We start from the raw sequence: 57,671 nt of genomic DNA on the forward strand, positions 1-57,671 counted from the left end.
TAACGGTAATGTTGCAATCATTACAGGAGAGATAGAAAATCTATCAAGGGTATTGGTCAAGTTAATTGCATTATCAATCGCTACAATGACAAAAGCAGTATTGACTATCATAAAATACGTTAATCGCATTTTATATGCCAGTTATTTTTTTATTTGATATGAGAAAATAAAAATTTTTTAAAGGATTTAAGCTTTCTTTGTTCTACGGATTTTAGGATATTTATCCACTTGTATGATTTCTGAAAATGAGGTGCAAGGCTGATAAGGTGATAGTCTGTGACAAAGAAAAAATATTTGAATGAAGGTGAGAGGTCTATTTTTATTTAAAAAGGCTTTGGGGGTATTGAGTTTTCTAACATTTTTCAAAAAAACAGACACAAGTAATTGTTAGGCTTTATTGTAGAGACAAAGACGGATATAACTTTTTTAGTATATTGTTTTATAATGATAAATTATCATTTTATCTTGAATAAGAATCTTAAGAATTGTCAAATTTTCTCATTTTAAATTTATTCATGGTGAAAAAATCAAAATTAGTTTCTAGTACACTACCAGTGGGAGGACTGTGTGGATAACAGCTCTTTTAAAAAGGAATTAAAAAGCTTCTTTGAGACGTCTTGAGAGCTAAAAGTCTGTTGCAATATTTTGAATTGGTAAAGAGTATGATGGTTTTAGTATATTTATGAATTTTTTATGTGCGATAATGGGGGGATTTGTTTTGTGATTTGTTGAGGTTTTATCGGATATAAAGAGTGCTGTGGGGGGGGGGTATTAACCAGAGAGAAGCGTTGATAGCGGTTTATATTTTTATGAAACTTTCTTGATATTGAGCATCTTCGGTAAAAAGATGCTCTTGTCTCTCTTACTTTGTGGGATTGATCCCAATAAAAAAATTAATAATCTTATGTAAAAAATATTACATCTAGTTAAGATGCTATTTTTTTAATATAAAAATTAAGTGATACAATAGCGATAGCAGCAATTTATAGATTATATCATTTTATTTAATACGCTATAAGATTAACCATAGTTTCTTTATTTTTTTATTTTATGATATAGAGAAATCTATGATTTGTGAATAAAGAGATATTCTTTTGTTACATGATTTTATCTTGAAATTGTCTTACTCTTTCCTTTTTCAAGCCGTTCTTTTGCTTTCTTTTTTTGTATAATACGTTTGCAAATTACTTGCGGCTAGAATTTGAGAATGTTTGAGTGAAGAGAAAGAAAATGCAATTTTTGAAAATCTTGTTAAATACAGCGTGTGCTGTATTTTTTGTATTTGACATAAGTTGGACTCATAGTGTCTTAAATGTTGCGGAATCAGGAGAAGCCTCAGTGATTGTTGCTCCTAAGATTCCTGATCGCCCTTATGAGTTTCTTATTCAGAAACTGGCGAATAAATATAATGTTCCCGTTAATTTAGCACATGCTGTTGTAAAAGTTGAAAGTAATTATAAGGCAGGTATAAAGGGGGCTGCTGGCGAAATAGGTTTGATGCAAATTAAACCCTCTACGGCACGAGGGTTGGGCTTTAGTGGTTCTGTACAGGATTTGTACGATCCTGCGACCAATCTTGAATATGGTATGCGTTATTTGGCACGGGCGTATAAACTCAGTGGTGGAAGTACGTGTGGTACAATCCTTAAATATAACGCAGGTCATGCTGCAAAAAAAATGAATTCCATTTCGGCGAAATATTGCGCAAAAGTGAAAACTTATCTGGCTTCATTAAAATAAAAACATCTGTTGAGAGAGGTTTGTCATAAAATATTTTAAGATGCTATTTTCATTGAGCAGAAAATGTTTTATAAATTAATGCGTCAGTCGGCTGGGCAGCCGCGCTTGTCTGATGCTGAAATATGGCAGGTGAGGAAAGTCCGGGCTCCATGGAAAGACGGTGCCGGGTAACACCCGGCGGGGGTGACCCTAGGGAAAGTGCCACAGAAAGTAAACCGCCTATTTTTATAGGTAAGGGTGAAAGGGTGGAGTAAGAGCCCACCGCGCATTCAGTAATGAATGTGGCAAGGTAAACCCCACCGGGAGCAAGACCAAATAGAAATGACGTGCAAAATTTAATTTGCAGCCGATTTCCGGGCGAGTCATTCGGGTAGGTTGCACGAGGCGGATGGTAACATCCGTCCCAGATGAATGGTTGCCATGTAAAGTGTAAGCTTTACTCTACAGAACCCGGCTTATAGGCCGACTGATATTTCATGATGATACGCGATATTTTATAAGATCAATTATATATGATCTTTTATGGAGTCTATGTGTTTGAAATGGACACTTGAGCAAAGAGTGTTTTAAAAAATTATAACATTTCTTTAAGTATAATGCGTTAGGATCTGTTTTGGGATAACTTTAGTTTTTTCGTTCATTGTGATTAATATGAAAGTTGAAGGCTAGGTTATTCTAAGATCAGTTGCCATGAGAGAGCTGTTGATTTGAGACAGCATAACTTCAAGACGGATTATTTTGATAAATCAGGATCAAAGAGCTGAACGCCATATTCCAGTGTTGTTGCAGCCAGTTTTGACTGGGCTTATGCCATTGGTTGGAGCAAAAGTAATTGATGGTACCTTTGGTGCTGGTGGTTACACGCGCGCTTTGTTAAAGGCAGGGGCACAGGTGATCGCTCTTGATCGTGATCCTCATGCTATCAGTGCAGGACAATCGCTTGTTGAAGAATTTTTTCCACGTCTTCGTTTGGTCCATATGGCATTTTCACAGCTCGATCGTGTCGTTGAAGAGAAGGTGGATGCAGTTATTTTGGATATTGGTGTCTCTTCAATGCAGCTGGATGAAACAGAAAGAGGTTTTTCTTTTCAAAAAGATGGTCCATTGGACATGCGAATGGCTCAGACTGGTTTTACAGCCAGCGATGTTGTCAATCATTTAAAAGCAAGGGATTTGGCACGTATTTTTAAGATATTAGGAGAAGAGCGTTATGCGGGGCGAATTGCACGGATGATTGAAAAGCGTCGTGTTGTACAGCCTTTTTTGCGTACAGGTGATTTGGCGTATGCTATCGAAGCGTTGATAGGACGTAAACCGGGAGATCGTATTCATCCAGCAACACGTGTATTTCAGGCTCTTCGTATCTATGTTAATGATGAAATTGGTGAATTGGCATGTGGTTTATTTGCTGCTGAACGCGTTTTAAAAGCTGGAGGCCGTTTGGGGGTTGTCAGTTTTCATTCTCTTGAAGATCGTATGGTCAAAAGATTTTTTTCGGCTCGTTCTGGAGAATGTATGAGATCACGCTATCTGCCTGAAATGAAGGCTGCTCCAGCAACATTTTTTCCTTTGTTTAAAGGTGGGATCACGGCAACTAAAGAGGAGTTACAGAAAAATCCTCGTTCACGTTCTGCGAGGTTGCGTATTGGTGTACGGACTGAAGCAGAGGCTCTTGCAGCAGATATGAAATTATTTGGTTTAGCAGAGATTGCCAGTTTTGAAGGCAGAAAAAAATGACAGTTTTTCGTACATTTGATATGATTTTAGTGTTAATTATGATTTGTATGGCAGGACTTACTTATAAGGTAAAATATGATGTTCAAAAACGAATGAACGAAGTTCTTCATCTTGAGCATGAAATTGCTGCAGCAAAAAATACGGTAAGTTTGCTTCATGCTGAGTGGGCTGTGATGATAAGGCCTTCACGCATGCAAAAACTTGCGAAACGTTATCAGAAAGAACTTGGGTTAGAGGTTATACAGCCGCGTCAAATCGTGGAGTTTAAAGACATTCCGGTACAGGTACATGATCAAATTGAAGAAGTGATTAAACAAAATATCTTGGAAGATAACCAGGATATTTTGACAAATAATCGAGCTTCTCAGATCAATAGTGTTGTCCAAAAAGGCGCGCAGTAATGAAATCGACTTTTTTATTCTCACAGAAGAAAAAGCGCTTAAAGAATTCGTTGAATAATCATAATGTTTCTGTTCGTCGTCCCTATTCTAGTCGTCCACGTTTGCTTTTTTCGTTGTTCTGCTTTTTAATTTTATATGGAATCATGGGGGCTTGCCTTATTTCTTATGGGTTGGAAGGTGGACAGATTGAAGAAGCAAAGGGGCCAGGAATACTTCAATTGATGGCACGGCCTGATATTGTTGATCGTAATGGTCGTTTATTGGCAACAGATATTAAAACTTATTCACTTTTTGCTGAGCCACGACGTATTATTGATGTGGATGAAACAATTGAATTGCTCTCAACAGTTTTGCCTGATCTTAATTGGCAGGAAACCTATAAGCGCTTAAAAAGAAAATCTGGTTTTTCTTGGATACAGCGTGGGTTAACACCAATGCAGAAGACGCAAATTATGGCTCTTGGTATACCAGGAATTGGTTTTCGGACTGAAATTCGTCGTTTTTATCCTGATGGACCTGTAACTTCCCATATTCTCGGTATGGTGAATGTTGATAATCAGGGCATTGCAGGTATGGAAAAATACATTGATGATGCGGGGCTGAGTGCTTTGCGTGCCGCTGGTCTTGCCATGGAAGAATCATTAAAACAAGTTCAGCTTTCGATTGATGTGCGTGTTCAGTCAATTGTTCATGATGAACTTATTCAGGCTATGAAGCGTTATAAGGCAATTGCTGCAGGAGCTGTTATTTTAAATATACATACGGGGGAAGTTTTGGCTTTGGCATCACTACCAGACTTTGATCCTGGAAATCCTGTTGAAGCTTTAAAAAGTGATCGTCTCAATCGGATGACGGCAGGAGCTTTTGAAATGGGATCGATCATTAAAAGTTTTACGACCGCTATGGCTCTTGATTCCGATATTTTTCATTTAAACAGTATTATTGATGCTTCAAAGCCAATAAAAGCAAGTAGTGGCTATACTATTCATGATTTTCATGGAAAAAATCGACCCTTAACGTTATGGGAGGTTTTTATTTATTCTTCTAATATTGGTTCTGCTAAAGAGGCGTTGGCGATAGGGATTGATAAACATCGTGGTTTTTTGCAAAAACTTGGATTACTGGATCGTCTCACAACAGAGTTGCCTGAAGTTGCCCACCCTATTGTGCCAAATCATTGGAAGGATATCCATTCTATGACGATTTCTTTTGGGCATGGTATGGCAACAACACCCTTGCAAACAGCTGTCGGGGCTGCTGCTTTAATGAATGGTGGTTGGTTAATTGCTCCGACATTTTTAAAACGGCCAAAAGAACAAACTTTGCACCATGCAAAACGGGTTTTGCAGGCTAAAACAAGTCAAAATATGCGTTACCTTTATAAATTAAATAGTGATATTGGTTCTGGACGTAATGCAAAAGTTGAAGGTTATCGTGTAGGTGGTAAGACAGGAACAGCTGAAAAAGTTGAAAATGGAAAATATTCTAAAACAAAAAATTTTAATAGTTTTCTTGCTGCTTTTCCTATTGAGGATCCTGCTTATGTTGTTTTAACAATTATTGATGAACCAAAGCCTGCTGAGGGACAGCGTTCAGCAACAGCGGGGATGAATGCTGGACCAATGCTTGCTAATATTGTTCGTCGCACAGCTAGTTTTCTTGGTGTAAAACCCGATTTTAAAAAAGAATATGAGCCTCTTTTAAGTAAAAAGAGCAATTCAAGTTTCGTTAAACAACGGTAAAATGAATATAAAGGTGCGTTATCATGTTGTTGGGAACAGTTTTTACAGAATGTGTTGAAGATGGAAGTCTTTCTTCAATAGAAATAACAGGAATAAGTGCGGATTCTCGACAAGTTTTGCCAGGCTATGTTTTTGTTGCTGTTCAAGGAAAAAAAAGTGATGGAAGACACTATATAGATGATGCGATAAAGCGTGGTGCACGAGCAATCGTTACAGATTGTCATGCTGTTCTTGAGGATTTATCTGTTCCCATTTTACGTGTTTCTAATGTTCGTCATAGTTTAGCGTTGGCAGCTGCACGTTTTTACGGTTCTCAGCCTGAAACGGTCGTTGCTGTGACTGGTACAAGTGGTAAAACATCAGTGGTCTCTTTTCTTCGGCAAATTTGGACTTATGTTGGATTTTGTGCTGCGAGTATAGGAACGGTTGGTGTTGTTTCTCCTAAACGGAATGTTTATGGTTCTCTCACAACACCTGATCCGGTCGTCTTGCACCGTCTTCTTTATGAAATTTCTCATGAAGGTGTGACACATGCAGCTCTTGAAGCTTCTTCGCATGGGCTTGATCAAGGGCGACTTGATGGAGTCCGTTTAACGGCTGGTGCCTTCACCAATTTAGGGCGAGATCACATGGATTATCACACGGGGGTAGAGGATTATTTGCGGGCTAAAATGAGGTTGTTTGATACACTTTTGCCTGTATCTGCTCCTGCTTTTATTTTTGCTGATGATGTCTATTCACAAAAGGTTATTGATGTTGTCACACAAGCGCGTCGCCGTGTTTTGACAATTGGTCGTAAGGGGCAATTTATCACGATTAATCGTGTCGAACATCAACGCTCAAAACAGTGTATTGAGTGTCGTGTGGAAAACAATATTTATACATTTGTTTTGCCTTTAGCTGGAGATTTTCAGGTAGCCAATGCGCTTATGGCAGCGGGGTTAGCAATTGAAACGGGTGTTTCACCTCGTAAGGTTTTTTCTGCGCTTGAAACTTTGCAGGGAGCACCTGGGCGATTAGAGTTTGTGGGAAAGACAGAAAATAATGCGCTTGTTTATATTGATTATGCCCATAAACCAGAAGCTTTGGAGCAGGTTTTGCTTTCTGTTCGTCCCTTTACGCAAGGGCGCTTGATCGTTGTTTTTGGTTGTGGAGGAGATCGTGATCAAGGAAAAAGACCTTTGATGGGAAAAATTGCGGCGGATAAAGCGGACATTGTTATTGTAACGGATGATAATCCTCGTACAGAAATGCCAGAAAAAATACGCAAGGATATTTTACAGGCGGTGCCAACAGCAATAGAGATACCAGATCGTGGTGAGGCTATTTCTTACGCGGTGGAGCTTTTGAAAGTTGGTGACACATTAATCATTGCTGGAAAAGGTCATGAGGATGGCCAAATTATAGGGCAGACAACTTATCCTTTTTCAGATCGTCTGAAAGCGATAGAAGCTTTAGAGGACCGAAAGAAATGACAGCTTTATGGGATAAGCAAGCACTTGTTGCTGCAATTAATGGTGTTGTAATGGGAAGCATGCCAGAAACTTTTTCTGGGGTTTCCATTGATAGCCGTACTCTTGCGGAAGGGGATGTTTTTTTCTGCATTAAGGGGCATCATCTTGATGGTCATGATTTTGCTGCGCAAGCTTATGAACGAGGTGCAGGCGTTCTTATCGTTGCGGAACACCGTTTGAGGGATATGAAAAAGATATCGGCTCCACTCATTGTCGTTCCTGATGTTTTGCAAGCCTTAGAACAACTTGCACAAGCTGCACGCAAACGTTCAAGAGCTAAGATTATCGCGGTAACAGGATCAGTGGGAAAAACAACGACAAAAGAAGCTTTGAAACAAGCTCTTGCAACTGCTGGGAATGTTCATGCGAATCTCGCTTCTTTAAACAATTGCTGGGGGGTTCCACTCACTTTAGCGCGGATGCCTATGGAGAGTGATTATGGTATCTTTGAAATTGGTATGAATCATAGAGATGAAATTCGCCCTCTGGTCAAACTGGTTTGTCCGCATGTTGCTCTCATTACGCATATTTGTGCAGGACATATGGGTTTTTTCAAAGATCTTGAAGAAATAGCAAAGGCAAAAGCTGAAATTTTTGAAGGATTAGATGAAAAAGGAATTGCCATTTTAAATGCGGATAGTGATTTTTTTTCTTATCTCGTTCAAAAAGCAAAGAAATGCGGTGTAAAGAAGATCTTAAGCTTTGGTGAGACTAAAGATGCTGATTATCAAGCGCGAGGTATACGTCTTCTAACTGATAGTACTTCTATGATTGTGCGTATTGGGGGGCGGGATAGGGAGGTTCAAATTGGTGCTCCAGGACGCCATATTGTGCAAAATAGTTTAGGGGTTATTGCTGCTTGTGATGCTATGGGGGTTGAGTTAGAGCCTGTTTTTCTTTCTTTTCGCCATTTTTCTTCTCAAAAGGGGCGAGGTGTTCGTTATCAATTGTCTTTATCAAATGGGGGTGAATTTTATCTCATTGATGAAAGCTATAATGCAAATCCTGCTTCTATGCGTGCTGCACTTGAGCTTCTTGCTACAGGACCTGTAGGGACAGAGGGGCGGCGAATTGCTATTTTAGGGGATATGCTAGAATTAGGGGAGTATAGTGAAAAGCTTCATCGTGATTTAATAAAACCAATACGTCTTTCCGGTGCTAATCCGGTTTTTCTATTTGGTGAGGCGATGAAATCTTTAGTCAGTGATTTGTCTACTGGTGTTAAGGTTCATTATGCTGAAAATATTGAGAAAATTTTACCGCTTCTTTTAGCAGAAATTTCTTCTGGGGATCTGCTTATGGTTAAATCATCCAATAGCCTTTGTTCATCAAATATTGTGACTGCATTGCTTGATCGCTATAAAGCGGTTTCTTCATAGTTTTAAGAGGTTTTTTGTACAATGATGCTGTTTTTTTCTTCGTTTAGTGATTGGCTTCCAGGTGTGAATGTATTTCGTTATATTACTTTTCGCACGATAGCGGCTATGCTTACTTCGGGACTTATCGTCTTTTTGTTTGGACCTAGCATCATTGCTTCTCTTAAATTGCGGCAGGGTAAGGGACAACCGATTCGTGCTGATGGTCCTCAAACACATTTTAAAAAGGCTGGAACACCTACAATGGGTGGATTGATGATTTTAACCGGCATTGTGGTATCGGCATTTTTGTGGTGTAATTTATCGAATATTTACTTTTGGGTATCGCTATTGGTTATGCTTTCTTTTGGGGCAATTGGATTTTATGACGATTATCTTAAGGTCACAAAACAAACAGACAAAGGATTTTCTGGGAAAGCACGGTTAGGCTTAGAGTTTTGTGTTGCCGCAATTGCGGCTTTTGTTATTCTGAAAATTGGCTCATCTGGATTCGCTTTGCCTTTTTTAAAAGATTATCTTATCAATTTAGGCTGGTTCTTTATTCCTTTTTCTGCGTTTGTCATTGTCGCGACGGGTAATGCGGTTAATTTAACGGATGGACTCGATGGGCTTGCTATTGTTCCTGTGATGGTTGCAGCTTTATCTTTTGCTCTGATTGCTTATCTTTCTGGTAATATGAATTTTGCTGATTATCTCCAAATCCATTATGTATCAGGTACAGGTGAATTGGCTGTTTTATTGGGAGCTGTTGTTGGGGCAGGGCTTGGTTTTTTATGGTTTAATGCACCACCTGCAGCTATTTTTATGGGAGATACTGGTTCATTGGCTCTTGGAGGACTCTTAGGGACTGTTGCGGTTGCTACGAAACACGAAATTGTTTTGGTTCTTATTGGTGGGCTTTTTGTTGTGGAAGCTTTTTCGGTCGTTATTCAGGTTGGTTATTTCAAATTAACAAGAAAACGCGTGTTTCTTATGGCACCGATACATCACCATTTTGAGAAAAAAGGCTGGACTGAAAGCCAAGTCGTGATACGCTTTTGGATTATTTCGATTGTTCTCGCTCTCATAGGTCTTTCAACACTTAAATTGCGGTGAGAATGTGATTTCTGTTACGTGTTATAAAGGTCAAAAAGTTGCTCTGTTTGGATTGGGACAGTCTGGACTAGCAACGGCACAAGCATTGATGTGTGGTGGTGCAGAAGTGGTGGCGTGGGATGATAGTCCTTCAAGTGTGCAAATGGCTTTTCGGCACAATATTCCAACACGAGATCTCCGTTATGAAGATTGGTCAGAATTTGTTGCATTGATTGTAGCTCCTGGAGTTCCTTTAAGTTATCCTCAAGCCCATTGGGTTGTTGAAAAAGCACGAAAAAAAAATATAGAAATTATCGGTGATATTGAATTATTTGTTCGGGCGCGCCATCAATTTTTACAGCATTATGGTTTTTGTGACAAAGACGTTCCTTTCATTGCGATTACGGGGACGAATGGGAAGTCAACCACAACATCTTTACTTGCGCATTTGTTGGAAAAAATGGGCTATGATGTGCAGATGGGGGGAAATATTGGAAAGGCAATATTGACGCTTAAGCCCTTTGTTAAAAAACGTATCTATGTGATTGAATGTTCATCATTTCAAATTGATCTTACTCCCTCTCTTCAGCCGACTATTGGACTTTTATTAAATCTCACACCTGATCATATTGATCGACATGGAAGTTTTGCCTGTTATGTGCAAACCAAAAGGCATCTGATTGCTCAGGCTTCTCAGGCTTTTATTTCAGTTGATGATGCAGCTTGCCGGATTTTATATCAACAGTTACTTCATGAGGGGAAGCAAATAGAGGCAATTTCCAAGGATCATTTTGTTGAAAATGGTTTTTATGCAGATGGGACCAAGCTCTTTTCTGTTCGTCAAGGACAGCGTCATATGCTTGCAGATCTTGCTCCTATGGCGGTGTTACGTGGGAGGCATAATGCGCAAAATGCCCTTATGGCATTAGCAACGTTGCAGGCTTTAAAAATAACCGATCCTTCTATGAACAAGCATTTAGCAAGTTATAAAGGGTTGGATCATCGTATGCAACAGGTGCGTAAAATGGGGGCGGTTTTGTTTATCAATGACAGCAAGGCTACTAATGCAGATGCAACAGCTCCTGCGCTTTCCACCTTTAATGATATTTTTTGGATTGTTGGGGGACAGGCAAAAAAGGGAGGAATAGAGTCTCTTAGAGAATTTTTTCCTAAAATTCGTAAAGCCTATTTGATTGGGAGCGCGGCGGAAGAATTTGCTCGCACTATTGGATCTTCTTTTCCCTTTTCTATGAGCCTAACTTTGAAAAATGCGGTGCGTGAAGCAGCTGTTGACGCAATAGGCTGTAAGGCAAAAGAGGTGACGGTTCTTTTGTCACCTGCTTGTGCAAGTTATGACCAATTTAAAAATTATGAAATGCGAGGCGAAGCATTTGTCTCTTTTGTGATGCAGTTACAATAAAAAAAGCATCAGTTATAAAAAATATTTTTGCGTTAAGACTCCAGAATCTTTTTTTGTGTAATTTAGTTTTTAAAGTGTTTGTTAAACAGGCTGGGAACCCATATTACTTTGAGACAATTTATAAAATGGATAAGGTGTGTATATCATGGTGACGCGTGCAGATAGAGATCCAATTGCTAATTGGTGGTGGACGATTGATCGCTCTATCTTTGCAGCTTGTTTAATTTTAATGGGAATTGGCATTATGCTGTCTTTTGCTGCCAGCCCCATTATTACAAAAAAAATCGGAATTGCTGATAGTTTTTATTTTGTTCGGTGGCATATCATTTTCAGCATTTTAGCATTTTTTACGATGGTTACCATTTCTTTTTTTTCGCTTTCTAATATTCGTCGTTTATGCGCTCTTTTGCTCATTGTAACGCTTGCTCTTATGGTTGCAACCTTATTTTTTGGTCCAGAATTAAAGGGAGCACGGCGATGGATTCAGCTATTTGGTTTTTCTGTACAGGCTTCAGAGTTTATGAAGCCAGCTTTTGTGGTTATGTCCGCTTGGCTTTTTTCGGAACAGATACGCAAGAGGGGAATTCTAGGTTATACGTTAGCGATTGTACTTTATGGCATTTGTTGTGTGCTTCTGGTTTTGCAGCCTGATATTGGACAAACAGTTTTAATAAGTGCAACATGGGGGGGGCTGTTTTTTATTGCTGGTGTACCTCTTACTATTATTTTTCTCTTTCTCATTTTAGGCGTTGTAGGAATTATTTTAGCTTATTTTTTTCTGCATCATGTGCGCGAGCGGATCAATGGTTTTTTGACAGGTGAAGGAGATACTTTTCAAGTGGATGTAGGACGTGAGGCTATTTTGAATGGTGGTTGGTTTGGGCAAGGTCCTGGGGAGGGAACAGTAAAACGTATCATTCCTGATAGCCATACAGATTTTGTATTTTCCGTTGCTGCTGAAGAATATGGTATTATTCTTTGTTTATTAATTATGATGCTGTTTGGCTTTATCGTTATGCGTTCATTGTATATAGCCATGAATACACGTGATTCCTTTATACGTCTTGGTATTACTGGCATAGCAATGATGATTGGCTTTCAATCAGCTATTAATATGGCCGTTAATCTTCACTTAATTCCTCCAAAAGGCATGACATTGCCTTTTATTTCTTACGGTGGTTCTTCGATGGTGGCGATTGCGTTTTCAATGGGCATTTTGCTTAGTTTAACACGTCGTTGGCCAGAAGCACGCCTTTCAGCTTTTTCTTCCTCTTCTGTCTTGGATACCCCTTATGAATGATAAAAAAGTTATTGTTTTGGTGGCTGGTGGTACAGGTGGACATCTTTTTCCTGCTGAAGCCCTTTCTGTTGAATTAAGGAAGCGTGGATATGATGTTCATTTAATAACAGATGAAAGAGCACGACCTTTTGTTCGGTGCTTTGATGAAGAGCATATTCATATCGTTTCATCGGCAACGTTTATACGACGTCATCCTTTTGCTCTGATAAAGACGTTTTGGTCTTTGCTAAGGGGAATGGGGCAATCGTTGGCGTTGCTTTATAAATTACGTCCTGTTCTTGTTGGAGGATTTGGGGGGTATCCGAGCTTTCCTCCTCTTTTTATTGCGGCTTTAACGAGGCGTGTGACATTTATTCATGAACAAAATGCTGTTATGGGGCGTGCCAATCGGGTGTTGGCAATTTTTGTGCGTGCAATCGCTGGTGGTTTGTTGTCGCCAAATGGCGCTTATGCTCATAAAATACTTTTGACGGGGAATCCTGTCCGTGAGGCTGTGTTGAAGGCGGCCAAAATTCCTTATCATTCTTCAGAGGGGGAAAAGCCATTTAATTTTTTGATTTTTGGAGGTAGCCAAGGGGCTTCTGCTTTTTCACATATTGTTCCAGAAGCTATTGCTTTATTCGATGATAAGAACCGTAAACGTTTACGAATTGTACAGCAAGTTCGCGGTGAAGCAGGAGGGTTGATCAAAATTTACCGTGATATGGGCGTACAAGCAGAGGTTGCTCCTTTTTTTGATGATATGGCTGAACGTATGGCACATGCTCATTTTATTTTGTCGCGCGCTGGGGCTTCGTCCGTTTGTGAGATAGCTGTGATTGGTAGACCTGCTTTGCTTGTTCCCTATCCCCATGCTTTAGATCATGATCAGGCTGCCAATGCAGCTCTGCTTGCTCGTGTAGGTGGTGCGCAAATTCTATCAGAAAAAGATTTGAATGCACAAAAGCTTTTTTCTCTTTTAATGCACGCTTGTTGTGCACCCCATTTATTGGAAAAACAAGCGCTTGCTGCAAAAAAAGTTGGGCAACCTCATGCAACCCGTTGCCTTGCTGATATGGCTGAATCCTTAATTGCAGGGCGATTGTTGTCAGATATAAAAGAGGAGCTTTTTAATGAAAATGCCACTTGATATAGGCGTTATCCATTTTATCGGAATCGGGGGGATCGGTATGAGTGGAATTGCGGAGGTTTTTTATAATCTTGGCTATAAAGTTCAAGGGTCAGATCAAGTTGAAAGTGCAAATGTTGAACGTTTGCGGAAAAAAGGAATTAACGTTCATATAGGTCATTGTGCTGAAAATTTAGGGAATGCAGAGGTTGTTGTTTTTTCTACTGCCGTTAAAAAAACAAATCCTGAGTATATTGCTGCAAAGGAAAGACATTTACCGCTTGTTAGACGTGCAGAAATGCTGGCGGAGCTGATGCGGTTTCGGCGTGCAATTGCGGTGGGTGGTACACATGGTAAAACAACAACCACATCAATGGTTGCAGCCCTTCTTGATGCTGGTCATTTTGATCCAGTGGTGATTAATGGCGGTATTATTAATGCTTATGGTACGAATTCTCGTACAGGAGATGGCGATTGGATGATTGTTGAAGCTGATGAAAGTGATGGTACATTTTTAAAGCTGCCTGCTGATATTGCTGTTATTACTAATATTGACGCTGAGCATTTGGATCATTATGGAAGTTTTGATGCTGTGCGTGAGGCTTTTCGGCAATTCGTAGAAAATGTTCCTTTTTATGGTTTTGCTGTTTTGTGCCTTGATCATCCAGAGGTTCAGTCATTGGCGGGCCGTATTGATGATCGTTGGGTGATCACTTATGGTGCAAATCCACAAGCAGATGTTCGTTTTCTTAATCTTTCGATGGATGGTCAAAAAACGCATTTTGATGTTCTTGTTCGCTCACGCAAAACAGGAAGAAAGATTGAGTTGAAAAATATGCTTTTGCCTATGGCAGGGCAGCATAATGTTGCCAATGCAACGGCGGCGATTGCTATTGCGCATGAACTTGGCATTTCAAATGAAGCTATAAAAAGGGGCTTAGCAGAATTTGGCGGAGTAAAACGGCGTTTTACGCGAACAGGAAGTTGGCGTGGCATTGAAATATTTGATGATTATGGACATCATCCTGTCGAAATAAAGGCTGTTTTGCGTGCTGCACGTGAGAGTGCAAAAGGGCGTGTTATTGCGATTGCACAACCCCATCGGTATTCACGTTTGTATCATTTATTTGATGATTTTGCTGCTTGTTTTAATGATGCAGATACAGTGTTGATTACGCCCGTTTATGCGGCTGGTGAAGAGCCTATTGTAGGATTTGGTTCTCAAGAATTGGTAGAGCATATTAAAATGGCGGGTCATCGTGATGTGCGCTTGATACATGGTTTGGAAGATGTTGTGTCTCTTGTCTCAAAATTTGCTCAGGCAGAGGATTATGTTGTTTTTCTTGGTGCTGGCAATATCACACAATGGGCTTGTGCGTTGCCTCATCAGTTAGCGGTATTGGATGGTCATGATAAATTTTCAGCACATTGATGGTGAGGCGCTATTGGCGCAATTGCAACCATTGTTGGGTGGCGTGAGAGGAAAACTTACACCTAATGTTGAGATGCGTAAGGTAACGTGGTTTCGCACGGGCGGATTGGCAGAGCTTTTTTATCAGCCTGTTGATGAAGAAGATTTGGCTCTCTTTCTTCAAAATTTGCCTGAATTTGTTCCTGTAACAATTGTCGGTATCGGTTCTAATCTTCTGGTGCGTGATGGGGGGGTTCCTGGTGTTGTGATTCGTCTTTCGCCAAAAAGTTTTGGGCAAGTGAAGCAGGTTTCTCCAAAAGGCTTTTTAGTTGGTGCTGGTGCGGCGGATAAACATTTAGCTGCTGCCGCTTTAGAAGCTGAGATTGCAGGTTTTCATTTTTATCATGGTATTCCTGGAGGTCTTGGAGGAGCTCTCAAAATGAACGCTGGTGCGAATGGTGTTGAAACCGCAGCGCGTGTTGTCGAGGTCTATGCGCTGGATCGTAAAGGGCAACGTCATATCTTGAGTGTGAAAGATATGCATTATTCCTATCGCCATTGTGATGTTCCTAAAGATTTTATTTTTACGGCTGCTTTATTGGAAGGAAAACTCGGCAATAAAGATGATATTCGTGCTGCTATGGATGAAGTTGCCCTCCACAGAGAAACAGTGCAACCTATTCGTGAAAAAACAGGGGGGTCAACTTTCAAAAATCCTGGGAATGGATCTGCGTGGCGCGTGATTGATGAAGCAGGGTGTCGTGGTTTACGGATTGGTGGCGCTCAAATGAGTGAAATGCACTGTAATTTTATGATTAATACAGGGCAAGCAACAGGATATGATCTTGAAGCATTGGGAGAAACAGTGCGTGCACGTGTTTTTGCAAATTCAGCCCACCTTTTACAATGGGAAATAGAGCGTATTGGTCAATTTGAGCGTGGTCGAAGTGTTTCTCCTTTTGATCCATTTCATTGATTTATTGTTCACTAAAAAAGTGAAAATAAAAAATTGAGTCATTTCAAAGAGATAATAAAAAATTTCTATTAAGAATCAATAAATTAACAAAGAATCTCTTGCATCAGGCTTTTGAGTCTGATTCATTATGCAAAATGCTAGGTTATTGATTCGCAAGGATAAACTTTGTTTTTCCTGTATATGGTGCTGATGTATTCTATATAGACTACATATAGTATGCGAAAGAGGGTGATTTATTATGAAAGATAAACATATAGCTGTGTTAATGGGAGGTTTTTCTTCTGAGCGGTCTGTAAGTTTATCTTCAGGGGCGGCTTGTGCTGATGTTCTAGAGGTACAGGGGTATCGCGTGAGCCGCGTGGATGTTGATGCTCGTATTGCTTCTGTTCTTGAACAGTTGCAGCCCGATATTGCCTTCAATGCATTGCATGGTCCATTTGGTGAAGATGGCCGGATTCAGGGGATTCTTGAATATTTAAAAATTCCTTATACTCATTCTGGCGTGATGGCATCTGCTTTGGCAATGGATAAGGGACGTGCAAAAATTATCGTTGCAAATGTTGGGGTTTGTGTTGCTCCTTCTCGTATCATGAGCCGCTTTGCTTTGGGCCGAACGCATCCCATGGAGCCTCCTTATGTAATTAAACCTGTGTGTGAAGGATCAAGTTTTGGTGTTGTCATTGTCCAAGGAAATGAAGCTGTACCGCCGCATAATATTGGGGGAGCTGAGTGGGGATATGCCGATGAGGTGATGATTGAAAAATATATTCCTGGTCGTGAATTGACTTGTGCTGTTTTGGGGAATGAAGTGCTGGATGTGTGTGAAATTCTTCCCGATAAACACTTTCCATTCTACGATTATGACTCAAAATATAAAACGGGTGGTTCTCTTCACATTTGTCCTGCACAACTTTCACTAAATATTTACCAAAGTGTGCAAAGAATGTCTTTAGCAGCCCATCAGGCGATAGGGTGTCGAGGTGTTAGCCGTTCTGATTTTCGTTTTGATGAAAAAACGGGAGAGTTGGTTTGGCTTGAAATTAATACGCAACCCGGTATGACATCGACGTCTCTTCTTCCTGATATTGCAAAAGCGAGCGGCCGTACTTACGGCGATATTGTTCAATGGATGGTGGAGGACGCATCATGTATGCGTTGAATGTTAGTAAAACAAATGTTCCGATGGAGGTGCTTTCAGTGCCGGCTTTGCCACGTCTTTATCGTCGTTTTCTTCGGTTTATGTTTGAGTTTGTTTTTGTTAATATTCACATTCCACGCCATTTTGGCTCTTTTGCTGTTGTATGGTTTTTCTTTGTTACGGCTTTTTATGGACTTTCATCAAGTGGTCAGATGGCTGTGATCGTAAACACGATCATATTGGATAGTAGTTTTGTGGTCACTCATGTTGATATAAGCGGTAATAAGCGCTTGGCAAAGCAGGATATTTTTAAAATTTTAAAACTTGATGTTGCGCCTTCTATATTCACTTTTGATGTTGAAAGAGCGCGTTCTCTTTTGGAAAAACAGGCTTGGGTGCAATCGGCTAATGTTCAGAAAATTTATCCTAATAAAATGCGCATTTCCATCGTGGAGCGTGAACCCTATGCCATTTGGCAACATGATGGCATAATGGATATTGTTGATAATACAGGTCGTGTCATTGTGCCTTTTAAAGGGGAAATTGTTCGGGATTTACCTCTTGTGGTTGGGCAGGGAGCACAAAATGCTGCTAAAGTGTTTATTCAAGCGCTGTCAGTCTATCCGGAAGTATATGATCGTATTCGTGCTTTTGTGCGGGTAGGTGATCGACGTTGGGATCTTGTTTTGAATAATGGAATGCGCGTTATGTTGCCTGAAAATGGTGCTCTTGAAAGGCTTTCTTCTTTTTTTTCGTCCGGTACAATGCAAGATCTTTTATCTCGCGATATTCTCAGTGTTGATTTACGTCTTGCTGATCGAATTACTGTTTCTTTATCGGATGAAACGTTGGAGCGTTATCATGCTACTGTAGCAGAAGAAGAACGTATTTTAAAAGCGCGAAAGGCAGGAAGCCTATGATGCTACTCAGATCACATCATTTGAAGGGGCGTAAAACACGTTTTTTAACGGTACTTGATGTCGGTTCAAGTAAGATTGTTTGTCTTATTGCTTGTTTGCGTCCTTTGAAGCATGCACACTATTTACATGGTCGTACACATTCTACGGAAATTCTAGGCTTTGGAGTGCAGCGTTCACGTGGTATTAAATCCGGTGTTGTCATGGATATGTTTGCAGCAGAACAATCAATAAGATTGGCTGTTGATGCGGCAGAAAAAATGGCGGGTTTGGTGGTGGATTCAGTGATTGTGAATTTTTCCTCAAGTCGATTACAAAGTGCTTTGATTAATGGAAAGGTCTATTTGAATGGTCGTGAAGTCACCAAGCGTGATATGCGTATGGCCTTTTCAGATGTTTCGCGTAAAGCCTTTGATGCTGAACGTCATGTTATGCACTCAGTTCCAGTTTCTTATGTATTGGATGGAGATAAAGGAATTTTTGATCCTATTGGCATGGCAGGGGAAACATTTGGTGTCGACGTGCATGTGGTAACAGCAGAAACAGCCTCTTTGCGTAATTTAGAAACTTGTATTAATCGTGCACATTTGAGTGTTGAAGCAATGGTTGCTACTCCCTTTGCAAGTGGTCTTGCTGTCTTGATGAATGATGAGGCGCATTTAGGGGCTGCGTGTATTGATTTTGGTGGTGGAACAACAACATTTTCAGTGTTTTTTGAAGGAAAATTTATTCATGCGGATGCTCTTGCTGTTGGGGGGCATCATGTCACTCTTGATGTTGCGCGCGGATTTTCTATGTCTTTAACAGAGGCGGAACGTTTAAAAGTTGTTTATGGTTCAGCACTTTTAACAAGTGCTGATGAGCGGCAAATGATTAATGTAGCAGAAATTGGGAGTGAACAGCGTGAAACTCAATATCCTCGCGCGGTTCTTGGGCGTATCATTCGTGCGCGTGTTGAAGAAATTTTAGAAATGGTCCGTGATTGTTTAAATCGTTCTGGTTTTGGTCACATCATTGGTAAACGTGTTATTTTGACGGGGGGAGCAAGCCAGTTAACAGGATTGCCAGAAATGGCACGTACTATATTAGGAAGAAATGTTCGTATCGGGCGGCCTTTAGGTATTTCGAGGCTTCCTTCTCTTGCAAAAGGGGCGGCGTTTACATCTGCTGTTGGGTTGTTAATTTATCCGCAATTGGTGGGTTTTGAAGAAAAAACAATGCAGGCGGCAGGAAATCATTTATCGATGGGCACGCGTGGGTATTTTCAGCGTGTTGGTGAGTGGTTGCGTGAGAGTTTTTAGTTAAGTCTAGTTGGATAAATTTCATCGCTTTGGCTTGCGGTGTCTTATGAGAAGGAAAAGAAAATGACGATTAATCTGCATCGGCCAGATATCGCGGAATTGAAGCCACGCATTACCGTTTTTGGTGTTGGAGGTGGTGGCGGGAATGCCGTGAATAATATGATAAATGCTGGTCTTCAGGGAGTTGACTTTGTTGTTGCAAATACGGATGCACAGGCTTTGGCTATGTCAAAGGCTGAACGTGTTATCCAACTTGGGGCAGCTGTGACAGAAGGTTTGGGTGCTGGGGCTTTGCCGGAAGTTGGACAAGCGGCGGCAGAGGAATGTATTGATGAAATTATTGATCATCTTGCAGACTCTCATATGGTTTTCATTACTGCTGGTATGGGGGGAGGAACTGGAACAGGAGCTGCTCCCGTTGTTGCTCGCGCAGCGCGTGAAAAAGGTATTTTGACTGTTGGTGTTGTGACAAAGCCGTTTCAGTTTGAAGGCGCACGTCGTATGAAAACGGCAGAGGCTGGTATTGAAGAATTACAAAAGTCTGTCGATACATTGATTGTTATACCCAATCAAAATCTTTTCCGTATTGCAAATGATAAGACAACGTTTGCTGATGCTTTTGCTATGGCTGACCAAGTGCTTTATTCTGGTGTTGCTTCCATTACGGATTTGATGATTAAAGAGGGTTTAATTAACCTTGATTTTGCTGATGTTCGTTCTGTTATGCACGAAATGGGGCGAGCCATGATGGGAACGGGTGAGGCATCTGGTGATGGGCGTGCTTTGGCTGCGGCTGAAGCTGCTATTGCAAACCCACTGTTGGATGATACCTCTATGCGTGGGGCGCGTGGTTTACTGATTTCTATTACAGGTGGTCGTGATATGACTCTCTTTGAGGTTGATGAAGCTGCTAATCGTATTCGTGAAGAAGTGGATGCTGATGCGAATGTGATCTTTGGCGCTATTGATGATGAGTCATTGGAAGGTGTTATTCGTGTTTCTGTGGTTGCCACCGGTATTGATCGTGAAGTTAGTGATGTTGTTCAGTCCTCTCATCCTCAGATTCAAAGACCTGCTTCTTCAATACGCAAGAGCGATCCTGGAACGTCACACAGTTCTTTTCATGTTCAGTCATCGCCTCTGCGTTCTGAGTCAATGGTAGAAGTAATCGAATCACTTGAAATAGAGAAGGGTAAATCAACCGGAGAACAGTTCCGTCCCAAAAGTCAAATTTTTGCACAACCTGCAGAAGCAATGACGACACGAAGTGCCACGAATGCTGTTGCGTATGGTTCAAATGCTGTTCAGGAACAGAGATCCAATGTGCCTCGTATGCAAGTAGGCCGTGGTTCTCAACAGGCGATGACGGCTCCTGTGAGTATGGAGGCAACAGCACATGTTCTTGATGAGATGACAGGGGTTGTGAAGCAAAAAGAAAAGCCAGTGCAACCAAAACAAATGCAACAAATGCAAGCGCGCGCTCCAATGCGTATGCCTGAGTTAAAGGATTTTCCTCCTGTTGCTCATGGACAAAGTCAAAGAACATTTGTGACTGATCAAGGTCCTCGTAATCTTTGGCAGCGTTTGAAACAGAGCTTGACACATCGTGAAGAAACTGAGCCAGAAGCGAGGCTGGAGCCTGCTGTTAGATCGTCTCAGCAGAAAGAGTCTCATGTTTACAATAAAAATTCTCAGGCGCTTTCTCAAGATGCTTCTGTGTATGTTCCACGTCGTTCTGGTGAGCTGCACCCTCAGGTACCACAAGATCAACGTACTTTTATAAGTGAAGAAGATCAGTTGGAAATACCAGCATTTTTACGTCGCCAGGCAAATTAATTGATGAAAAGTGAGGCAAAGTAAGAAAATTTATTATTTCTTTAATGATCAGTCAAAAATTATACAGTAAAATATATTGCTGTTTTTTGGATAAAATACTTTGTTTTAAAAAAAACCGCTTATTATAAGCGGTTTTTTTTATTATTTACTATGAATATTTTTTATAATTTTATAAATTTTGTTAAAAGATGTACAAGCAATTTAATAAAATGATTATGATGAATTTAGTACCAAAATATCAGTCTACTCTTAAAAAAGCAGTAACATTTAAGGGGATTGGCGTTCACAGTGGCTGTTTGTCAGTGGTAAAGGTTTGTCCAGCGGATGTTGGGTGTGGTATTGTTTTTAAGCGTTGTGGATTAGACGGAACAGAGAAAATATTTCAAGCTCATGCATCGCAAACAGGAGAAACTGAATTATCAACAGTACTTGGAGATGGAGATGTAAGGGTTGAAACAATTGAACATTTGATGGCAGCAATTGCTGCTTATAATTTGGATAATCTTGTTATTGAAGTGTCACATAATGAGATTCCTATTTTGGATGGTTCAGCGTGGCTATATTGCCAAGCTTTTGAAGATGTTGGTATTGTACAGCAAAATGCGTTGCGTTCTTATTTCATTATAAAAAAGCCGGTGCGAGTTGAAGGAGCTCATGGTGTTGCAGAGCTTTTGCCATTCGATGGACGTCGTTTTGATATAACGATCTCTTTTCCTTCTTCTGCTATTGGTAAGCAACATTTCAGTTTTGATCTTAGCACACGAAGGTTTAGAGATGATTTGTCACGTGCGCGCACTTTTGGTTTTATCAAAGATGTGGAAAAATTAAGGCTTTCTGGAAAGGCTAGAGGCGCTTCTTTGGAAAATTCTCTTGTTATCGACCTTAATGATAAAATTTTAAATCCCGATGGTCCTTATTGGGAGAATGAATGTGTTCGGCACAAGATGCTTGATGCGATTGGTGATACTGCTTTGCTTGGGGCACCTTTTATTGGATTATTTCGTTCTTATTGTAGTGGTCATAGAATTAATGCGCAATTGGTGAAAACTATTTTGGCAGACGAATCACATTACGAAAAAACCTTTTTAGAGAAAGAGTAAAAAAATTGACAAGATTTTTTTATCGTTTATTTGATTTTTAAGGGGATGATTGACCTAAACTGCTAAATTGGTTATGTGGATTTTAAAGTGATATGGTATAAAATCTTTAATAAATTGTTTTTGCTACAAGGTGATATTCTCTGGAGGCCGGAAAAACTATGAAAAAATCTCATGTGTGCATTGGAAATATGACATATAGAAAATCTAACATTGTACGCAAGATATTGGGGGTGGTACTTTTAGGAAGCACCTGTATGTTAGCGGGATGTCTCTTTAAAGAGAAAAATACCCTTGATCCATCTGCTTATGTTTTGAAAATAGAGCCACCAGATGTTCTCTATAATCAGGCGCTTGCTAGCCTTGAAAGTGGGCGGCTTGGGGATGCATCGAAGAAGTTTTTGAAGATTGAAAAACAGTACGCTTATACAGACTGGGGGCGTAAATCTTTGGTCATGGGTGCTTTTACTAATTATCGACTCGGAAAGTATGATGATTCAATTAGTATGGCTCAACGCTATATTACTCTTTATCCAGGGTCGACTGACTCGGCTTATGCGTACTATATTATTGGTCTTTCTTCTTTCCGTCGGATTCCTGATGTTACACGTGATCAACGTGATACGAAACGTGCTATTGCTGCTATGCAGCTTCTTATAGAGCGTTATCCTAATTCTGAGTATGTCAAGGATGCTAAGGATAAAATCCGTTTTGGTCGCGAACAGCTGGCTGGTAAAGAAATGCAGATTGGCCGTTATTATGAAGAGGGGCGGCGTTACCTTGCGGCAAGTAGACGGTTTCGTACCGTGGTTGAAGAGTATTCTGATACAAATCAAATTGAAGAAGCGCTTTTCCGCTTGACTGAGGTTAATCTTGCTCTCGGCTTAACGGCGGAAGCACAGACGGCAGCAGCTATTTTAGGACGTAATTATCCTAAAAGTGAGTGGTATAAATTTTCTTATAATCTCTTGCAGAAGAATAAAATATCGCCACGTGAGCATAAATCTTCTTGGATCTCAAATGCTTTAGGTGGTGATAAGAAGAGGGTACGTTGATTCTCTATGTTGGTACAGCTTTCGATTCATAATATTGTTTTGATCGAAACGCTTGATATTCATTTTACGGCGGGGTTGACGGTTTTAACTGGAGAAACAGGTGCGGGGAAGTCTATTCTCCTTGATGCTTTATCACTTGCTCTAGGGGGGCGGGGTGATGCTTCGCTTGTGCGTCATGGTGCTGACCGCGGGCAGGTCACAGCTGTTTTTGATGTGTCTGTTTCACATCCTGCACGTCAACTTATTCGTGAGAATGGTCTTGATGATGAGGGTGATATTATTTTACGGCGTGTGCAATCAAGTGATGGACGTAGCCGTGTTTTTATCAATGATCAGGTGTCTAGTGTTGCATTGATGCGGAGTGTTGGCCGTTTGCTGGTTGAAATCCATGGACAACATGATGATCGTGCGCTTGTTGATGTTGCTACACATCGCCAATTATTAGATGCCTTTGGTGGTCTTGAAGATGAAGTGGAAAATTTGCGTCAGTGTTATCACTCATGGCGTGAATTTGAGGAGCGTTTGCAACGGCAGCGTCTTAAAGTAGAGAGTGCCGTACGTGAGGTTGATTATCTTCGTGCGTGTGTAGAAGAGCTTGAAAAGCTTGATTTTAAAGTTGGTGAAGAGGAAGCTCTTTCTCTTCGTCGTGCTGATATGCTTAAATTAGAAAAAATAGCGACAGATATTAAAGAAGCGGATGATCTTTTAACGGGTCAAAAATCACCAATCCCAGTACTTTCTAATTTGGTGAGGCGTTTGGAGCGGAAAATTCCTGAGGCGCAAGAACTTATTGTACCAGTGGTGAAATCTATTGATGAGGCATTGCATGCACTTGCAACAGCACAAGAAGGTATTGAGACGGCAATACGAGCATTAGATTTTGAACCTGATGAATTGGAACGGATAGAAGAGCGTCTTTTTTCTCTTCGGGGTTTTGCTCGTAAATATCAAGTTTCTGCGGATGAATTGATTCAGTTACGCGATAAAATGGACGCAGAACTCGCTGATTTTGAAGAGGCTCAGACTATATTGACACGCTTTGAAGATGAGGCAAGACAAGCACAAAAAAAATATGATATGTTAGCACAAGCGTTGTCAATAAAACGTCAAGAGGTTGCAAAGCACTTGTCTGAAAGCGTGATGACTGAGCTACCGGCATTGAAATTAGAGAGGGCTGAATTTATTGTTGAAATGCAAAGTGATATGGAAAAGCGGAGTGCAGAGGGATGTGATCGTGTTGAATATTGGGTGCGAACAAATCCTGGCACACGGGCCGGTCCCATGCTTAGTGTGGCTTCTGGTGGTGAATTATCTCGTTTTTTGCTGGCATTAAAAGTTGTTTTATCTGATCGAGGATCAGCACCGACGCTGATTTTTGATGAAATTGATACAGGCGTTGGGGGGGCTGTTGCAGCGGCTATTGGGCAACGGTTGCAACGCTTATCAGAACATGTCCAAGTTTTCGCTATTACGCATGCTCCACAGGTTGCATCGAAAGCGCATGGTCATTTTCTTATTTCAAAAATTGAGAGTCAGGATAAAGGACGCTTTGTTACTGCGATTCATAAAATGGAAGAGCATGAGCGTGCAGAAGAAATTGCCCGTATGTTGGCTGGAGAACAGATTACTGAAGAAGCGCGTGCAGCGGCTCAAAAGCTTCTAGCATAAAGGTAATTAGTCAGCGATAAAAATACTGGAAAGCTTGTATTTATTGAGATTCACTTGATGAGGATGCGTGTGGAAATCCTTGTGGCAGTGCTTGTAATTTGGAATAGATTTTATGAACAAAGATGCAGATAAAAATCTCACAGCTGTTGAAGCAGAACGTGAATTAGAGTGGTTGGCAAAAGAAATTGCACGTCATGATGTGCTTTATAATCGTGATGATCAGCCTGAAATTTCTGATGCAGAATATGATGCTTTGCGCCGCCGTAATGCAGAAATTGAAGCTCTTTTTCCAGAGCTTATACGTATTGATTCTCCTTCACATAAAATTGGGGCACCAATTTCTGAAAAGTTTGAAAAATCTGTTCATGCACAGCCTATGCTTTCACTTGATAATGCGTTTAGCTCTGAAGATGTTAGTGAATTTGTTAAGCGTATTCGTCGTTTTTTACGGCTTCCAGAAACACAAGTGTTGGAAATAACAGCGGAGCCAAAAATTGATGGTTTATCTTTGTCTTTACGCTACGAAAAGGGGCGGCTTGTGCGTGCGGCAACGCGTGGGGATGGAACTGTCGGTGAAAATGTGACGGCAAATGCCCGAACAATTGCTGATATTCCACAAGTTTTACAAAGTGATTTTCCTGATATCATTGAGGTTCGCGGTGAAGTTTATATGGGGCGGGAAGATTTCCAAGCACTGAATATCAGCCAACAAGAGAAGGGAAAGTTAACTTTTGCCAATCCTCGAAATGCGGCGGCTGGTTCACTCCGTCAGCTTGATTCACGGATAACCGCTAGCAGAAAACTTCAATTTTTTGCTTATGCTTGTGGTGAGGTGAGTGAAATATTGGCAGAAAGTCAAATGGAGATGATGAAAAAGCTAAAAGAATATGGCTTTGTTATCAATCCATTAACAAAAGTCTTTAAGACAGTAAAAGAAATTATTTCGTATTATCACGATATCGAAGAATGCCGTCATTCTTTAAGCTATGATATTGATGGCATTGTTTATAAGGTTAATGATTTGATGCTCCAAAAGCGTTTGGGGTTTGTTTCTCGTTCGCCGCGTTGGGCTATCGCCCATAAATTTCCAGCAGAAAAAGCGATAGCGCTTTTGGAAGATATTGACATTCAAGTTGGTCGCACGGGAGCTTTGACACCTGTTGCACGTCTTACGCCTATTACTGTTGGTGGAGTGGTGGTGACCAATGCTAGTTTGCATAATGAGGATTATATTAAGGGAATTGGTCATAAAGGAGAGCCCATTCGTGAAGGACGTGATATCCGTGTAGGCGATAGCGTGATTGTACAACGTGCTGGTGATGTGATCCCTCAAGTTATTGATGTTATCATTGAAAAACGCCCGAAAGATGCTGCTGTTTTTATTTTTCCTCATTTGTGCCCAGCTTGTGGGAGTCATGCTGTTCGTGAAGTGGGAGAAGCCGTGCGTCGCTGTACAGGGGGGCTTATTTGTCCGGCACAAGCGATTGAACGTATTCGTCATTTTGTTTCACGCAATGCTTTTGATATTGAGGGCTTGGGTAAAAAACAAGTGGAGTTCTTTTTCCATGTTCAAGATGAAGCGCTTTGTATTCATACACCAGCCGATATTTTTACGTTACAACGGCGCCAAGAAAAATCTTTGATACGTTTGGAAAATATGGAAGGTTTTGGTACTGTTTCAGTGCGGAAATTGTATGATGCCATTAATGCGCGCCGAGAAATTCCTTTGAGCCGTTTTTTGTTTGCATTGGGGATTCGTCATGTTGGCGAAGTGAATGCACGCCGCCTTGCACGTGCTTATAAAAATTATACAGCTTTTGAGATCGCGGCTATGGAAGCACTTATGCCATGTGATAAGAAAAATGAAGAAGGAAATGAGGCTTGGATGGAGCTTACCAATATTGAAGGAATTGGACCACAGGTAGGGAGCGCAATTGTTGATTTTTATCAAGAAGCGCATAACCGTGAGATTTTATCTGTTTTGCTTGAAGAAGTAACACCTCTTGATGAAGAGCCTATCATAGCAGATTCTTCACCAATAGCGGAGAAGATCATTGTTTTTACAGGAACTTTGTCGCATATGTCACGCGATGAAGCAAAAGCATTGGCAGAGCGATTAGGGGCTAAAACATCTGGTTCACTTTCTAAAAAAACAGATCTTCTTGTTGCAGGACTTGGAGCGGGCTCCAAATTGGCTAAAGCTGAAGAATTAGGTGTTGAGGTTATCGATGAAGAGGTTTGGCTACAGCTGATTGAGAAACATAATGTTTAAAGGGTGTTTTCCAGAAGATCGTATACTGTTGATATGATTATCTTTCTTACATTTTTTTGGGGGATGAAATCAAAAAGGGGATAATAGGAGCTGTTTTTTGCAAAAATAGAGCGCCATATATTTTGATATTTATTAAGTTATTAAAATAATTAACGTTGAACTTAAATATTAAACTTAAACTATTATGATGAAGAATATACAAGGTTATTATTAGTAAAATTTATAAATTATCATTGTGAAGCAAGGTAAAAATTGTAAATAAATATGCAGAATTTTTGAATTTAAACGGCATAATAAGTTGGTTATAATAAGCGTTTTAGAAATGCGACGCGGAGGATTACAAAATATAATGAAAATTTCTATATAGCAGAATAAGGCTATAACTCATGTGGAAATGGTGGAGGATAGTTGATAAGCATTATCTTTTGCAAGTGTATCCTGTTCTGTTTCAATTTGGGAAGAGCTTTTGTTGTATTTCATAGAAGCATTTTTTGTGTTTGCTGATGGTAAATACACACTTCTCTTTTTAAAAGAGAAGTGTGTGGTGTTTTTGTAAGAATCGTTGAAAGATATTTGTGTTGCTTCATTTAAAGGGGCATTGTTGCTTCTTTTGCCCATTTTTTATCTTCTTCATTTAAGTAAGGTGCATTCATCTGATAAACGCGCGCATGGTAATCATTGAGCCATTGCCGTTCTTCTTGTGTCAAAAGCTCTGGAAGGATTAACCGTCGATCAATGGGGCAATGTGTGAGTGTCTCAAACGAGAGCATTTCTATATCTCCACCATCAATTTTTTGTGCTGGCTTTACTATCATCAAATTTTCAAGACGGATACCAAAAGCACCTTCGCGATAATATCCTGGTTCGTTTGAAAGAATCATACCGGAGATGAGTTCTTGGCATCCTTTGCGGGAAATATTTTGTGGTCCTTCATGAACAGAAAGATAAGACCCAACACCATGACCGGTGCCATGAGCATAATCAAAACCAGCTTTCCACAATGCAATGCGTGCTAGAATATCAATGTCTTGTCCACGGGTTCTTTTGGGAAAGCAAGCAGTTGAAAGAGTAATCATGCCCTTGAGAACAAGAGTGAAACAGCGTTTTTCTTCTTCTCCAATATTCCCAATTGCTACTGTACGTGTGACATCTGTCGTTCCATCACGATATTGGCCACCTGAATCAACAAGATAAAGTTCACCAGCATTGAGTTGTTTATTTGTTTGTGTTGTTACACGATAATGAATAATGGCGCCATTTTCTCCTGCTGCTGAAATTGTATCAAAAGAAAGATCTTTAAGTTTTTCTCCCATTTCGTTTGCTGTATTTATGCGAAATTCTTCTAATTTTTGAGCAGCAGAAATTTCACTTATTGACCCTGGTATTTGTTTATCTAACCAAGAAAAAAAACGGGTTAGGGCAACACCATCGCGTAGATGCGCTTTGCGTGCGCCATTGAGTTCTGTGTCATTTTTAATGGCACGTGGTAGAGCAGCAGGATCGGTAAGTGTGATAAAAGAGCTATTTTTTTCTTCAATAACAGTTCGTAATTTTTCGCATGTTAGCTGTGGATCTAAGGCAAACACGGTCCCTTTTTGAACATACTCTTTGATCTTGGGAATAAGCTGTTCTGGTTCATATAATTTTGCATAACGTTCCAGATATTGTTTCTGTTCTACACCAAGTTTTTTGCTGTCAATGAATAAGGCTGGTGTTTCGTTAAGTGGAATGAGAGCAAAACACAGGGAAAAAGGCGTGTTGGAAACATCATTGCCCCGTATATTGAATGTCCATGCAATGGAAGAGGGGTCTGTAAAAATAAAAGCATTTGCATGAGTTTGCTGTATATCTTTGTAAATCAAAGCGAGTTTTTCATCTGTATCGCACCCAGCATATTTGAGAGGGTGAATTGATAAGGCAGATTGTGGTAACTTTGGTTGATTATGCCAGAGCAAATCAATGGGATTATGTTGAACTTCTACAAGTTTTCCACCTGCTTTCATTTCTAATGCGTTTCTCAATGCATCGGTGGCAGCAATCGTGTGGAGCCATGGATCAAAGCCAATAGAAAGTTTTTGACCATTTTTTTCAAGCCATTGTGAGGGAGGACAAGTTATGAGATCTTCATAATTAAAAATATTAGGATCAGTTTGTTGGCGAACTTGGAGCTTATATCGCCCATCTGTAAATATGATGGCTTTGTTTTTTAAAATCAGTGCAATCCCAGCTGATCCAGTAAAGCCGGTTAACCAGCTAAGGCGTTGAGCATGAGGGGGGACATATTCTCCTTGATGCTCATCGCACCGCGGAACAAGAAAACCATCGAGTCCAAGGTGATCGAGTTCTTTACGAAGGCAAGAAATGCGTTCTGCTGTATAAGCAGGATTTGTTGTCGCCTCAAAAGATTGATACATAACGACGTCCTTTTCTTTTATTTTATTTCAGATGTATCGTAACCCATCCTTGCCGGTGGTATGTTTCGATATGCTTCATTCCTTGTTTTATATAAGTCTCCAAAACATGGGCATGTTGTTCTTCAAGAATTCCAGAGAGTATAAGTGATCCCCCTTTTTGAAGTGCCTTTACCACTTCTTGCGCAAGTTCAATAAGCGGATTAGCAAGGATATTGGCAACGATGAGATCAAAAGGGGTTCGTGATGCAATTGCATCATGGGCAAAATCTGTTGCTGTAATAGCTGTAATATATTCCTTGACACCATTGAATTCGATATTGTGTTGTGCAACTTGAACAGCAATTGGGTCAATATCGGATGCAAGCACAGGAATTGGTTTGAGCATTGCTATGCCAATGGCTAGTACACCGCTCCCAGTACCAAGATCAAGGGCATTTTTGGGATTTTCGTGTTTCATGACTTTGGCAATCATTTCTAAACAACCGGCTGTTGTTCCATGATGTCCAGTGCCAAAAGCTTGATTAGCTTCAATTTCAATAGGGAGAACATTTGCTGGAATGGCGTTTCGGTTGTGACTTCCATGAAGAAAAAAAGGACCAGCTTGCACAGGTTTTAGTCCTTCTAGGCTTTTTTGTACCCAATCAATGTTGGGTAAAACTTCCATATTAATTTTATCAAAATCTATAAAAAGGATTTGAGCAAAACGTTTCAATGCGTTCTCTTGATTGTCTTGATCGACATATAGAGAAAGCTCATATACAGCATTTTGTTCATCTATCTCTGTGAGAGCAAGAGGATACCCTTCTTCGTCAAAGGCTGTTTCTATAAGGGTATAGAACCGTTCTGCTTCATTTTTAGAAGCAGTATAATAGAGGCGAATTTGTTGCGACATGCTGTTCTTTCTTTTGATCGGTTTTTTTAGTTTAAGATGAGTTTTTTTAACCGTTCAATGGCGATTTCATCTTTTAATTCGCTATCGCTTTCTTTCGTGTCATAACGGATAACGCCAGCTAATTTTCCACCTTTTTTGAGTAAAAAAATTGCTGCTGTATGGTTATATGTATAGTTTCCATCTGTTTCAGGGACTTTTTCAGCAACGATGTTGAAAGAATTGACCATTTTATGAACTTTTTCAGGATCTCCGCTGATGCCAACAATTTTATTGTTAAAATTACTGAGATAATCATGGAGTACTTTTGGTGTGTCTCGTTCAGGATCAACAGTCACAAACCATATACCTAATTTATCAGCTTCAGGCCCAAGGGCTGTAAGCCATCGATCAAGATTCATCAGTGTGGTAGGGCAGCTTTCAGGACACATAGTGAAGCCGAAAAAAATTATTGAAGGCTTGCTTCGAACATCAGCCTCAGTAATATTTTTTCCATTAGAATCAGTGAGAGTAAAGTTATCACCTAAAGGCTTATTTGTCAGCGTATCATAAATAAAAACACCTGCAAGAAATATGATTGTCAGCCCCAAGATGCGTATTACATTTTTCATAGTTTGACTCTCTTAAATAGATCGAGAAATTGTAACATCGGCAGGTTTGTTTTGCAATGTGTGTTTCATGGTTGATTTTATTGGCTTGATTGGTATGTCTTTCCATATCTATGATGAAACATTGGTGAAAGATGCATGAATATTGAGAACGATCTTCGGTTTCATGAAAGTGAGCCTCGTATCCATACGACGGCACGGCTGCATGGTTGTAAATTAGGGCGCTATGTGGAAATTAATGAGCGGGTGATTTTACGGGATGTAACCGTTGGAGATTTTTCTTATTTAGAACGTAATAGTGAGGCTATTTATAGCGATATTGGGCGTTTTTGTTCTATTGCATCTCATGTACGGATGAATGCGTTGGAGCATCCTATGGAGCGCGTTTCAACGCATAAAATAACCTATCGTCCAAACGAATATTTTCGTTATATGGCATTAGATAGTGGTTTTCGTGAAAGGCGTTGTGCAAAACGTGTTATTATTGGGCATGATGTGTGGATTGGATATGGTGCGGTTATTATGCCTGGGGTGACAATTGGTCATGGCGCTATCATTGGCGCGAACGCTGTTATAACGAAAGATGTTTTGCCTTATACGATTGTCGTTGGGGTGCCTGCTAAACGGTTGCGGATGCGTTTTCCCAATAATGTGATAGAATGCCTTTTAGATATGGCTTGGTGGGATTGGCCGCTTGATAAAATTCACAACGCATTGCCTGATATGCAAAATTTGCCTATTGAAGCCTTTGTTCGTAAATGGAAATGACATTCAGAATAAAATAAAGTGGTTTCTTGAAAAAACTGATCGTGGTTTACTTGTAATTAAGCTTTGTTTACAAAATTGTCTAGTACACGCTTTTCTCCGGCTTTTTCGAACATTATTGTCAATTTATGATCGTCTATTGCTGTAATATGACCATAACCAAATTTTATGTGAAAAATCCGATCATTGACAGAAAAATCTGATGGTGCATGAGAGATTGATTGAGAGATAACGTTCCCTTCAATATTCTTGTTTTTTTGTGCACGCTTTTGTCTTGCTGTTGCATAGTCAGTATAAAAGGAATCGTGATGTTGAAAGGAAGATTTTCCATAACCACCATAGGATGTTTCCATTTCTACAACTTCTATATGTTCTGCTGGTAATTCATCTAGAAAACGGGAGGGAAGAGCAGGTTGCCAAAGTCCATGAATTCTTCGATTAGATACAAACCATATATGCAAATGTTTTTTTGCTCTTGTTAGACCTACGTAAGCAAGGCGCCGTTCTTCTTCTAATCCTGAACGTCCACCTTCATCTAATGAGCGTTGGTGGGGAAAGAGTCCTTCTTCCCAACCTGGAAGGAAAACTGTTTCAAATTCAAGTCCTTTGGCTGAATGAAGTGTCATGATGTTGACTGCATCCATATTTTCATTATTTTCCGTTTCCATAACGAGTGCAACATGTTCCAAAAAACTTTGAAGATTTTCAAATTGTTCCATGGAACGAATCATTTCTTTAAGATTTTCTAGTCTTGTAGGAGCCTCTGGTGAGCGATCTTCTAACCACATGGTTGTATAACCAGAATCATCAAGGACGATCTCGGCAAGTTCTCTATGAGGAGTGTCTTGAAGCATATTTTGCCAGCGGCGGAATCTTTCAATGAGGCTTCGTAACGCACTGCGTGCCTTAGGCTTTAATTCATCTGTTTCAATGATGTCTGCGGCAGCAGAAAAGAGAGGAACAGCACGTGCACGTGCACTCTCATAAAGAATGCGCAGGGTTGCATCTCCTATGCCGCGTTTTGGTGTATTAATAACACGCTCAAAAGCTAAATCATCAGTAGGTTGGACAACAACGCGTAAATAAGCCATGGCATCACGTATTTCCATTCGCTCATAAAAACGAGGACCACCAATGACGCGATAATTAAGGCCAAGTGTTACAAAGCGATCTTCAAATTCACGCATTTGAAATGATGCGCGTACCAATATAGCCATATGATTTAATGCATGACCGGTTTGTTGTGCGCGTTCGATTTCTTCTCCGATTGCTCGTGCTTCTTCTGCCGAATCCCATGCTGAATGAATTTTTACCTTTTCTTCCTCACTCTTTATTTGAGCAGAAAAAAGGACTTTTCCCAGTCTTTCTTCATTATGAGCAATGAGATGGGAGGCGGTTTTGAGAATATGGGATGTTGAGCGATAATTGCGTTCTAGACGAATAATTTTAGCAGAAGGAAAATCTTTTTCAAAACGTAATATGTTTTCGACTTTTGCACCACGCCATCCATAAATGGATTGATCATCATCGCCAACACAACAAAGATTAACATGTTGACCTTGAGGATGTTGGGCCAAAAGGCGAAGCCAAAGATATTGTGCTGTATTTGTATCTTGATATTCATCGACAAGAATATAACGAAATTGAGAATGATATTCGCGAAGAATATCTGGATTATGTTGGAAGATAGAGATAGAATGAAGTAGAAGGTCACCAAAATCACAAGCATTAAGATCTTTTAATCGATTTTGATAACTGTGATAAAGTTCACGTCCCATGCCGTTACCAAAGGAATGAGCATCACTTTTTGATATATGTTGTGGTGAAAGTCCTTGATTTTTCCAAGAATCAATCATCATGGCAAGGTTTCGTGCGGGCCAACGCTTATCGTCTAATCCTTCAGCTTGAATAAGCTGTTTTAAAAGTCGAAGAACATCATCGCTATCGAGAATTGTAAAGTTTCTTTTTAAATCAACAAGCTCTGCGTGACGGCGTAAAATTTTAGCGCCAGTGGAATGAAAGGTTCCAAGCCAAGGCATACCTTCAACAACTTCTCCAATAAGTTCACCAATACGTATTTTCATTTCACGTGCTGCTTTGTTGGTGAAAGTGACAGCAAGTATTTGCTGAGGAGAGGCAAGTCCAGAGCGTAAAATGTGAGAAATACGGGTTGTTAAAACGCGCGTTTTTCCTGTACCAGCACCTGCAAGAACTAAAAGAGGTCCCTCAGTATTCATAACAGCTTGTTGCTGTTCTGGATTGAGTTGTTCTAAATAATCTGTGTTATATGATTTTTGTTCTTTTAGAGTATGGGAGAAAAAACCAGAGCTCTTCTTATCATGGTCTGGAGGGGAATCTTCTTCAAAGAAAGGTATGTTGTGATCAGAAAAATTACTCATTATCTCTCTTTTGTAGTCTTTTTTTTATTGAAGTTCTAGATTAAAAAAACTTCTCTTAAAAAGTCACAACAGTTTCAGTTAAACAAACAGAAAGAGAACGTAAAAAAAATAAGCACAAACATTAAAGGCGCTGGGTGAGAACGCTTTGAAGGGCATAAATGCGTAACGAAGCCGAAAGATTTACTTGTTGTGGTCTTTTGCTATCAATATCGGTGATAATAAAGGCTAAAGATTGTCCTTTTTTGCGGGCTATATCTTTTAGAATATCTAAAAATGGTGGTTCTAAAGAGACGCTTGTTGCGTGTCCATCAACGCGAACAGATATCTTTCGTGGAATGACTTTTGACCAATCGATAGAATTATTTTCGTGCATTTTTCCACCTTTATTCGTCGTTTCGTAAACGATTTTGATCAAGAAATTTTTGCGTTTTTAAAGATTTTTGTTGCTCAAAATTTTTTTCAGTTTTTGTTCGTCCAAAACGATAACGATTTTGCTCAGCACGAAGAGATTTTTCTGTACGTTTTTTTTGTTTTCGAAATTGGCGAAGATTAATCAATTCAGTCATGAGAAAAATTATTTTTTCCGAAAGGAATCTAAAGAGACAACATCAGCACTTTGACTTTGTTTTGCATCGTTATTTGAAGGTTCTTTGTTTGTACTGAGATTTTGTTCTTTTGTAAGCGTATTTTCTATTTTTTGTTTGTTTGATAAGGTAATGGGCGTAGTTGAGGTATTTTCTGAATTTTCACTTTCTCCAGAGGTCAGATTTGAGGGCAGATCAAATGCTGCTTCAAATGCTGCTACAGGATCATAAAAGACCTGAATGGAAGTAAAAGGAATCACGAGCTTTTCGGTTATTTCCCTGAAAGAGAGGGTTACTTCGAAAGCTGTTTCTGAAACACTGAGATCTCTAAATTGATGTTGTAAGACGATTGTCATTTGCTCGGGATAGCGATTTTTTAGCCGAGGAGAAATTTTAACGCCTGGGGCATTTGTCAAAAAAGTTATAAAAAAATGATGATTTCCCGGAAGACCTGCTTTGGCAACTTCCGATAAAACTTTACGGATAACTCCACGAAGCGCATCCTGAACGAGAATATCGTAACGGATTTGATCTTTAACCATCGAAGTTTATTCCTTTTATTTCACGTAGCAGAATGGGGCGTATTGATATTGTGTGACAGAATATATTTTAAATTAGCAGTATTTTTTCTACGATGCACCTCAATAAATCGAATAAATACGAAACTCTATGGTAAATAATGTCTGATAACGTCTGAAAGATCAATCAACAACATTTAAAAAAGTGAAGGCTTCTGTTGCCAGGTGCCTCCGAACCCCGCTTAAACCTGCGACGGTTTAAGGCTCAAATTGAAACATTCACACCACCTTAAGCGGCGAGACGTGCTTCCGCATAGTTGTCATTTGCAACTACTCATTTAGCCCGATAACGGTGGTACAATGCCGAGTAAAAGAGCGATCTTTACACCCTTGTCGATCCTATTTCGCCCCCACCAAAATATAACTTTGGTTTCTTATATTTTGGTGGAGGCGCCGGGTACCGCCCCCGGGTCCAATAGGTTTATTTCACCGTCCATTTATTACCATAGCTGGTAAACCAGCCCTCTAAATATAGATGAAGAACAGTCTTAGGAAAAGGGGGGGGTTGTTAATATTTTTAATCCTCTAATTATTTATGGAGCTATATGATGCGGCTGTAAAGTATAGTCCGCTCATTTTTGGAGAGGAGATGATGCAAAATGACAAATAATTTAGCAGATATTAAACTATATGATTCAAATCCCGATGAAGCAGCAGTAGAACGACTTAGCCGTCGTTTAGCTTTAGTGATGAAAAAGCAGGATGCAGCGCTTGTTGCTACATCGGATCCAAAAGAGTTAGAACGTGTTGAAAAATGGGTTCAAGATGTTTTAGAAGCCGATGAAAAGAGTGCTAAAATGGCTGTTTCAAAAGTGGCTGAGATGATGTCTGGAGAGCGTAGAAAAAGTCGACTGACTTTTTATTATCTAGTTGCTAAGCACCTTAATGCACTTCATAAAATTTAAACAATATTAAATTTGTGATAATGATAAAAAAAGCCCAATTTCTTGGGCTTTTTCGTTGATAAAAAGGGTTAATGTTTTTCATCCTCTTGGAGGTAGCCTCCTTTACGCATACTCGGGACAAAGAGAAGAGCAATGAATGCCATGATCATCACGACGGTTATATAAAAATAAAAGAGTGATTCATGACCGTACTTTTTTAATCCAAGCGCAACGTATTCAGCAGAACCACCAAATAAGGCGTTGCCAATGGCATGAGAGATGCTAACGCCTAATGCGCGTATTGAAGAGGGAAACATTGCTGATTTGACGACACCAGAGATGGATGTATACATGCTCATAATGAAGAGCAAGCCAATAATGACGGAAAAGGCAACCCATATACTATGCGTATTACCGATTATCCAGAGTCCAGGAAATGTAAAGATGACAGAGAGTATACTCCAAATGATAAGTAAAGTTTTTGTTCCAATTTTATCGGCTATGATACCAGCTATGGGTTGGAATAGGATGAAAATAAATAGTACAGCTGTCATAATCGTTGTTGCGGTATGTTTATCAAAGCCGGTGGTTGTGATTAGATATTTTTGCATATAAGTCGTAAAGGTGTAAAATGTGAGTGATCCTCCTGATGCAAAGCATGCAATTACGACAACGGCTTTTGTATGCTTGGTGAGAAGTTCCTTAAGACTGCCAGAGTGTTTGTGAGAGCGGCTTTCTTTCGTGGTTGTTTCGTGGAGAGAACGACGCAGATAAATCGCAATCACTGCCCCGAAACCACCAATCACAAAAGGAATGCGCCATCCCCATGCTTTTAACTGATCTTCAGAGAGATAAGATGCTAGAATAAATATAATGAAGCTGGCAAGAAGTTGACCTGTAATAAGGGTGGCTGATTGGAAAGAAGCAAAAAGCCCACGATGTTTTTTGAGAGCAACTTCGCTCATATAAGTGGCTGCTGTACCATATTCACCACCCGCTGAAAGTCCTTGCATCATCCGAGCTAAAAGTAAAAGGATTGCTGATGTTATTCCTAAGGTTTCATAGGTGGGAAGTATGGCGATGAAAAAAGAGCCACCACACATCATAAAAATGGATATAAGCATCGAGCGTTTACGTCCATAACGATCGGCGACAAATCCTAAAAACCAAGCTCCAATAGGGCGCATAAGAAAGCCAATAAAAAACACACCCGCGGTTTTTAACAGTGGCGTAATCGTATCACCATCGGAGGGAAAGAATTGTGATGCAAAATAAATTGATGCAAATGAGTAAACGTAAAAATCATACCATTCTACGAGATTTCCTGATGCGCTTGCTATAATAGCAAAAACACGTTTTCTTGCATCCTGTGATGCTGAAGTTGTTTCATTTTTCATGAATTGTTCCCCTTTTGGATTTATATTTTATATTTTCTAAACATAATTGTTTATGATTTCCAGAAAAATTCAATTGTATTATAATAATTTCTTAGGGAAACTCTTTAAGATGATTTATTAGAGTTATGTTGTCATTCGTTTTAAGATTTTTACTTGTGTTATAGAATAAAAAGTTATCACGTTGCATTTAAAGGGAGAGAACATTGAAAAGTAGATCAAGATACCTTTAAACTTTATGAGAAGAATGCAATTATTGGCATACCGGAAGATTATAGAAGAGATGATCTTTATGAGCAGAAAGCCCAAAAACTGAAGACATTTCATAAAGCTTAAATAATGTAAAGGGGATTTTTGTGTCCTTGCTTATCTTGTTGTATCACCACACATCATTATTTAGGAGGGGGAGGTAAGGCTCAGATAAGGTTTTCCGTATGAGGTATTTTTCAGATATCATGATAAATATTTAGGGTAGGGCTTGCCTATAGAATCTTATCAAGTAAATTACATAAAGAGGGCAGTAACTATAGACAATTTAAGAGAAACTGAGTTGTTTGTAAGACGAATGCGGGGCAGAATTTTCGTTCTTTGTTAGGATGGAGAGGAGATAAAAAAAAGCCCAATTTCTTGGGCTTTTTTTTTATCCAGAAAATAAGTTTAATGAAGTCTATCGTCTTTATCGAGATATCCTCCTTTATCTATATCGGGCATAAGAAGAATAGAGATGAGTGCAATGACCATCATACCAACTATGTAAAAAAAGAAAACAGATTCGTATCCCATATTTTTTAATCCAAGCGCTACATATTCGGCAGAACCGCCAAAGAGTGCGTTGCCAATGGCAAAAGCAAATCCAACACCAATTGCTCGGATTGAAGCAGGGAACAATTCTGCTTTTATGATACCAGCAATGGACGTATAAAAACTCATAATACAGAGTATTCCAATAATGATTAAGAGTGCTGTCCATGGATTATGGGCATTACCGATCATTTTAAGTACAGGGATAGTGCAGATAATGGATAATAGCCCCCAACTAATGAGTGAAGCTCTTGCTCCAATTTTATCGGCTAGGGAACCAAAAAGGGGTTGGAGTAGCACAAAAATAAAGAGGGCGGCAGTCATTATCGTTGTTGCGGTTTGTTTATCAAAGCCGGTGGTTGTGATCAGATATTTTTGCATATAAGTAGTGTATGTATAAAATGTGAGTGATCCACCAGCTGTAAAGCCAACAACCAAAAAGAAAGCTTTTTTATGATTGCGAAAAAGTTCTCGAAGACTACCAGCATGTTTTTCAGAGCGGCTTTTGTGGGTTGTTGTTTCATGGAGCAAACTACGCAGATAAATTGCAACGATTGCTCCAAAGCCACCAATCACAAAAGGAATACGCCATCCCCACGCTTTTAACTGATCTTCAGTAAGGTAAAGGGCTAAAATAAATATTATAAAACTTGCGAGAAGTTGACCTGAGATCGTTGTTGCATATTGAAAAGAAGCAAAGAGCCCGCGACGATTTTTGGGTGCAACTTCGCTCATATAAGTTGCTGCTGTACCATATTCACCTCCAACGGAAAGTCCTTGAAACATACGGACAAAAAGGAGAAGGAATGCTGCTGTTATTCCCAAGGTTTTATAAGTGGGAAGTATGGCAATGAGAAAAGAGCCACCACACATCATAAAAACAGAAATAAGCATTGAGCGTTTACGTCCATAACGATCCGCAATGAATCCAAAGAGCCATGCTCCAATTGGACGCATAAGAAAGCCAATAAAAAAGATTCCTGCCGTTTTTAACAGTTGTGTAACGATATCTTCATCTTCAGGAAAAAATTGTGAGGCAAAATAAACCGATGCAAAGGAGTAAGCATAGAAGTCGTACCATTCTACCAGATTTCCTGATGCGCTGGACATGATAGCAAAAATACGTTTCCTTGTATCATGTGGGTCTAAAGTTGTTTGATTATTCATGAAGTATTCCCCTTTTAGATTTATAACTTTTCTTCTTTTTAAAGCTATTTACGATGTGCATTATAAAAACGCCATTGTACCATGATAATTTTTCAGGGAAACATAAAGATTTTTTCTAGAGCTATCAGTGCTGTTTTGGGCTTATGGTATTGTTATATTGCGTAAATCATGCGCTTTTTACTATCCTTAAGGAAATATTATTTTTTGTTTGATGGTGAATTATTTGCATATGCAGAGTGCTTATGAAGATATGATACTCTTTAGTTTATATGCTTGATGTTGTTTCGTAAAATGATGTTATTGACTATTGCATGCGAGGTTGGTGTATCAGTTAAAATACTTTTTAGGAATGATCTTAAGTGTTAAGGGGGAGTACAATATTAAGAGTTCCTCAATAGTATAATGATAGCGGCTTGCACTTTTATTAAGTGTAAAGAGAGTGATGCCCATGTTTATACTTTACGGGGCTTTTACGTTATGTCATTCACGGGTGCCGTTGTGAAATGGAGTTGGGTGCATTGAGAAATGTTTCTCAAAAAAGTGTGCGAATTCATAATATAATGGTATTTTCTATTTTTCATGAAAGGATTTGTTTTGCATGAGGGGGTACTATTAAGAACGTATTAAATAAAATCATGAGTGTAATCTTTATTATTGATAAAATTTCTTGAAAGATAATCACTTTTCTTCAACGTTGAGTGGGAATGGGAATATTAAAATAAATCAAACGTTTTTTATCTTCAGTGAATTAAATGCAGCAAAAGAAGTATTTATTACATAATAATATGAAGCTATTTGTTTTTATAAGCGGCGTGTGCAGGAAGGAACATTGCTTCTTTAAAGTGTTTGAAGGGATAAAAAACTGTGAGCTTTAAACTTCTATCGGAAAGAATATAAAAAAGCCCAGAATACTGGGCTTTGCTTTTTTTGTTGAAACCCTTGTTTGTTAACATTAAAGGTTAATGAATATCGTCTCCTTGTAAATACCCTTTTTTGCGAGCATCTGGCATTAAGAGAACAGCAATGAAGGCAATAATCATCATGCCGGTTATATAAAAATAGAAGACAGATTCATATCCAAGATCTTTTAATCCAAGCGCGACATATTCAGCAGAACCGCCAAACAGTGCGTTGGCAATAGCATAAGAGAGCCCAACTCCTATCGCTCGTACTGAAGCGGGAAACATTTCTGATTTTACAATGCCAGAGATAGATGTATAAAAGCTCATAATGCAGAGCATTCCAGTAATGACTGATAAAGCAATCCATGTACTATCAGTATTACCAATCATATTAAGTCCAGGAATGGTAAAGATAATAGATAAGACACTCCAAATAAGGAGAGAAGTTCTTGTTCCAATTTTATCTGCGAGAGAACCAAAGAGGGGTTGGAGTAACATGAAAACAAAGAGTGCAGCAGTCATTATAGTTGTGGCTGTATGTTTATCAAAGCCGGTGGTTGTGATCAGATATTTCTGCATGTAAGTCGTATAGGTGTAAAATGTGAGCGATCCTCCAGCGGTAAAGCCGATAACTAGAAAAAAAGCTTTTCGGTGGTTGCTCAGAAGTCCCCTAATACTACCAGCTTGTGCACTAGAACGACTTTCTTTGGTCGTTGTCTCATGGAGTGTGCGGCGTAGATAAATCGCAACAATTGCGCCGCATCCACCAATGGCAAATGGAATACGCCAGCCCCACGCTTTTAGCTGATCTTCGGTGAGATAAAGCGCTAAAATGAATATAACGAGACTGGCTAGAAGTTGACCACCAATCAGTGTGGTATATTGGAAAGAGCTAAAAAATCCGCGGCGATTTTTGAGGGCGATTTCGCTCATATAAGTTGCTGTTGTACCATATTCACCACCGACAGAAAGCCCCTGAAGCATTCTGAGTAAAAGTAAAAGAATTCCTGCTGCCACTCCAATGGTTTCATAGGTAGGAAGTAGGGCGATTAAGAACGAACCACCACACATCATAAAAACAGAGATAAGCATTGAGCGTTTGCGTCCGTAACGATCGGCAATGAAGCCAAAAAGCCATCCGCCGATTGGGCGCATAAGAAAACCAATAGCAAAGACACCAGCCGCTTTTAAAAGTTGCGTAACGACATTGCCATCTGAGGGAAAGAATTGTGATGCAAAATAAATAGATGTAAAGGAATAAACATAAAAGTCATACCATTCTACTAGATTACCTGATGCACTGGACACGATAGCCCAGATACGTTTTCTTGTATCATGTGGTTTTAAAGCTTCTTGTTTTTCCATAGTCGATCCCTTTATTTGATGTTTATCCATCTTTGTTCATTTATGTCATTTTTTTAGAAGCTGTCTATAGTATTTTATCTTTTGCATCAAAAATTTAGTCAGATCATGATAATTTCTTGTGTAAGATGTTTTTGGAAAAAGATTTGAATTATGTTTGTACGGATTTTACAGTTTTTATTTTCTATAATGAGAAGAATCGGACATAATAGCCCTATGAAGTCATATCTTGCTCTTTTATCTCATGTTTTAAATCAGGGTATTGATCGGACAGATCGAACGGGTGTTGGCACGCGATCTATCTTTGGGTATCAGATGCGCTTTGATTTACAAGCAGGATTTCCGTTGTTGACAACAAAGAAGCTACACTTACGTTCAATTATTTATGAGCTTTTGTGGTTTCTTAAAGGCGATACAAATATCGCTTGGTTGAAAGAGCATGGTGTGTCGATTTGGGACGAATGGGCTGATGAAAAGGGAAATCTTGGTCCTGTTTATGGTTATCAGTGGCGTTCTTGGCCTGCTCCTGATGGACGCCATATTGATCAAATTAACAATCTTTTAACGATGATTAAGGAAACGCCAGATTCTCGTCGCTTGATTGTATCAGCTTGGAATCCTGCATTAATAGAGGAAATGGCGTTACCTCCGTGTCATTGTCTTTTTCAATTTTACATTGCGGAGGGTAAATTATCTTGTCAACTTTATCAGCGTTCGGCGGATATTTTCTTAGGTATTCCATTCAATATTGCATCCTACGCATTGCTAACGATGATGATTGCGCAAGTAAGCGGTCTTAAAGTAGGCGATTTTATTCATACTCTGGGAGATGCTCATCTTTATTCTAATCATTTTGAACAGGCAAAATATCAATTGTCTCGTATACCAAATGCTTTGCCATGTATGCGCATAAATCCAGCGGTAACAGATCTTTTTTCTTTTCAATTTGAGGATTTTGAGTTGCTTAATTATGAAGCACAACCTCATATTAAAGCGCCGGTAGCAATATGACGATTTCCATTTGTTTAATTGCTGCTGTTGCAGAAAATGGTGTTATCGGTCGTGAAGGTGCAATGCCGTGGCATTTATCGACGGATTTGCAACGCTTTAAAGCTTTGACGTTGCGTAAGCCCATTATTATGGGAAGAAAAACTTGGGATTCTATTGGGAGACCTTTATCAGGGCGTACAAATATCGTCATTACGCGTGATTGTACCTTTTGTGCTGAGGGGGCTGTTGTTGCTCACTCTTTATCGCAAGCTTGTTCTCTTGCAACAAGCGTTGCTTCTCAAAATGATGTAGAGGAAATTTTTATTATTGGTGGTGGTGCAATTTTTCAACAAGGGTTGCATATGGCTGATAAAATATTTCTTACAGAAGTTTTAGCTTCTATAGAAGGTGATAGTTTTTTTCCTGTTTTTGATAAAGAAAAGTGGACTATTGTGCAAACACAAGATATTCCAAAAGGGGATAAAGATAGTCATCCGACACGTTTTGTTGTTTATGAGCGGAAATAATTTTTTGTAATATGAAGTGGAAGGGGTTATCAGTTGTATTATAATGAGGTAAGAGACACCCTATAAGATCAAGCAAATGGTTGGTGTTCGAGTAGTGGTAATCAGTTAAAGAGGTGATAATGCCCTGGACAAATCAAAATGGTGGTGGCCCGTGGAGTGGCGATAAAAACAGTGGTGACAAAAAAACACCAGCTAAGAATCTCTTTGGTTCTGGTGGCGGTAATGGTGGCGAAAATGGTCCTAATCTTAATGATATTTTGCGCAAAGGGCAGGATCAGTTTAAACAATTCGGGAGAAGCAGTTTTTCTGTTTTATTCCTTCTGCTTATTGTGTTTTTTTGGCTATACCAGTCAATTTATATTGTTCAGCAAAATGAACAAGCGGTAGAGTTGCGCTTTGGCATCCCTAAAGAAGGCATTATTGGTGATGGGTTGCATTTTCATTTTTGGCCAATTGAGACCTATATGAAAGTACCTTTAACGGAAAAAACAATTGCGATTGGTGGGAAGCCTGGTCAGGCGCAACAAAGTGATGGCTTAATGCTTTCAAGTGATCAGAATATCGTTAATGTTAATTTTTCCGTTTACTATCGGATTTCATACCCTAGTCAGTTTTTATTCAATGTGAATGATCAAGAGGGAACAGTCCGCCAAGTTGCTGAGAGTGCAATGCGTGAGGTCATTGGTTCGCGGCCGGTTGATGATGTTTTACGTGACAAGAAAGAAGAAGTTGCTAATGACGTCAGAAAGATTATTCAGTTGACTGTAGATAAATATCAACTTGGTGTTGAAATAAGTCGTGTGTCTATCAGTGAAGCTGCTCCTCCGACAAAGGTTGCTGCTGCGTTTAATTCTGTTCAGCAGGCGGAGCAGGAACGTGGAAGAATGATTGAAGAGGGGAATCGTGTGCGTTTTACGAAAATTGGTTTAGCAAATGGTGAAGCTTCACGCACACGGGAAATCGCAAAAGGTGAAAAGGCACAAATGGTTGAAGAGGCAACAGGGCGTGCTGAACGTTTTCAGGCGATAGCTCGTGAGGCTGCGATTTCACCAGAAGCTGCTCGCTATCGTCTCTATATGGAGACGATGGGGCGGATTCTTTCTTCACCAAATAAGCTGGTTCTTGATCAGGCAAATTCTCCAGCGGTGCCTTATTTACCTTTGAACGAATTGTTGCGTAGCAAGTCATCGGAAAAAGTAAAGGCAACATCAGCGCGTCCTGCGTTACTCTTAGATTCTCGTATTTCTGGAGGAGATTAATTATGCAGCAATCTCGCTTTTTGTTTGTTTTTAGTGCTATAGTGTTTGTTTTGATGATTTTGTGGATGTCCGTATTTATCGTCTATCCTCGTCAACAAGTAGCAATTAAGCGTTTTGGACAAATTGTTCAGGTAGAATCTAATCCTGGAATCTATTTCAAGGCGCCCTTTATCGATAAGATGATCATTGTTGATAATCGGTTATTGCGTTACGATGTTCCTACACAATCTGTACAGGTTCGTGGTGGTGCGTATTATGAGGTGGATGCGTTCTTTATTTACCGTATTACAGATCCTAAGTTGTTTTTACAGCGCATTGCTTCTGGGCGTCCACAAATTGCGGCACGTGAAAACCTTGCACCACGGTTTATTGACGCTTTGCGTGCTGTTTATGGTAAGCGAGAATTTAAAGCAGCCTTATCGGATGAACGAGGCGCGATGATGGCTGAAGTACAGAAGCAGTTTTCTGTAGATGCAGGTTCGTTGGGTATTACCATTGTTGATGTGCGTATTCGTAAAACCGATTTGACTGATGCTGTTTCAGAAGATGTCTATCGGCAAATGGCAGCTGAACGTGAAGCTGCTGCGGAAAATATCCGTGCTCGTGGTCAACAAGAGCGAGATCGTATTGTAGCAGAAGCTAATCGTGAATATGAAGAAATTGTAGCAGCGGCAAAGCGTGATGCTGAAATTACTCGTGGTGAAGGTCAGGCTGAAAGTATTCGTCTTTTATTGAATGCGAGGGAGGCTAATCCGTCTTTTTACGATTTTTGGTTGGCGATGGAACAATACAAGAATTTAGAGAAAACACCGATGGTGATTTCTCCAAATGAGGATTTCTTTTTCTATTTTCGTAATCCGCCGCAGGCAAATAAAGCATTCTTACCGACAATGAATACTGGCATTAGTAAAACTGATCCAAAATCGGGAGAGAATAGATAAAATAATGGATTGCAGATACGAGATTTTGCATGAAAAGAATGATCTGTGACCATTTTCTTTTATGGTAAAAGTGGTAGAGAGTATCGAGCCGTGCTGGTTTTATGTAGATAAATTTAGTGGGGCTCTTTGCATCTTTGATTAAAGGCATGTCATGGATAGAAGTGTCGTGAGTAAAAATACGTTTTTAAAGTTTTTTATCACAAGAGTTGTTTTTTGTGTGACTTTGTTTCTATCAGGGTCAGGTTTGTCTTGGGGAGCAGAGACAAGCGAGGCATTGCTTTCTATTCCTGATTTAGCTTCTGAGCTTTTGGAAACAGTTGTGAATATTTCCACGGCACAGACTGTTGAAGGAACAGAACAGGATGAAAATACCTCGGTACCCGTTATCCCAAAAGATTCATTGCTGGAGGAATATTTTAGTGATTTTTTTACACCCAAGGATGCTCAAAAAGATAGTCAATTTCAAAAGGTGCGTTCTTTAGGGTCTGGTTTTGTGATTGATGCGCAAAAGGGGATTATTGTTACAAATTATCATGTTATTGTTGATGCTGATGATATTGAAGTTAATTTTACGGATGGTACAAAACTAAAGGCAAAGCTTCTTGGAAAGGATAGCAAAACTGATTTGGCGTTGCTTCAAGTCGATGCAGGAAGTAAAAAATTAAAAGCTGTGCGTTTTGGTGACTCAGAAAAAGCACGTATTGGTGACTGGGTTATGGCTATTGGTAATCCTTATGGTTTTGGTGGCAGTGTGACGGTTGGTATTATTTCTGCGCGTAACCGTGATCTTAATGCTGGTCCCTATGATAATTTTATTCAAACAGATGCAGCAATTAATCGGGGCAATTCTGGTGGTCCGTTATTTGATAGAAATGGTGAAGTCATTGGCATTAATACAGCAATTGTTTCACCTTCGGGAGGATCTATCGGTATTGGATTTGCTATTCCATCGGATATGGCTCTTTCTGTTATTAATCAATTGCGTGATTTTGGAGAAATAAGACGTGGTTGGTTGGCTATTCGTATTCAGCCCGTAACAGAGGATATTGCAAAAAGTTTAAAATTGGATAATGCTGTGGGAGCATTGGTGGCTGGTAAAATAGAACAGACGGAAGAAAATAATGTAGATAATAGCCAGTTACAAACTGGAGATGTTATTCTTTCTTTTGGTAATTCCAAAATTAAGCATGCACGTGATTTGCCGCGTTTAGTTGCAGAAAGTTCAGAAGGAAAGGTGGTGGATGTTACTGTTTTACGGAATGGGCAAGAAGAAACAGTAAAAGTTAAGCTTGGACGTTTGATTGAAACAGATCCAAATGAAGATACAGAAGAAGAAGTTGATGATAAAAAAAATCAAGATCTGTCGAAAAACGTGACAATGCAATTTATGGGAATGACGTTATCTGAACTGACGGAGGATTTGCGTCATCGTTATTCAATTTCAGATAAACTTCGAGGACTAGTGGTGACATCTGTTGCACAAAATAGCGCAGCGGATAAAAAGCGTATTCGCGTTGGTGAAGTGATTGTTGATATCAATCAGAGTTCTATCACAACAATTGATGAGGCTAAAAAACGTATTCATAAATTACGTGAAGCTGGACGCAAAAATGCTCTATTTATTGTAGCGCGTCCAGATGGAGAGTTACGGTTCGTAACGCTCCTAATGGATTGATCCTTAAAAATTATTTTTTGTTTTTTATCAGCCTTAGTATATGGGATATTTTGCAAGCTAGGCATGTGATGTCCAATATTTCTCAAATTCATTTCACGATAGAGAGCATGGGGTGTGCAAGATAAAATTCATTGGGCAGCTCTATTTTTGCGTTAAATAAAAGTACAAGTTGGTACCATCATAGATTTGCTAGATTTCCAACCTTGCAACAGCTTAGGCTTTAAAATAGTGCATAAGAGATCTATGTTTTGTATTTAAGTCAATTATTATTATAAATAATGTTGTATCTAGTGAGAATTTTAGCACTTTGTGATTGTATTTTGTGTGCTATAGAGAACGTTTTTTCACTTCAGTTTGAAAAAAGCTCTCTCAGAGAAAAATCATATTAGACTAAATTAGTTATATATATATTTACACCTTTCTTGGTGATGGATGAAAAAATAATTATAAAAAAAGAGCGTGAAGAAGACAATTTCTGAATCTCCTATTATAAATCAGAGTAGCATGCTGTTTTTATAGGAAAAAATAAAGCTGTTTGATTGTATAGGTTAAGCTCAGTATTATTTTCATAAATGATGACAAAGAGTATGTTTTTAATGGCCTAAACGGACAAAATTATTATAGCTGTGGTTTGTTATTGAATTATGATAGCAAAAAATGCTTGGAAATTCCTTTGGTGTTGTTCTTAAGTCTATTTTTTCTTTTTTATAAGTTTCATAAGGGGCTTTGTCTTAAGGGGAATTTGTGTTCGTATTTTTGTTTGAAGTATTTACTCTATGATAATGGAGAGAAGATAGTGGCTTTGGGGGTGTCTGTATGTTGCAATAAGTTATTGATTGGGAGAAATTGCTATTCATGGTACAAAGAACAATTACATTGATAGCAGGGCCAACGGCAAGTGGGAAGTCAGAACTTGCCTTGCAAATGGCTCAAGAAAAGAATGCTCTCATTATTAATACTGATTCAATGCAGGTTTATGATGTTTTAAATATTTTAACGGCACGGCCGGGGGAGGCTGACACCGCGATTGTTCCCCATTATCTTTATGGTCATGTGAGTCCTACTTTGAACTATTCAGTAGGGCAATGGTTGTGTGATGTCCAGGAGCTATTGGCTACTTTTTCTTTAAGATCAGTTATTTTTGTTGGTGGAACAGGACTTTATTTTCGTGCTCTTTTAGAGGGGATTTCGGAAGTCCCTCATGTTCCAGATGTTGTGCGGCAGAAGTGGCGTTTGCTGCTTGATAAAGAGGGACCTGAAAGTCTTTATCGCCAGTTGTTGCAGATTGATGCTGTTGTTGCTGAAAAAATTTCTTCGCATGATAGACAGCGTATTGTCCGTGCTTTGGAAGTTTATGATGCAACCGGTAAGACGCTCAGTTGGTGGCAGAAACAAAAAACAACACCTCTCATTGCGCCGAATTTGACCGAAAAAATTCTTCTCATGCCACCACGTCCTCTGCTTTATGAACGTATTCATAAACGCTTGGATTCTATGATTGAAAGAGGAGCTTTAGAAGAAGTGGTGGCTATGAAAAAACTTAAACTTTCCTCTTCATTACCAGCAATGAAGGCTATTGGTATACCTGAGTTTATGGCTTATTTGGATGGATATAGAAGCTTTGAGAGTGCTCTTGAAGCGGTGAAAATACAAACGAGGAGATATGCAAAAAGACAAATGACATGGTTTCGTAATCAATTTGATGAAGAATGGATGCTTACTTTTTGATAAAAGAGCTGGAGCCTTGCAAAGAAACTTTCGAAAGATAAAAGATAATTCGTAAAAAAGAAATTTTTTAGAAAATATAATTTTTTATTGACGAATGGTATCAATGGAATTAGAAATCTGTCTACAAGGAATTTTTTATATATTTTATACGTTGGAATAATGGGGGGTAATCATACAGTATGTGTTGTGTAATGGGCTCCTTTGGGGGCTTTTTTTATGGGCTCCGTTAGGGGCTTTTTTATTGTCCTATAAAGTAGGTGAGTGGGAAAAATGAGAAATGATCAAAGAAAGCAAGAGAGTGCAGATGGAAAAATAATGTCGGGCGCTGAAATAGTGGTTCAGGCTCTTATAGATCAAGGCGTTGAACATATTTTTGGTTATCCTGGTGGGGCTGTTTTGCCTATTTTTGATGTTCTTTATCACCAAGATACACTCCAGCATATTTTGGTGCGCCATGAACAAGCTGCAGGGCATGCGGCTGAAGGCTATGCACGCAGCACAGGGAAGGTAGGGGTTATGCTTGTGACTTCTGGTCCAGGGGCAACGAATGCTGTGACACCTTTGCAAGATGCTCTTATGGATTCGATACCTCTTATTTGTTTTTCTGGGCAGGTGTCAACAACGGTGATTGGAACAAATGCTTTTCAAGAGGCTGATACAGTTGGAATTACAAAGCCTTGTACGAAGCGTAATTGGCTGGTTAAAAATGTCAATGATCTTGCGGCTATTATTCATGAAGCTTTTTCTCTTGCTCAATCAGGTCGTCCTGGGCCGGTTTTGATTGATATTCCTAAGGATGTTCAATTTGCTTCAGGACTTTATAGAGCACCTCAAGTTCAGGAGTCTTTACATTCTTTTCCCTCGTTGAAAGGGAATACTAAGGCTATTGAATCTGCCGTTTCTCTTTTAGTTGAGGCAAAACGCCCTATTATTTATTCTGGTGGTGGTGTTATTTCATCGGGGATGAAAGCTATACAGCTTTTACGTAATTTGGTTCAATTGGGGGATTTTCCGATTACTTCAACATTAATGGGACTTGGTGCTTATCCTGCTTCCGGTAAAAATTGGCTTGGAATGCTTGGAATGCATGGAACCTATGAGGCTAATATGGCCATGCATGATTGTGATGTCATGTTAGCTGTTGGAGCACGATTTGATGATCGTATCACGGGGCGCCTTGATGCATTTGCACCTCATGCGCGTATTATTCATATTGATATTGATCCTTCTTCCATCAATAAAATTGTAAAAGCAGAAGTTCCAATTATTGGTGATGTGGCTTGTGTTTTAGGAGATATGACGCAACTCTTAAAAATACAGCAACCAGCGTTTAACAGTGAAGTCCGTGAGGCGTGGTGGACGCAAATTAACCGTTGGAAAGCTCGTAATTCATTGGCATATGCGGAGAAAAAAGATGTCATTATGCCGCAATATGCTCTTGAACGACTTTATGCTCTTACCAAAGATGCGAATGCTTATATTACAACGGATGTCGGACAGCATCAGATGTGGGCAGCACAGTATTATCATTTTGATGAACCAAAACATTGGATGACTTCTGGTGGTCTTGGAACGATGGGGTATGGTCTTCCGGCCGCTATCGGTGTTCAAATAGCACATCCTGATGCGCTTGTTGTGTGTATTTCTGGTGATGCCTCCATTCAGATGAATATTCAAGAGCTTGCAACAGCTATTCAGCATGACACACCTGTAAAAATTTTCATTTTAAATAATCAGTATATGGGGATGGTTCGCCAGTGGCAGCAATTGCTGCATGGTAATCGTCTTTCTCATTCTTATACGGAATCTATGCCTGACTTTGTGAAATTGGCACAAGCTTATGGAGCCGTGGGAATTCATTGTTCAAAACCCGATGAACTTGATGATAAAATTCAGCAGATGATTGACTGTGATAAGCCTGTTCTTTTTGATTGTCGTGTTTATCATTTAGAAAACTGTTTTCCTATGATCCCATCGGGATGTGCTCATAATGAGATGTTATTACCCGATGAGGCAAGCGAAGAAGCTATTGCAAATGCTATTTCTTCCGAGGGAAAGATTCTTGTATAAAATTAATATGTTAACAAAATGGTGAAGGATAGTGATGATGAAGTCTTTGGAGTCCTCATCTCTGTCTCTTCTTTGTGGAGAGTTCCTATTATCCTTAGAGATCATTTTATGATTTTCATTCTTTGTTTAAAGACATGGGGTGTATTATTATTTGTTCATCTAAAAAATGTTATAAGTCGTGTGCACAATTATGTTTGAATTTATTTGTACGCGATGTTTGTTTTTTTAATTCATATGTTCACATTAATAGCTATTTCGTTGCATTTTTTAGATAATACATTGAATTATCTGTTATAAATTAATTATGTTGTCTCATATATGAAAGATTCCATCGTGCAAGAAAAAAATCCACTGTGCTTGAAGGGGGCAACCATGCAAACCGTCATACTTGTGAAAACAATAGAAAAGTTTGTCACTATGTTTTGGTTTCGCATTATGAAATTACTCCAAATCGCTCTTTCAAGGGCTTGATAGTGGAATTCCCCTAGCGGGCTTGAAGGAAGGGAAAAAATAACAAAGATCAAATGCAGCCATAGAAAATCAATTGGCCACCATAGCTTATAATTAGGTAGTAACCTCATCTGATTATGCGGGAGAAACCTATACATATGAGATGTATCGTCAATATATATAAATCAGAATAATACTCAACATCATATCATTATCAGGATATTAACATTGAAAATTAAATACTCTTTCTTTTATTTGTTCTATATATCTATGATTCCATAAATCTGCAGACACAAACACTCTTTGAATCCACCGCATTGGATTTTCATAACTATCAAATGATCCAAAAAACTTATCTCTAGAGTGTAGAGCCATTCTATTATCAATGTATAATAATCTTCCTTAGTGGTACATCAATTCCAAAAGATACAGCCTTAATAGCTTCATAAAAATGATCTAAAGCTTCCTTGGCTTTTTTTGACTGTGGTTCTAACATGCCAGGATAAAAAACAGCGCTGATATCTGGGAATTCACCGTCCCCTTGAACTAGGGGTACTTTACTTGTAGAGGTTACCCCATTTTTTCTCCATCTATAGGGAACATTAATTATATATAAATTATCCCTTAAGTTCCTCAAATCCTCCTCACTTAAAAGTTTTAACGCTAGACGTGCATCAGATATTCTCGTTAACGGGCCATCAACATCATTGCGAACACCAGATAAAAGTATCCCCTTTAAGAGATAAATTTAAACCCGTTATAAATTTTAGTGCAGCATTTTCTGTATGAAAATCTAACTCAACTTCAGATCCTAATTCTGTATAATCTTTTTTATTATCCTCTAAAGGAAGCAGGTTATTTACTATATGTTCGCCTTCAAACTTAATTGAATAAGGCTCTCCGATCACTACAGAAAACATCATAATTAAATTTTCGCTAATATAGCCACTTTTACAAGACGCATCTAAATTATAAGGATTAGGTGACGTATTAATTTGTCTATCAACAGGAAGGTTTTCAAAGATTAAATATGGTCTAGGGGTAATAGACCCCTTTTTGTTCATAAGAATTGTCAATATTCTATGTGGTAGCAGCGAAAATGCTATTTTTTAACTCAACCGAATATTCAATACCACCGTATGGATACTCAATAATAATTAAGTCAATAAGTTATATTAATAGTGAGGGTTTTATTTGTTATTGATTCTATTACGTTTTTTTGCCTCTATCCCTCATCTTTTTGAAGTTTTTTTATAGCTTCAAAAGCGAGTTTTTTACGGTCTGCGCTCTTTGTGTAAAGAGATGACATGGTGTCATCTGTCCAGCCAATATGTGTCGTGCAAATTTGATAGGCTAGCGATATAAGATAAATTTTACAAACATTGGCTCAGCCGGCATTAAGCGCTCTTTATAAAAGACGCTATATTTTGGCAAGCTTTTTCAAAATAATTCTCAAAGCTTTCTTCAGTCACATAGCCCAGATGCGGTGTGCAAAGAACTCTATCTGATTGCAATAATTTGCTCTCATATACTGGCTCGCTGTCATAAACATCCAGTGCAAAGTAAGTTGAATTTTCCAAACTTAGTATTTTTTCTATCGCCCCTTTTTCAACCAAAGCTGAACGCGCTGTGTTGACAAAAATAGCATGAGGTTTCATGCTCAATAGATCATCTAATTTTATGATTTCTCTGGTTTTATCGCTTAAACGTAAATGGACGGATATAACGTCAGGACGTGTAAAAAATTCATCTTTTGAATGCGTAAAATGATAACCTAAATTTTTTGCTTCTTGCGTTGAGCGCTCGCTCCCATAAACCAAAATGGACATGCTAAAAGCTTGAGCATATTGAGCAACCATTTTACCAATACGGCCAAACCCGAATATTCCAAGAGTAGCCCCTTTCATTTGGTTGCCAAATGTTGTTTGCCATCGTCCTTTTTTCATATCAGATACAGATTTACAGGGTTTTCTACGCGCAGACATAATTAAGAGCCACGCAAATTCAGCAGCAGAAGTTGGATCTCCACCACCGTCTAATATTTCAATTCCTAAGTCTCTACAAGTTTCTATATCAATATGTGAACCTATAGGGCCTGTTTGGCAGAATAATTTTAAATTTGGCAGTTTCAGGAGAAGATTTCTATCAACTATAGTCCGCTCTCTGATTAAGATAAGAATATCTATCTCTTTGAGCTTATCTTCTAAATCACATTCTTTAGCTAAATTATTTATAACCAGCACTTCATGCAATTTCATTAATTTTGTAATAGACTGTAATGTTAGGGTGGCTTTTTGATAGTCATCTGGAATTAATATTTTCAATTTAAACCTTCCGTTTCATTCATCAATATTTGAGCTCATTATTTCATTGTTATTTCTAGCAATAAGAATAGCATTAATCAGTTAGTTTCTATAAACTTTAAAACATTGCGACAAAAAAAAAGTTTGACTCAGTCGATGGAGAATTGCGCTTTTCTCATATTCTAGAGGACGAACCTGAAGTGCTACGCTGGACATGAAACCATGTCCCAGTTTTCTTATAATAGACTACCAAGAAGGACATACTTACGAACCATATTTTATTGTTGAAACAGAAAAAGTTCCATATTTGTGCGAGATAAAGCGTGCTTCATATAAGCGTGATGTCTCTCTTTATTCGTTGAGATATAACATATTTGTAGCATGAAGAGTAAATTTATTAAAATCATGATAAGAGGGAAATAGGAACCTTATAGGTGTATCATCATAGGATTAAGTCGTTTTGTTGAGAGCTATTTCTATTTTTGCCAAAAGGTTTTTGATATATTTATTATTATTTCGTAATAGTGGATGTACTTTATTTTTTATGTGCAAGAAAGCTGATTGATTGTGTAAAATAGCGTTCAAAAATTACATTATTCTTATCCTGTTAAGGACATTTTTTCTAGTGAGGGTTTTGCAATTGCAATGCTCTTTTTCTCATTCTAAATTTTGGTTAGAAAAAGCGTATAGAGGTGTTATTTTAAATTTAAGATATGCATCTTCCATTGTTGGTGTTACTGTTGTAAAAAATGATATTTTATTTGATACGCATAAAGTGTTACCAAGAAGATCGATGTATAGATAAAATTTAGATTGTTACAATATCTTGAAAAAGCAATGGGTAAATAATTGATAATTGTGCTACGAAAGTTGTTAGATGGGCGTGTATCAGCAATTCTTAATAAAAAATTTTTTCTTGATAGTGGTTTTTTTTCAAAATACTGCTCTTTTTATGCAAATCTTATGTTGGTAAGCTATGCAGTTTTCACGGGAACAGGATAATGCATTGAAGGCTGTTGCCGCGTGGTTGAAGGAAGGGCGTTCTCCTCTTTTTCGCCTTTTTGGCTATGCGGGGACGGGTAAGACGACGCTTGCGCGCTATTTTGCAGAAACAGTTGATGGTTCTGTTCAGTTTGCTGCTTTTACAGGGAAGGCGGCGCAGGTTTTACGTTCTAAAGGTGCAAGCAATGCTTGTACGATTCATTCGCTGATTTATTGTCCACGTGGTGAAGAGGAAGTTTCCGATGAAATAACAGGAAAAAAGTCTATCGCTCCAACATTTACATTAAATCGAAGAAGTGCTGCTGCACAAGCTAAACTCATTATTGTTGATGAGTGTTCGATGGTCGATGAAAAATTGGCGCGTGATTTAATGAGTTTTCGGACGCCAATTCTTGTTCTTGGTGATCCAGGCCAATTGCCTCCTATATCAGGTGGAGGATTTTTTTCCAGTGGAGAACCAGATTTTCTTCTTTCAGAAATTCATCGGCAAGCGCGAGATAATCCGATTATACGTCTTGCTATGGACGTGCGTGAAGGACGCGATATTGCTTATGGTGACTATGGAGAAGCTTGTGTTGTTACACGTAAAGAGGTCAATCAACAATTGGTTTTGGATGCTGATCAGGTATTGGTGGGGGTTAATCGTACGCGCTACCTTTATAATCAGCGTTTGCGTGTGTTAAAAGAATTTACAGCAGATTATCCGCAAGCAGGAGATAAGCTGGTGTGTTTGCGAAATGATCCTATTAAAGGTTTGTTGAATGGCTCTTTATGGAAGGTGATGACTTCACAGAAGGAGACAGTTAAACCGAGTATTAATCTTCTTGTTAAACCAGAAGAAAGTGAGCGTGGGGTAGCAAAGATTAAACTTTTAAAAGCAGCGTTTGAAAACCCTGATCAAGAAATTTCATGGCAATTAAAAAAGCGATATGATGATTTTGATTATGGGTATGCATTAACGGTTCATAAGGCACAAGGTTCTCAATGGAATAATGTCGTTTTGTTTGATGAAAGTTTTGCATTTCGTGATATGTATGCGCGCTGGCTTTATACGGGAATTACGCGCGCAGCAGAACGTTTAATGATTGTTCGATAGAAAAAAATATGTATATCATCTAAGTTTCAGATGGAAAATGCCTTTTTTCTATCTTGTTACATACTATAAAAAATGGAAATGGGCATGGCGGTAAAACTTTCGGTTAATCTTAATGCTGTTGCTGTTTTGCGTAATCGACGTAATCTTCCGTGGCCAAGTATAACGAATATTGGGCATATAGCGCTTGCTGCTGGAGCAGCAGGTTTGACGGTTCATCCACGCCCTGATGAAAGGCATATTCGTTTTGCGGATTTGCCAGATATATACTGTTTAATCAAGAACGCTTTTCCTACAGCTGAGTTTAATATTGAAGGTTATCCCAGTGATCAATTTTTAGATATCGCTGAAAACTACGCGGATCAGATTACCCTTGTTCCTGATGATCCAGATCAGTCAACGTCTGATCATGGTTGGAATTTTGCTCATGATGCAGAATTTTTAGCACCTATTATTCAGAATTTAAAAAAAAGAAAGATTCGTGTATCCCTTTTTGCTAACCCTACTGTCGATGGTCTTGATATTGCTAAAGCAATGGGTGCTGATCGTGTGGAATTTTACACGGGACCTTACGGTGGTGCATTTCAGGACAAAATAAAACAAGTTCAAGAGCTCAATAAACTTGTTGTAGCAGCAATAAGAGCAAAAGAGTTGCAGTTAGGTATGAATGCAGGGCATGATCTGACAATTATGAATCTTCCTGCTCTTGTCAAAAAGATTCCTTGGCTTGATGAAGTTTCTATTGGCCACGGGCTCATTGCTGATGCATTAGAGTATGGAATGCATGAGACTGTTCAGCGTTTTATCCGGTTATTATCGTAACCTTTTTTCTCTATAAAAATTGGAAGAGAAATTTTTATAGAGGTTTGTCAATTTATCTTAAAAAACAATTTTATACATGTTGAGATAAGTAGCACTATTAGCATACATTATAAAATATTCTATTTTCCTCTGTTTATTGGTAGCTTTCTATTTTTTGTGTTTTTTAGGGTATGAAATGCTTTTTTATATACCATCCATTATGAGGAAATTTTACCAAATCTACTTACTATAATTTCTTTGAAGGGAGAAGAAATAGGGTTTTGAAAGTATTTCCATTATAAAGGAGTGCGTAGGATTTTAATGGATCAATACACAAATTTTCTTGATATTTGAGCTCATTTTCGGGTTATCTGTAAATAGTATAACGTAAAATCTCCTTATGAGTAAGCTTAATGCAATAGGAGCTGTTAAATAGAATGATGATATCGACTTGTAGCTTTATGAAGTAAAGAGAGTGGTGTGCAATAAATCTTAGACTATTATAGGGGATTCTTGAAAAGGGCTCGAGCATATTAAAATTTTTTTATAAGGCGCCATAAATGGATAACATAATGGCCGTATGGGGGTGTTCTTTTTTGCGTGAGAAGCGTGGATATTAAAGAACGTAAAAAGTAAAAACATCCTCTCTATTATTCTAAAGATATTGTTGTATATGCTTTTGAAGGTTGTGTTAAAACAATACTTGTTATTTTGTAATTTTTCTTGCTATCCATATTGATTTGGTTCATGTTAAAAATTGTATGTTGTATCTTAATTTTTAGAATATAGCGTTTTGTTGCACGATAGAAGAGTAGAATATTAGCTAAATTTTCTTTAGAAATCTTATTTTGTGTAATTATTATTTTTGTAGAATAGTAGTTGAAGTTATTTGGGGATCTGTATATGTTTTAGGAATGTTTGGGGATTACAGTTTTTTCTATGCAATATGTAAACTTTAAAATTATTCAATTGCTGTGTTTTTATAAGCGGTGTTTTTTGTCT

General features: G+C 38.9%; 43 protein-coding genes, 2 other RNA genes and 1 pseudogene. 32 read left to right on the forward strand and 14 right to left on the reverse strand.

Going from position 1 to position 57,671, the window contains the following annotated elements:
• The first annotated feature begins 1,230 nt into the window (after positions 1 to 1,230).
• From ACFILU_RS07975 to ligA, 21 genes are all read left to right on the forward strand, one after another.
• Entirely contained in the window at positions 1,231 to 1,740 is a 510-nt protein-coding gene (locus ACFILU_RS07975) for a lytic transglycosylase domain-containing protein (RefSeq protein ID WP_273790789.1), read from the forward strand.
• A gap of 83 nt (positions 1,741 to 1,823) precedes the next feature.
• Positions 1,824 to 2,214, forward strand: an RNA gene (gene rnpB, locus ACFILU_RS07980) — RNase P RNA component class A.
• Positions 2,215 to 2,478: 264 nt separating this feature from the next.
• Entirely contained in the window at positions 2,479 to 3,477 is a 999-nt protein-coding gene (gene rsmH / locus ACFILU_RS07985; protein WP_375675506.1) for a 16S rRNA (cytosine(1402)-N(4))-methyltransferase RsmH, read from the forward strand.
• The gene (locus ACFILU_RS07990) at positions 3,474 to 3,878 is read left to right on the forward strand and encodes a hypothetical protein (protein WP_273790787.1); all 405 of its coding nucleotides are present in this window, start codon (positions 3,474 to 3,476) and stop codon (positions 3,876 to 3,878) included. The genes rsmH and ACFILU_RS07990 overlap by 4 nt, the downstream gene beginning before the upstream one ends.
• On the forward strand, positions 3,878 to 5,620 hold the full coding sequence (locus ACFILU_RS07995; protein WP_375658189.1) for a peptidoglycan D,D-transpeptidase FtsI family protein: 1,743 nt from the start codon (positions 3,878 to 3,880) through the stop codon (positions 5,618 to 5,620). Before ACFILU_RS07990 ends, ACFILU_RS07995 begins: the two co-directional genes overlap by 1 nt.
• A 23-nt stretch (positions 5,621 to 5,643) precedes the next feature.
• Positions 5,644 to 7,095, forward strand: a complete 1,452-nt coding sequence (locus ACFILU_RS08000) for a UDP-N-acetylmuramoyl-L-alanyl-D-glutamate--2,6-diaminopimelate ligase (RefSeq protein ID WP_375675507.1) — start codon at positions 5,644 to 5,646, stop codon at positions 7,093 to 7,095.
• Positions 7,092 to 8,513, forward strand: coding sequence for a UDP-N-acetylmuramoyl-tripeptide--D-alanyl-D-alanine ligase (gene murF, locus ACFILU_RS08005; RefSeq protein WP_375675508.1), 1,422 nt, complete (start codon positions 7,092 to 7,094; stop codon positions 8,511 to 8,513). The genes ACFILU_RS08000 and murF overlap by 4 nt, the downstream gene beginning before the upstream one ends.
• 21 nt (positions 8,514 to 8,534) lie before the next feature.
• Positions 8,535 to 9,605: a phospho-N-acetylmuramoyl-pentapeptide-transferase gene (mraY, locus tag ACFILU_RS08010; RefSeq protein WP_375675510.1), complete on the forward strand. Its 1,071-nt coding sequence runs from the start codon at positions 8,535 to 8,537 to the stop codon at positions 9,603 to 9,605.
• A gap of 4 nt (positions 9,606 to 9,609) precedes the next feature.
• The gene (gene murD, locus ACFILU_RS08015) at positions 9,610 to 11,004 is read left to right on the forward strand and encodes a UDP-N-acetylmuramoyl-L-alanine--D-glutamate ligase (protein WP_375675511.1); all 1,395 of its coding nucleotides are present in this window, start codon (positions 9,610 to 9,612) and stop codon (positions 11,002 to 11,004) included.
• Positions 11,005 to 11,149: 145 nt separating this feature from the next.
• Positions 11,150 to 12,304 carry an FtsW/RodA/SpoVE family cell cycle protein gene (locus ACFILU_RS08020; protein WP_273790781.1) on the forward strand — a complete coding sequence of 385 codons (1,155 nt, stop codon included), beginning with the start codon at positions 11,150 to 11,152 and terminating at the stop codon, positions 12,302 to 12,304.
• Positions 12,297 to 13,433 carry an undecaprenyldiphospho-muramoylpentapeptide beta-N-acetylglucosaminyltransferase gene (gene murG / locus ACFILU_RS08025; protein WP_375675512.1) on the forward strand — a complete coding sequence of 379 codons (1,137 nt, stop codon included), beginning with the start codon at positions 12,297 to 12,299 and terminating at the stop codon, positions 13,431 to 13,433. Before ACFILU_RS08020 ends, murG begins: the two co-directional genes overlap by 8 nt.
• Positions 13,417 to 14,844, forward strand: a complete 1,428-nt coding sequence (murC, locus tag ACFILU_RS08030; RefSeq protein ID WP_273790779.1) for a UDP-N-acetylmuramate--L-alanine ligase — start codon at positions 13,417 to 13,419, stop codon at positions 14,842 to 14,844. The genes murG and murC overlap by 17 nt, the downstream gene beginning before the upstream one ends.
• Positions 14,822 to 15,799 carry a UDP-N-acetylmuramate dehydrogenase gene (murB, locus tag ACFILU_RS08035; protein ID WP_273790778.1) on the forward strand — a complete coding sequence of 326 codons (978 nt, stop codon included), beginning with the start codon at positions 14,822 to 14,824 and terminating at the stop codon, positions 15,797 to 15,799. The genes murC and murB overlap by 23 nt, the downstream gene beginning before the upstream one ends.
• 238 nt (positions 15,800 to 16,037) lie before the next feature.
• Complete coding sequence (locus tag ACFILU_RS08040; protein WP_375631176.1) at positions 16,038 to 16,958, forward strand: D-alanine--D-alanine ligase; 921 nt, start codon at positions 16,038 to 16,040, stop codon at positions 16,956 to 16,958.
• Complete coding sequence (locus tag ACFILU_RS08045) at positions 16,946 to 17,857, forward strand: cell division protein FtsQ/DivIB (RefSeq protein WP_375675514.1); 912 nt, start codon at positions 16,946 to 16,948, stop codon at positions 17,855 to 17,857. Before ACFILU_RS08040 ends, ACFILU_RS08045 begins: the two co-directional genes overlap by 13 nt.
• A complete protein-coding gene (gene ftsA / locus ACFILU_RS08050; protein ID WP_375675515.1) occupies positions 17,854 to 19,155 on the forward strand; it encodes a cell division protein FtsA in 1,302 nt (433 codons plus the stop codon). Before ACFILU_RS08045 ends, ftsA begins: the two co-directional genes overlap by 4 nt.
• A gap of 63 nt (positions 19,156 to 19,218) precedes the next feature.
• Positions 19,219 to 20,991, forward strand: coding sequence for a cell division protein FtsZ (ftsZ, locus tag ACFILU_RS08055; protein WP_375675516.1), 1,773 nt, complete (start codon positions 19,219 to 19,221; stop codon positions 20,989 to 20,991).
• 215 nt (positions 20,992 to 21,206) lie between these two features.
• Entirely contained in the window at positions 21,207 to 22,091 is an 885-nt protein-coding gene (gene lpxC / locus ACFILU_RS08060) for a UDP-3-O-acyl-N-acetylglucosamine deacetylase (RefSeq protein WP_375675536.1), read from the forward strand.
• Positions 22,092 to 22,249: 158 nt separating this feature from the next.
• Positions 22,250 to 23,143, forward strand: coding sequence for an outer membrane protein assembly factor BamD (locus ACFILU_RS08065; RefSeq protein WP_375612003.1), 894 nt, complete (start codon positions 22,250 to 22,252; stop codon positions 23,141 to 23,143).
• Positions 23,144 to 23,149: 6 nt separating this feature from the next.
• Entirely contained in the window at positions 23,150 to 24,811 is a 1,662-nt protein-coding gene (recN, locus tag ACFILU_RS08070) for a DNA repair protein RecN (protein WP_375675518.1), read from the forward strand.
• 112 nt (positions 24,812 to 24,923) lie between these two features.
• Positions 24,924 to 27,083 (forward strand): NAD-dependent DNA ligase LigA, encoded by a 2,160-nt coding sequence (gene ligA / locus ACFILU_RS08075; RefSeq protein WP_375675519.1) that lies wholly within the window; start codon positions 24,924 to 24,926, stop codon positions 27,081 to 27,083.
• A gap of 587 nt (positions 27,084 to 27,670) precedes the next feature.
• Here the strand turns inward: ligA and ACFILU_RS08080 are convergent.
• Genes ACFILU_RS08080 through ACFILU_RS08090 form a run of 3 tightly spaced genes read right to left on the reverse strand, consistent with a single transcriptional unit; the run spans position 27,671 to position 30,997 of the window.
• Positions 27,671 to 29,497 carry an aminopeptidase P family protein gene (locus tag ACFILU_RS08080; protein WP_375675520.1) on the reverse strand — a complete coding sequence of 609 codons (1,827 nt, stop codon included), beginning with the start codon at positions 29,495 to 29,497 and terminating at the stop codon, positions 27,671 to 27,673.
• Between the two features lie 22 nt (positions 29,498 to 29,519).
• Positions 29,520 to 30,389, reverse strand: coding sequence for a 50S ribosomal protein L11 methyltransferase (locus ACFILU_RS08085; protein WP_375675522.1), 870 nt, complete (start codon positions 30,387 to 30,389; stop codon positions 29,520 to 29,522).
• Between the two features lie 26 nt (positions 30,390 to 30,415).
• Positions 30,416 to 30,997, reverse strand: a complete 582-nt coding sequence (locus ACFILU_RS08090; protein WP_273790767.1) for an SCO family protein — start codon at positions 30,995 to 30,997, stop codon at positions 30,416 to 30,418.
• Positions 30,998 to 31,132: 135 nt separating this feature from the next.
• On the opposite strand from ACFILU_RS08090, the gene ACFILU_RS08095 reads away from it, so the two are divergent.
• A complete protein-coding gene (locus tag ACFILU_RS08095; RefSeq protein WP_375643457.1) occupies positions 31,133 to 31,762 on the forward strand; it encodes a DapH/DapD/GlmU-related protein in 630 nt (209 codons plus the stop codon).
• Positions 31,763 to 31,818: 56 nt separating this feature from the next.
• Here ACFILU_RS08095 and ACFILU_RS08100 read toward each other — a convergent pair whose 3' ends face one another.
• The 5 genes from ACFILU_RS08100 to ssrA form a co-directional block, all read right to left on the reverse strand.
• The gene (locus tag ACFILU_RS08100; RefSeq protein ID WP_375675523.1) at positions 31,819 to 34,158 is read right to left on the reverse strand and encodes an ATP-dependent helicase; all 2,340 of its coding nucleotides are present in this window, start codon (positions 34,156 to 34,158) and stop codon (positions 31,819 to 31,821) included.
• Positions 34,159 to 34,279: 121 nt separating this feature from the next.
• Positions 34,280 to 34,531, reverse strand: coding sequence for a ribbon-helix-helix domain-containing protein (locus ACFILU_RS08105; RefSeq protein ID WP_375675525.1), 252 nt, complete (start codon positions 34,529 to 34,531; stop codon positions 34,280 to 34,282).
• A gap of 10 nt (positions 34,532 to 34,541) precedes the next feature.
• A complete protein-coding gene (locus ACFILU_RS08110) occupies positions 34,542 to 34,724 on the reverse strand; it encodes a DUF4169 family protein (RefSeq protein ID WP_273790763.1) in 183 nt (60 codons plus the stop codon).
• Between the two features lie 8 nt (positions 34,725 to 34,732).
• Positions 34,733 to 35,284: an SspB family protein gene (locus tag ACFILU_RS08115; protein WP_375631167.1), complete on the reverse strand. Its 552-nt coding sequence runs from the start codon at positions 35,282 to 35,284 to the stop codon at positions 34,733 to 34,735.
• Between the two features lie 180 nt (positions 35,285 to 35,464).
• Positions 35,465 to 35,821, reverse strand: a transfer-messenger RNA (tmRNA) gene (gene ssrA, locus ACFILU_RS08120).
• 98 nt (positions 35,822 to 35,919) lie between these two features.
• Here ssrA and ACFILU_RS08125 point away from each other — a divergent pair.
• Complete coding sequence (locus tag ACFILU_RS08125; RefSeq protein ID WP_273790761.1) at positions 35,920 to 36,225, forward strand: DUF2853 family protein; 306 nt, start codon at positions 35,920 to 35,922, stop codon at positions 36,223 to 36,225.
• Between the two features lie 68 nt (positions 36,226 to 36,293).
• Here ACFILU_RS08125 and ACFILU_RS08130 read toward each other — a convergent pair whose 3' ends face one another.
• The 3 genes from ACFILU_RS08130 to ACFILU_RS08140 all read right to left on the reverse strand — a co-directional run bounded on the left by ACFILU_RS08130 (position 36,294) and on the right by ACFILU_RS08140 (position 41,833).
• Complete coding sequence (locus ACFILU_RS08130; protein ID WP_273790760.1) at positions 36,294 to 37,601, reverse strand: MFS transporter; 1,308 nt, start codon at positions 37,599 to 37,601, stop codon at positions 36,294 to 36,296.
• Positions 37,602 to 38,255: 654 nt separating this feature from the next.
• Positions 38,256 to 39,566, reverse strand: a complete 1,311-nt coding sequence (locus ACFILU_RS08135) for an MFS family transporter (protein WP_375675527.1) — start codon at positions 39,564 to 39,566, stop codon at positions 38,256 to 38,258.
• A 959-nt stretch (positions 39,567 to 40,525) separates the two neighbouring features.
• The gene (locus ACFILU_RS08140) at positions 40,526 to 41,833 is read right to left on the reverse strand and encodes an MFS family transporter (RefSeq protein ID WP_375643461.1); all 1,308 of its coding nucleotides are present in this window, start codon (positions 41,831 to 41,833) and stop codon (positions 40,526 to 40,528) included.
• Between the two features lie 213 nt (positions 41,834 to 42,046).
• On the opposite strand from ACFILU_RS08140, the gene ACFILU_RS08145 reads away from it, so the two are divergent.
• From ACFILU_RS08145 to ACFILU_RS08175, 7 genes are all read left to right on the forward strand, one after another.
• Complete coding sequence (locus tag ACFILU_RS08145) at positions 42,047 to 42,841, forward strand: thymidylate synthase (protein ID WP_273790824.1); 795 nt, start codon at positions 42,047 to 42,049, stop codon at positions 42,839 to 42,841.
• Entirely contained in the window at positions 42,838 to 43,347 is a 510-nt protein-coding gene (locus ACFILU_RS08150) for a dihydrofolate reductase (protein ID WP_273790757.1), read from the forward strand. The genes ACFILU_RS08145 and ACFILU_RS08150 overlap by 4 nt, the downstream gene beginning before the upstream one ends.
• A 119-nt stretch (positions 43,348 to 43,466) precedes the next feature.
• Entirely contained in the window at positions 43,467 to 44,606 is a 1,140-nt protein-coding gene (gene hflK / locus ACFILU_RS08155; RefSeq protein WP_273790756.1) for an FtsH protease activity modulator HflK, read from the forward strand.
• 2 nt (positions 44,607 to 44,608) lie between these two features.
• The gene (gene hflC, locus ACFILU_RS08160) at positions 44,609 to 45,547 is read left to right on the forward strand and encodes a protease modulator HflC (protein WP_273790755.1); all 939 of its coding nucleotides are present in this window, start codon (positions 44,609 to 44,611) and stop codon (positions 45,545 to 45,547) included.
• Between the two features lie 151 nt (positions 45,548 to 45,698).
• On the forward strand, positions 45,699 to 47,222 hold the full coding sequence (locus ACFILU_RS08165) for a Do family serine endopeptidase (protein ID WP_273790754.1): 1,524 nt from the start codon (positions 45,699 to 45,701) through the stop codon (positions 47,220 to 47,222).
• Positions 47,223 to 48,077: 855 nt separating this feature from the next.
• Positions 48,078 to 48,950 carry a tRNA (adenosine(37)-N6)-dimethylallyltransferase MiaA gene (gene miaA / locus ACFILU_RS08170; protein WP_375675528.1) on the forward strand — a complete coding sequence of 291 codons (873 nt, stop codon included), beginning with the start codon at positions 48,078 to 48,080 and terminating at the stop codon, positions 48,948 to 48,950.
• A gap of 270 nt (positions 48,951 to 49,220) precedes the next feature.
• Positions 49,221 to 51,020, forward strand: a complete 1,800-nt coding sequence (locus tag ACFILU_RS08175; RefSeq protein ID WP_375662978.1) for an acetolactate synthase 3 large subunit — start codon at positions 49,221 to 49,223, stop codon at positions 51,018 to 51,020.
• A 1,154-nt stretch (positions 51,021 to 52,174) separates the two neighbouring features.
• Here the strand turns inward: ACFILU_RS08175 and ACFILU_RS08180 are convergent.
• From ACFILU_RS08180 to ACFILU_RS08190, 3 genes and pseudogenes are all read right to left on the reverse strand, one after another.
• Complete coding sequence (locus ACFILU_RS08180; RefSeq protein ID WP_375675529.1) at positions 52,175 to 52,534, reverse strand: hypothetical protein; 360 nt, start codon at positions 52,532 to 52,534, stop codon at positions 52,175 to 52,177.
• 161 nt (positions 52,535 to 52,695) lie between these two features.
• Positions 52,696 to 52,797, reverse strand: a pseudogene (locus tag ACFILU_RS08185) (site-specific integrase); the annotation flags it as partial.
• Between the two features lie 70 nt (positions 52,798 to 52,867).
• Positions 52,868 to 53,794 carry a D-2-hydroxyacid dehydrogenase family protein gene (locus ACFILU_RS08190; RefSeq protein WP_375675530.1) on the reverse strand — a complete coding sequence of 309 codons (927 nt, stop codon included), beginning with the start codon at positions 53,792 to 53,794 and terminating at the stop codon, positions 52,868 to 52,870.
• Positions 53,795 to 54,749: 955 nt separating this feature from the next.
• Between ACFILU_RS08190 and ACFILU_RS08195 the strand changes: the two genes are divergently transcribed.
• Together ACFILU_RS08195 and ACFILU_RS08200 are read left to right on the forward strand one after the other, a co-directional pair.
• The gene (locus tag ACFILU_RS08195) at positions 54,750 to 55,871 is read left to right on the forward strand and encodes an ATP-dependent RecD-like DNA helicase (RefSeq protein WP_273790749.1); all 1,122 of its coding nucleotides are present in this window, start codon (positions 54,750 to 54,752) and stop codon (positions 55,869 to 55,871) included.
• Between the two features lie 84 nt (positions 55,872 to 55,955).
• A complete protein-coding gene (locus tag ACFILU_RS08200) occupies positions 55,956 to 56,690 on the forward strand; it encodes a pyridoxine 5'-phosphate synthase (RefSeq protein WP_375667015.1) in 735 nt (244 codons plus the stop codon).
• Positions 56,691 to 57,671 lie beyond the last annotated feature (981 nt).

The sequence above is a fragment of the Bartonella sp. CL100XZDX genome (assembly GCF_042195375.1).
Taxonomy (GTDB): Bacteria; Pseudomonadota; Alphaproteobacteria; order Rhizobiales; family Rhizobiaceae; genus Bartonella.

Excerpts from the sequence above, each read along its gene's own strand:
- ACFILU_RS07975 (WP_273790789.1), top strand. The coding sequence starts at position 1,231 with ATGCAATTTTTGAAAATCTTGTTAAATACAGCGTGTGCTGTATTTTTT.
- ACFILU_RS07990 (WP_273790787.1), top strand. The coding sequence starts at position 3,474 with ATGACAGTTTTTCGTACATTTGATATGATTTTAGTGTTAATTATGATT.
- ACFILU_RS07995 (WP_375658189.1), top strand. The coding sequence starts at position 3,878 with ATGAAATCGACTTTTTTATTCTCACAGAAGAAAAAGCGCTTAAAGAAT.
- ACFILU_RS08000 (WP_375675507.1), top strand. The coding sequence starts at position 5,644 with ATGTTGTTGGGAACAGTTTTTACAGAATGTGTTGAAGATGGAAGTCTT.
- murF (WP_375675508.1), top strand. The coding sequence starts at position 7,092 with ATGACAGCTTTATGGGATAAGCAAGCACTTGTTGCTGCAATTAATGGT.
- mraY (WP_375675510.1), top strand. The coding sequence starts at position 8,535 with ATGATGCTGTTTTTTTCTTCGTTTAGTGATTGGCTTCCAGGTGTGAAT.
- ACFILU_RS08020 (WP_273790781.1), top strand. The coding sequence starts at position 11,150 with ATGGTGACGCGTGCAGATAGAGATCCAATTGCTAATTGGTGGTGGACG.
- murG (WP_375675512.1), top strand. The coding sequence starts at position 12,297 with ATGAATGATAAAAAAGTTATTGTTTTGGTGGCTGGTGGTACAGGTGGA.
- murC (WP_273790779.1), top strand. The coding sequence starts at position 13,417 with ATGAAAATGCCACTTGATATAGGCGTTATCCATTTTATCGGAATCGGG.
- murB (WP_273790778.1), top strand. The coding sequence starts at position 14,822 with ATGATAAATTTTCAGCACATTGATGGTGAGGCGCTATTGGCGCAATTG.
- ACFILU_RS08040 (WP_375631176.1), top strand. The coding sequence starts at position 16,038 with ATGAAAGATAAACATATAGCTGTGTTAATGGGAGGTTTTTCTTCTGAG.
- ACFILU_RS08045 (WP_375675514.1), top strand. The coding sequence starts at position 16,946 with ATGTATGCGTTGAATGTTAGTAAAACAAATGTTCCGATGGAGGTGCTT.
- ftsA (WP_375675515.1), top strand. The coding sequence starts at position 17,854 with ATGATGCTACTCAGATCACATCATTTGAAGGGGCGTAAAACACGTTTT.
- ftsZ (WP_375675516.1), top strand. The coding sequence starts at position 19,219 with ATGACGATTAATCTGCATCGGCCAGATATCGCGGAATTGAAGCCACGC.
- lpxC (WP_375675536.1), top strand. The coding sequence starts at position 21,207 with ATGATGAATTTAGTACCAAAATATCAGTCTACTCTTAAAAAAGCAGTA.
- ACFILU_RS08065 (WP_375612003.1), top strand. The coding sequence starts at position 22,250 with ATGAAAAAATCTCATGTGTGCATTGGAAATATGACATATAGAAAATCT.
- recN (WP_375675518.1), top strand. The coding sequence starts at position 23,150 with ATGTTGGTACAGCTTTCGATTCATAATATTGTTTTGATCGAAACGCTT.
- ligA (WP_375675519.1), top strand. The coding sequence starts at position 24,924 with ATGAACAAAGATGCAGATAAAAATCTCACAGCTGTTGAAGCAGAACGT.
- ACFILU_RS08080 (WP_375675520.1), bottom strand. The coding sequence starts at position 29,497 with ATGTATCAATCTTTTGAGGCGACAACAAATCCTGCTTATACAGCAGAA.
- ACFILU_RS08085 (WP_375675522.1), bottom strand. The coding sequence starts at position 30,389 with ATGTCGCAACAAATTCGCCTCTATTATACTGCTTCTAAAAATGAAGCA.
- ACFILU_RS08090 (WP_273790767.1), bottom strand. The coding sequence starts at position 30,997 with ATGAAAAATGTAATACGCATCTTGGGGCTGACAATCATATTTCTTGCA.
- ACFILU_RS08095 (WP_375643457.1), top strand. The coding sequence starts at position 31,133 with ATGAATATTGAGAACGATCTTCGGTTTCATGAAAGTGAGCCTCGTATC.
- ACFILU_RS08100 (WP_375675523.1), bottom strand. The coding sequence starts at position 34,158 with ATGAGTAATTTTTCTGATCACAACATACCTTTCTTTGAAGAAGATTCC.
- ACFILU_RS08105 (WP_375675525.1), bottom strand. The coding sequence starts at position 34,531 with ATGCACGAAAATAATTCTATCGATTGGTCAAAAGTCATTCCACGAAAG.
- ACFILU_RS08110 (WP_273790763.1), bottom strand. The coding sequence starts at position 34,724 with ATGACTGAATTGATTAATCTTCGCCAATTTCGAAAACAAAAAAAACGT.
- ACFILU_RS08115 (WP_375631167.1), bottom strand. The coding sequence starts at position 35,284 with ATGGTTAAAGATCAAATCCGTTACGATATTCTCGTTCAGGATGCGCTT.
- ACFILU_RS08125 (WP_273790761.1), top strand. The coding sequence starts at position 35,920 with ATGACAAATAATTTAGCAGATATTAAACTATATGATTCAAATCCCGAT.
- ACFILU_RS08130 (WP_273790760.1), bottom strand. The coding sequence starts at position 37,601 with ATGAAAAATGAAACAACTTCAGCATCACAGGATGCAAGAAAACGTGTT.
- ACFILU_RS08135 (WP_375675527.1), bottom strand. The coding sequence starts at position 39,566 with ATGAATAATCAAACAACTTTAGACCCACATGATACAAGGAAACGTATT.
- ACFILU_RS08140 (WP_375643461.1), bottom strand. The coding sequence starts at position 41,833 with ATGGAAAAACAAGAAGCTTTAAAACCACATGATACAAGAAAACGTATC.
- ACFILU_RS08145 (WP_273790824.1), top strand. The coding sequence starts at position 42,047 with ATGAAGTCATATCTTGCTCTTTTATCTCATGTTTTAAATCAGGGTATT.
- ACFILU_RS08150 (WP_273790757.1), top strand. The coding sequence starts at position 42,838 with ATGACGATTTCCATTTGTTTAATTGCTGCTGTTGCAGAAAATGGTGTT.
- hflK (WP_273790756.1), top strand. The coding sequence starts at position 43,467 with ATGCCCTGGACAAATCAAAATGGTGGTGGCCCGTGGAGTGGCGATAAA.
- hflC (WP_273790755.1), top strand. The coding sequence starts at position 44,609 with ATGCAGCAATCTCGCTTTTTGTTTGTTTTTAGTGCTATAGTGTTTGTT.
- ACFILU_RS08165 (WP_273790754.1), top strand. The coding sequence starts at position 45,699 with ATGGATAGAAGTGTCGTGAGTAAAAATACGTTTTTAAAGTTTTTTATC.
- miaA (WP_375675528.1), top strand. The coding sequence starts at position 48,078 with ATGGTACAAAGAACAATTACATTGATAGCAGGGCCAACGGCAAGTGGG.
- ACFILU_RS08175 (WP_375662978.1), top strand. The coding sequence starts at position 49,221 with ATGAGAAATGATCAAAGAAAGCAAGAGAGTGCAGATGGAAAAATAATG.
- ACFILU_RS08180 (WP_375675529.1), bottom strand. The coding sequence starts at position 52,534 with ATGAACAAAAAGGGGTCTATTACCCCTAGACCATATTTAATCTTTGAA.
- ACFILU_RS08195 (WP_273790749.1), top strand. The coding sequence starts at position 54,750 with ATGCAGTTTTCACGGGAACAGGATAATGCATTGAAGGCTGTTGCCGCG.
- ACFILU_RS08200 (WP_375667015.1), top strand. The coding sequence starts at position 55,956 with ATGGCGGTAAAACTTTCGGTTAATCTTAATGCTGTTGCTGTTTTGCGT.